The organism is Candidatus Poribacteria bacterium, assembly GCA_026706025.1.
Classification (GTDB): domain Bacteria; phylum Poribacteria; class WGA-4E; order WGA-4E; family WGA-3G; genus WGA-3G.
Genome location: JAPOZO010000009.1, coordinates 1 through 57,671, shown reverse-complemented (window position 1 = coordinate 57,671; position 57,671 = coordinate 1). Strand labels below are relative to the sequence as shown.

Annotated in this window: 49 protein-coding genes (1 of these 49 running past the window's edge); 23 read left to right on the top strand and 26 right to left on the bottom strand. The window is 47.2% G+C overall.

Annotated elements, in window-relative coordinates:
• From OXH00_02115 to OXH00_02070, 10 genes are all read right to left on the bottom strand, one after another.
• Nucleotides 1-942 carry the 5' portion of a methionine synthase gene (locus tag OXH00_02115; protein ID MCY3739796.1) on the bottom strand. It extends 90 nt beyond the left edge of the window, so only the first 942 of its 1,032 coding nucleotides appear in the window; it begins with the start codon at nucleotides 940-942; the stop codon falls past the left edge of the window.
• A gap of 36 nt (nucleotides 943-978) precedes the next feature.
• Entirely contained in the window at nucleotides 979-1,200 is a 222-nt protein-coding gene (locus tag OXH00_02110) for a hypothetical protein (GenBank protein ID MCY3739795.1), read from the bottom strand.
• The gene (locus OXH00_02105; protein MCY3739794.1) at nucleotides 1,193-1,672 is read right to left on the bottom strand and encodes a type II toxin-antitoxin system VapC family toxin; all 480 of its coding nucleotides are present in this window, start codon (nucleotides 1,670-1,672) and stop codon (nucleotides 1,193-1,195) included. The genes OXH00_02110 and OXH00_02105 overlap by 8 nt, the downstream gene beginning before the upstream one ends.
• 16 nt (nucleotides 1,673-1,688) lie before the next feature.
• On the bottom strand, nucleotides 1,689-3,239 hold the full coding sequence (locus OXH00_02100) for a lactate racemase domain-containing protein (GenBank protein ID MCY3739793.1): 1,551 nt from the start codon (nucleotides 3,237-3,239) through the stop codon (nucleotides 1,689-1,691).
• 283 nt (nucleotides 3,240-3,522) lie between these two features.
• Entirely contained in the window at nucleotides 3,523-5,523 is a 2,001-nt protein-coding gene (locus OXH00_02095; protein MCY3739792.1) for a hypothetical protein, read from the bottom strand.
• Nucleotides 5,504-6,751 (bottom strand): alcohol dehydrogenase catalytic domain-containing protein, encoded by a 1,248-nt coding sequence (locus OXH00_02090; protein MCY3739791.1) that lies wholly within the window; start codon nucleotides 6,749-6,751, stop codon nucleotides 5,504-5,506. The genes OXH00_02095 and OXH00_02090 overlap by 20 nt, the downstream gene beginning before the upstream one ends.
• Before the next feature lie 179 nt (nucleotides 6,752-6,930).
• Complete coding sequence (gene sat / locus OXH00_02085) at nucleotides 6,931-8,127, bottom strand: sulfate adenylyltransferase (GenBank protein MCY3739790.1); 1,197 nt, start codon at nucleotides 8,125-8,127, stop codon at nucleotides 6,931-6,933.
• A gap of 58 nt (nucleotides 8,128-8,185) precedes the next feature.
• Nucleotides 8,186-10,303, bottom strand: coding sequence for a hypothetical protein (locus OXH00_02080; protein MCY3739789.1), 2,118 nt, complete (start codon nucleotides 10,301-10,303; stop codon nucleotides 8,186-8,188).
• 29 nt (nucleotides 10,304-10,332) lie between these two features.
• On the bottom strand, nucleotides 10,333-11,001 hold the full coding sequence (locus tag OXH00_02075; protein MCY3739788.1) for an endonuclease III: 669 nt from the start codon (nucleotides 10,999-11,001) through the stop codon (nucleotides 10,333-10,335).
• Nucleotides 11,002-11,211: 210 nt separating this feature from the next.
• The gene (locus OXH00_02070) at nucleotides 11,212-13,098 is read right to left on the bottom strand and encodes a hypothetical protein (GenBank protein ID MCY3739787.1); all 1,887 of its coding nucleotides are present in this window, start codon (nucleotides 13,096-13,098) and stop codon (nucleotides 11,212-11,214) included.
• 659 nt (nucleotides 13,099-13,757) lie between these two features.
• Here OXH00_02070 and OXH00_02065 point away from each other — a divergent pair.
• The 5 genes from OXH00_02065 to OXH00_02045 all read left to right on the top strand — a co-directional run bounded on the left by OXH00_02065 (nucleotide 13,758) and on the right by OXH00_02045 (nucleotide 18,992).
• Entirely contained in the window at nucleotides 13,758-15,422 is a 1,665-nt protein-coding gene (locus tag OXH00_02065; protein ID MCY3739786.1) for a hypothetical protein, read from the top strand.
• Between the two features lie 86 nt (nucleotides 15,423-15,508).
• Nucleotides 15,509-15,826 carry a hypothetical protein gene (locus OXH00_02060; GenBank protein MCY3739785.1) on the top strand — a complete coding sequence of 106 codons (318 nt, stop codon included), beginning with the start codon at nucleotides 15,509-15,511 and terminating at the stop codon, nucleotides 15,824-15,826.
• A 2-nt stretch (nucleotides 15,827-15,828) separates the two neighbouring features.
• Complete coding sequence (locus OXH00_02055; GenBank protein MCY3739784.1) at nucleotides 15,829-16,326, top strand: type II toxin-antitoxin system VapC family toxin; 498 nt, start codon at nucleotides 15,829-15,831, stop codon at nucleotides 16,324-16,326.
• A gap of 3 nt (nucleotides 16,327-16,329) precedes the next feature.
• Entirely contained in the window at nucleotides 16,330-17,382 is a 1,053-nt protein-coding gene (locus OXH00_02050) for a Gfo/Idh/MocA family oxidoreductase (protein ID MCY3739783.1), read from the top strand.
• Between the two features lie 695 nt (nucleotides 17,383-18,077).
• Entirely contained in the window at nucleotides 18,078-18,992 is a 915-nt protein-coding gene (locus tag OXH00_02045) for a hypothetical protein (protein ID MCY3739782.1), read from the top strand.
• 79 nt (nucleotides 18,993-19,071) lie between these two features.
• Here the strand turns inward: OXH00_02045 and OXH00_02040 are convergent, their stop codons facing one another.
• From OXH00_02040 to OXH00_02000, 9 genes are all read right to left on the bottom strand, one after another.
• Nucleotides 19,072-19,806, bottom strand: a complete 735-nt coding sequence (locus tag OXH00_02040) for an SDR family NAD(P)-dependent oxidoreductase (protein ID MCY3739781.1) — start codon at nucleotides 19,804-19,806, stop codon at nucleotides 19,072-19,074.
• A gap of 51 nt (nucleotides 19,807-19,857) precedes the next feature.
• On the bottom strand, nucleotides 19,858-20,673 hold the full coding sequence (locus OXH00_02035) for a hypothetical protein (protein MCY3739780.1): 816 nt from the start codon (nucleotides 20,671-20,673) through the stop codon (nucleotides 19,858-19,860).
• Between the two features lie 126 nt (nucleotides 20,674-20,799).
• On the bottom strand, nucleotides 20,800-21,039 hold the full coding sequence (gene infA / locus OXH00_02030; GenBank protein MCY3739779.1) for a translation initiation factor IF-1: 240 nt from the start codon (nucleotides 21,037-21,039) through the stop codon (nucleotides 20,800-20,802).
• Nucleotides 21,040-21,266: 227 nt separating this feature from the next.
• Nucleotides 21,267-22,058, bottom strand: a complete 792-nt coding sequence (locus OXH00_02025) for a competence/damage-inducible protein A (GenBank protein MCY3739778.1) — start codon at nucleotides 22,056-22,058, stop codon at nucleotides 21,267-21,269.
• Nucleotides 22,059-22,070: 12 nt separating this feature from the next.
• Entirely contained in the window at nucleotides 22,071-23,111 is a 1,041-nt protein-coding gene (locus OXH00_02020; GenBank protein MCY3739777.1) for an acetylxylan esterase, read from the bottom strand.
• 34 nt (nucleotides 23,112-23,145) lie between these two features.
• Nucleotides 23,146-24,396: a DUF1015 domain-containing protein gene (locus OXH00_02015; GenBank protein MCY3739776.1), complete on the bottom strand. Its 1,251-nt coding sequence runs from the start codon at nucleotides 24,394-24,396 to the stop codon at nucleotides 23,146-23,148.
• A gap of 13 nt (nucleotides 24,397-24,409) precedes the next feature.
• Nucleotides 24,410-25,339, bottom strand: coding sequence for a PLP-dependent cysteine synthase family protein (locus OXH00_02010; GenBank protein ID MCY3739775.1), 930 nt, complete (start codon nucleotides 25,337-25,339; stop codon nucleotides 24,410-24,412).
• Nucleotides 25,340-25,354: 15 nt separating this feature from the next.
• On the bottom strand, nucleotides 25,355-25,993 hold the full coding sequence (locus OXH00_02005) for a hypothetical protein (protein ID MCY3739774.1): 639 nt from the start codon (nucleotides 25,991-25,993) through the stop codon (nucleotides 25,355-25,357).
• A gap of 65 nt (nucleotides 25,994-26,058) precedes the next feature.
• Nucleotides 26,059-26,865 (bottom strand): sugar phosphate isomerase/epimerase, encoded by an 807-nt coding sequence (locus OXH00_02000; GenBank protein ID MCY3739773.1) that lies wholly within the window; start codon nucleotides 26,863-26,865, stop codon nucleotides 26,059-26,061.
• Nucleotides 26,866-27,079: 214 nt separating this feature from the next.
• Between OXH00_02000 and modA the strand changes: the two genes are divergently transcribed.
• The 4 genes from modA to modC are packed head-to-tail and all read left to right on the top strand — an operon-like array spanning nucleotide 27,080 to nucleotide 29,874.
• The gene (modA, locus tag OXH00_01995) at nucleotides 27,080-27,823 is read left to right on the top strand and encodes a molybdate ABC transporter substrate-binding protein (protein MCY3739772.1); all 744 of its coding nucleotides are present in this window, start codon (nucleotides 27,080-27,082) and stop codon (nucleotides 27,821-27,823) included.
• A complete protein-coding gene (gene modB, locus OXH00_01990) occupies nucleotides 27,820-28,485 on the top strand; it encodes a molybdate ABC transporter permease subunit (protein ID MCY3739771.1) in 666 nt (221 codons plus the stop codon). Before modA ends, modB begins: the two co-directional genes overlap by 4 nt.
• Before the next feature lie 46 nt (nucleotides 28,486-28,531).
• Nucleotides 28,532-28,789, top strand: a complete 258-nt coding sequence (locus OXH00_01985; protein ID MCY3739770.1) for a hypothetical protein — start codon at nucleotides 28,532-28,534, stop codon at nucleotides 28,787-28,789.
• Between the two features lie 11 nt (nucleotides 28,790-28,800).
• Nucleotides 28,801-29,874 carry a molybdenum ABC transporter ATP-binding protein gene (gene modC / locus OXH00_01980; GenBank protein MCY3739769.1) on the top strand — a complete coding sequence of 358 codons (1,074 nt, stop codon included), beginning with the start codon at nucleotides 28,801-28,803 and terminating at the stop codon, nucleotides 29,872-29,874.
• Nucleotides 29,875-29,951: 77 nt separating this feature from the next.
• On the opposite strand, the gene coaE is transcribed toward modC, so the two are convergent.
• Nucleotides 29,952-30,596, bottom strand: coding sequence for a dephospho-CoA kinase (coaE, locus tag OXH00_01975; protein ID MCY3739768.1), 645 nt, complete (start codon nucleotides 30,594-30,596; stop codon nucleotides 29,952-29,954).
• Nucleotides 30,597-31,055: 459 nt separating this feature from the next.
• Here coaE and OXH00_01970 point away from each other — a divergent pair, with 459 nt between their 5' ends.
• From OXH00_01970 to OXH00_01940, 7 genes are all read left to right on the top strand, one after another.
• Entirely contained in the window at nucleotides 31,056-31,886 is an 831-nt protein-coding gene (locus OXH00_01970; protein ID MCY3739767.1) for an SDR family NAD(P)-dependent oxidoreductase, read from the top strand.
• A gap of 144 nt (nucleotides 31,887-32,030) precedes the next feature.
• Nucleotides 32,031-34,268 (top strand): sigma-70 family RNA polymerase sigma factor, encoded by a 2,238-nt coding sequence (locus OXH00_01965; GenBank protein MCY3739766.1) that lies wholly within the window; start codon nucleotides 32,031-32,033, stop codon nucleotides 34,266-34,268.
• Between the two features lie 341 nt (nucleotides 34,269-34,609).
• Entirely contained in the window at nucleotides 34,610-37,516 is a 2,907-nt protein-coding gene (locus tag OXH00_01960; protein ID MCY3739765.1) for a hypothetical protein, read from the top strand.
• On the top strand, nucleotides 37,506-37,778 hold the full coding sequence (locus tag OXH00_01955; protein ID MCY3739764.1) for a hypothetical protein: 273 nt from the start codon (nucleotides 37,506-37,508) through the stop codon (nucleotides 37,776-37,778). The genes OXH00_01960 and OXH00_01955 overlap by 11 nt, the downstream gene beginning before the upstream one ends.
• Nucleotides 37,779-37,929: 151 nt before the next feature.
• Nucleotides 37,930-38,112, top strand: coding sequence for a hypothetical protein (locus tag OXH00_01950; protein MCY3739763.1), 183 nt, complete (start codon nucleotides 37,930-37,932; stop codon nucleotides 38,110-38,112).
• 555 nt (nucleotides 38,113-38,667) lie between these two features.
• The gene (locus OXH00_01945; GenBank protein ID MCY3739762.1) at nucleotides 38,668-39,705 is read left to right on the top strand and encodes a Gfo/Idh/MocA family oxidoreductase; all 1,038 of its coding nucleotides are present in this window, start codon (nucleotides 38,668-38,670) and stop codon (nucleotides 39,703-39,705) included.
• Between the two features lie 53 nt (nucleotides 39,706-39,758).
• Nucleotides 39,759-40,301, top strand: a complete 543-nt coding sequence (locus OXH00_01940) for a hypothetical protein (GenBank protein ID MCY3739761.1) — start codon at nucleotides 39,759-39,761, stop codon at nucleotides 40,299-40,301.
• Between the two features lie 41 nt (nucleotides 40,302-40,342).
• Here OXH00_01940 and OXH00_01935 read toward each other — a convergent pair whose 3' ends face one another.
• Nucleotides 40,343-41,290, bottom strand: a complete 948-nt coding sequence (locus tag OXH00_01935) for a cation diffusion facilitator family transporter (protein MCY3739760.1) — start codon at nucleotides 41,288-41,290, stop codon at nucleotides 40,343-40,345.
• Nucleotides 41,291-41,340: 50 nt separating this feature from the next.
• On the bottom strand, nucleotides 41,341-41,655 hold the full coding sequence (locus OXH00_01930; protein ID MCY3739759.1) for a zinc ribbon domain-containing protein: 315 nt from the start codon (nucleotides 41,653-41,655) through the stop codon (nucleotides 41,341-41,343).
• Between the two features lie 173 nt (nucleotides 41,656-41,828).
• On the opposite strand from OXH00_01930, the gene OXH00_01925 reads away from it, so the two are divergent.
• The 3 genes from OXH00_01925 to hisA all read left to right on the top strand — a co-directional run bounded on the left by OXH00_01925 (nucleotide 41,829) and on the right by hisA (nucleotide 44,945).
• Nucleotides 41,829-43,187, top strand: coding sequence for a sugar ABC transporter substrate-binding protein (locus OXH00_01925; protein MCY3739758.1), 1,359 nt, complete (start codon nucleotides 41,829-41,831; stop codon nucleotides 43,185-43,187).
• A gap of 107 nt (nucleotides 43,188-43,294) precedes the next feature.
• Nucleotides 43,295-44,194 carry a sugar ABC transporter permease gene (locus OXH00_01920; protein ID MCY3739757.1) on the top strand — a complete coding sequence of 300 codons (900 nt, stop codon included), beginning with the start codon at nucleotides 43,295-43,297 and terminating at the stop codon, nucleotides 44,192-44,194.
• A gap of 46 nt (nucleotides 44,195-44,240) precedes the next feature.
• Nucleotides 44,241-44,945: a 1-(5-phosphoribosyl)-5-[(5-phosphoribosylamino)methylideneamino]imidazole-4-carboxamide isomerase gene (gene hisA / locus OXH00_01915; protein ID MCY3739756.1), complete on the top strand. Its 705-nt coding sequence runs from the start codon at nucleotides 44,241-44,243 to the stop codon at nucleotides 44,943-44,945.
• A 350-nt stretch (nucleotides 44,946-45,295) separates the two neighbouring features.
• Here hisA and OXH00_01910 read toward each other — a convergent pair whose 3' ends face one another.
• Nucleotides 45,296-46,456 (bottom strand): GTP-binding protein, encoded by a 1,161-nt coding sequence (locus tag OXH00_01910; protein ID MCY3739755.1) that lies wholly within the window; start codon nucleotides 46,454-46,456, stop codon nucleotides 45,296-45,298.
• A 191-nt stretch (nucleotides 46,457-46,647) separates the two neighbouring features.
• Here OXH00_01910 and rfaE2 point away from each other — a divergent pair, with 191 nt between their 5' ends.
• The 4 genes from rfaE2 (at nucleotide 46,648) to OXH00_01890 (ending at nucleotide 50,671) form a co-directional block, all read left to right on the top strand.
• Complete coding sequence (gene rfaE2 / locus OXH00_01905; protein ID MCY3739754.1) at nucleotides 46,648-47,148, top strand: D-glycero-beta-D-manno-heptose 1-phosphate adenylyltransferase; 501 nt, start codon at nucleotides 46,648-46,650, stop codon at nucleotides 47,146-47,148.
• 127 nt (nucleotides 47,149-47,275) lie between these two features.
• Nucleotides 47,276-48,646, top strand: a complete 1,371-nt coding sequence (locus OXH00_01900; protein MCY3739753.1) for a glycosyl hydrolase — start codon at nucleotides 47,276-47,278, stop codon at nucleotides 48,644-48,646.
• A 65-nt stretch (nucleotides 48,647-48,711) separates the two neighbouring features.
• Entirely contained in the window at nucleotides 48,712-50,187 is a 1,476-nt protein-coding gene (locus OXH00_01895; protein ID MCY3739752.1) for an AAA family ATPase, read from the top strand.
• Nucleotides 50,180-50,671, top strand: a complete 492-nt coding sequence (locus tag OXH00_01890; GenBank protein ID MCY3739751.1) for a hypothetical protein — start codon at nucleotides 50,180-50,182, stop codon at nucleotides 50,669-50,671. The genes OXH00_01895 and OXH00_01890 overlap by 8 nt, the downstream gene beginning before the upstream one ends.
• 8 nt (nucleotides 50,672-50,679) lie before the next feature.
• On the opposite strand, the gene OXH00_01885 is transcribed toward OXH00_01890, so the two are convergent.
• The 3 genes from OXH00_01885 to OXH00_01875 all read right to left on the bottom strand — a co-directional run.
• Nucleotides 50,680-51,639, bottom strand: coding sequence for a Gfo/Idh/MocA family oxidoreductase (locus tag OXH00_01885; GenBank protein ID MCY3739750.1), 960 nt, complete (start codon nucleotides 51,637-51,639; stop codon nucleotides 50,680-50,682).
• Nucleotides 51,640-51,703: 64 nt separating this feature from the next.
• Complete coding sequence (locus OXH00_01880) at nucleotides 51,704-54,934, bottom strand: efflux RND transporter permease subunit (GenBank protein ID MCY3739749.1); 3,231 nt, start codon at nucleotides 54,932-54,934, stop codon at nucleotides 51,704-51,706.
• Between the two features lie 117 nt (nucleotides 54,935-55,051).
• A partial coding sequence (locus OXH00_01875) for an efflux RND transporter permease subunit (protein ID MCY3739748.1) occupies nucleotides 55,052-57,671 on the bottom strand: 2,620 nt, incomplete at its 5' end.

The window sequence follows — 57,671 nt, the reverse complement described above, 5'->3', positions numbered from 1 at the left end:
ACTGAAACCACAGTCTGGTGTGATCCCAAGTTTTTCAGGACAGACATGTTTGAGGGCTTCTCGGAGCAGTGCCGCGACATCTTCCGGTGTTTCTACGTAGTAGTTTTTGACATCAATGAGTCCTGCGGCAAGTTCTTTGTCGTTTGGGAACTCGCTCCACAATCCGATTTCTGCCATCTCTCGGTTTGCAAATTCCAGTGCGAGTTGGTCAAAGGCTGCCTCAAGGATATGTGGGAAAAGCGGACGGTAAGAACGTTTACCGACGGCTCTACCGCGGTAGTTACCGAAACAGATATGCAGTCCAATTTTTGCTGATACACCTTCAACGGTGTGGTTGAACAATTTCACGAATTCCTGCGGTCGGTCGGGATAGACAGCGTAAGAGGGTTCATCCAACTGAATAAATTCTGCACCTGCTTCAACAAGCTGTCGGAGTTCTGTGTTGATAATCTCTGCACACGCATAGGCGACTTCAAGCCGTTCTTTGTAGATGCCACCCGTCTGGATGCGTCCTGAGAGCGTGAACGGCCCCGGACATGTCACCTTGAGTGTTTTCGTTGTTTCGTTTTTCGCGAATTCAAATTCCGGGAGGATACCGAGTCCATCGGGTGCTGCAAGCGGAACGGAGGGCAGCCATTTGCCGCGCTGATCGTGTCCGTCGGGTCCTTGTGTCCTCGGCGCGGGGAGTTGTTCTAACCCAGTAAGCCGCTCATAGAAGCCGAGCACAAAATCTTGGCGACGCATCTCGCCTTCTGTTACAATGTCAACCCCGGCGCGCTCTTGGTCAGCGATAGCGGTTCGGACTGCGTCGTCAAATGTTTCGTTAATATCCGTTTCGCCGAGTTCACCGCGTCCGATTGCTTCCAGTGTCACGCACAGCCAACTCGGTGGTGCGTAACTTCCAATAGTACTCGTAGGTATCAAAATGTCCGTCTCTTTCATATACGCCTCTATTTTTTGGCTCGGAAGTTCGTGAATTCAATTAACTCTGATTTCCTTCTTATGTGGCTGCTCTTGATTTTCTACGTCAGCGACGCTATTTTCACTACTATTCGACCCTTGAACGGCTTTCTTCGCTTGACGTGAGGCTGCCTCACTTTGCAAGTAGGCAATATACCGATCGATATCATGATCGAATTTCTCAGAAATCATACGGCGAACACGCCGAGTATCTTCAACAATTGGGGAATCTTTAATCATTGGGATCTCCTATTAACTGATTTGGTGTCGTAATCACCGGAACATACAACCCTAATGCTGTATTCACAATCCTGATATGGTGGAATTTGTTTGGATTTGCTAAATGTCTACAATTCCAGGTCAATAAGTAATCGCATTTGTGGTATGAAGCAAGAGCCAAATGCAGGGCATCTCCCAAAATATCTTGTGGCATCAACTTTCGCGTAACGTAAATGTTAATAATGTCATAGACCTCATCAACAGGTTCAACGCGTTGTATATCTTCTACTAAGGCAACGGTATCTTGTGAGTAAGGGTAGTTCGGATTAGCTAATTCGTCAATAACTCCTTCACTAATTACCACATCATATTCACTTCTGATTTCATCCCACCAAAGACGGGACCAATGACGTTGTGAAGCCGAGACAACATCTGTTCTCTCCTCAAAGTATGCACCAATCACTGAGGTCTCAACGTAAACTTTTGGAGGCATACATACTTCCTTTGCCCTAACTCCCAACATTTGCGTAGAAAAACGGCGGCATTGTCAAAGCAACGACATCATCATCACCGGAGATTTCGCGTGCCATCGCGAGTGCATCATCTAAGTTCTTTGCCCAATCAACACCCAATCGCTGTGCGACTCTCGGTTCCTGCGGACCCACAAGGATGACCTTAGATAGGTATTTCAACGGATACGTTGCCCAATACCAAACCGTGAACGGATGGAAGCCGTGATGTGCGAATTTGTTCCGATAGCAGTCGATGAGGTATTCATCCTTCGCGTATTTCTCCTGAAACTTCTGCTGCATCTCAAAGGGTTCTGTGGTATCAGCAAGCACTTCATCGTAAAACATTTTATAGGCGACGTGATACTCTTCGTGAAAGATTTCATACGTCGGGTTCATGATGATTACAACGCCATCCTTTTTGATGATGGGTTTGTTGTAGAACCAGTTGAAGACATAGCCCAAAATGTCGCTCACTACCAAAACGGGGTTGATACGCGCATCCACGGCGTAGGGACTCATATCGGGGAGTCCGAACACCAGTGTGCTGAACTGACGCGGGATGTCTATTGCCAGCTGATCCTTCATTGATGCTAACGTTCTTGCATGAACAGCATCGATATCGCCTGCGTTGATCTGTATCGGTTCGTAGTCCGTGCGGACGCTCTTGAGAATTGCGTAACGGAGTGATTCGGGTAGAAGCGATAAGGTTGCCGGTGTGAAGGTTTTAATAACCTTCTCTGCGATGTTGCAGTCACGGTTCGGTTTCCCGACGTAGCGGAGATGAAACGGATAGATCGCACCGTTCATCGCTGCTTCAAGGACTAAAATGGGGGTCTCTTTCTGAATGAGACGACTCATCCGTTCAATACAGGCGTGCATGTGCGAGCCTTCGGGTTGCATCACGTGTGGACTCTCCGCTGTCATGTGCGGCGAATGGTGCGGTGCAATGGAGTTATACGTGCCGAGACCTACCGCTACGGACTTATGTCCACCGTTGAGCGGAATTTGTATCATATCGACATAAATGACCAGATCGGCTTCGAGTGCCGCTTTATCTGTCTCAACGATTTCGTCGTGTTCCGTGCGGCCTACCTCAACAATCTGGTCGGCATCTTCCGCATCAAAGTTTCGGAGTTGATGCGGATAGAACTCGTCCATGATGTCTTTGCCGAGCATATAAGCGAGTTCATGTGCTTTCATCTTACGGTGCAGCGCGACAGCACACATCAATTGGATATTCTTTTTCTCCACACCGTACCCGTAGAGCATCTTCAGGAGCGTCTCAATCATAATCTGCCGCATATCCGGTTTTTTGGTAGCCGGAAACGGTTGGCAGTTATCGTCGAACAGGATAAGCACTTTTGAGTTGCCGTTGACGAGTTCGCTAAGTGGTGGCATCTCAAGTGGGTTTTCAAAGGCACGCTGCGTGTGTTCACTAAGTGCTGCGCGCTTAATTCCGGGTAGCGGCGGCTTGGCGTAGTAGACCTCCGAATTATCCGGCAGTTTCGCGTTGATAAGATGGTTTCCGAAGTAAGTAAAGTATTTCATTTAAACAGGGTAACTCGCTTCATGAGACGGTTCAATCGTTTTGCAATCACCTATGTATTTTAGCATAATTTATGCGAATGTGCAAATTTATTTATCTTGTGAAGGTGTTCACAGAGCAGACAAATTATCCGTAAAGGTAGCAAGTTTCGTGCCAGTTTGCAGTGTGATACTACTGGCATTCTTGATGAAATTGCACCGAATAGTGCAAATCTCATAATAGATTGCCCAAAATGGTGCAGTTTTGAAACAGGGCAAAGATTTTCTTATAAAATTCGCTCTACAATCAACCGGGCAATAGACGATACCCAATACCCGTCATAAGTCCAACAATGATCCAGATGCCGCCGATGAAGCATTCACCTAATACAACGCCTAAAATGAGCGGACGGAGTTTACGATAGTAGGCAACACCACCGAACTTGAGCGTCGTATATTTGAGGAACCAACCGATGAAAAATGATCCCCAAAAGCAATAAGTTGCATAACTCGTCATCATGAGAGAACCGATCGGGTGCAGTTTCCACCAGAGATAGTGATGGCGCATCCAGAGCATGCCGAACATCGTGGCACCACCGAAGATAAACGAACCGAGGCGTTCCAATTCAATACCGATCGGGTTTTGGAGGATACTCGTGAGGCGGTTAAATGGGGAGGTTGTGGAGATCATGTAGGTCCAGTGTTGTAGGTTCACTGCACCGTGTGTATAAGCGAGGTCTAAGGAGGAATAGTAGGAGACACCCATCGCTAAGACAATGGCAATTCCCATCGCCAGCAGAAACGGACGTTGTTTCAGACGTAGCGGTTCCGCAAGTTTGAAATTGTTCATCACGCTCGGCATCAGGATCTCCCGCATATCAAACATTAGTACCCGCTCATAGGCGACCAAGGTCCAACTGGATGCGTTCACACGCGCACTGCCGAACAGCGTAATGAGATATTCACCCGGCAAAAAAGAGTAGAGGATAAACATCAAGCCACCGTTGGTAACCATCCATGTGCCGACTGTTGTTATTGCGAGGAAGATACCGAGTATAAAGAGAGCAACCCATACGCTCATCCCCGCGAAACTACATATTAGTGTAAGCAGTAAGATCCCGCCAATCAGCCCCCCTACTGCCCAAACATAAGGTAGTGGTTCGTTAGTGTCACTACTCGATTTTCGTCCGAGAATCGTAGCGAATGCCCGTCCGAAATGGCGTTTGCCGATAAACAGGATGAACCCAATAAAGACCAATAGCGCGCCCATCTGTTGATTTTGATGGAAGTTCCACTGATTCACTTTTGAACCTGTCGCATAGATAAGCACTGTCTCCATTTTTCCGAGTAGGAAAAAGAACCAGAAACTAAACGAAATCTCAAGGGTAAGCAGGTAGACAACAGCGACGACGGAAGGGAAGATAAACAGGTTCACAGAGGGCCACCAGTTCAAAGCGGATAACGGTTTTTCGGTGAAAAGCGCAGCGATCGGAAAGTAGACAGGCGGACTTGGAATCGCTGGGAAGTAGAGATGTAATCCTTTTAACCCGTGCAGTACGACGGGCATTGCGAAGCCACACCACATCAACGGCGATTTGAAGAACCTGTTCAGCAGCGCGCTGCCCGACGCGGGTTGGAACATTTCCATTGGCAATTGAACGAGCGGAAAGGTGAAACGTTCGTGCTCTACCCACTGCTTTCGGAGCAAGACCGTCCAGCAGATGGTGAGAAAATAGAAGATCAGGACAAATGCACTCCATCCGACAATCGGTTTTACCCATGCCAGCCACGGGATTGCATCTCCCTCTGGTAATTGTTCATAGAAATAGAAAACGGCTTTTGGGTCTTTCACGACCATCCAGTCTGGGAGATGCTGATGAAAGAGGGTGATCCACTCGTTTTCGGGGGTTGCGAAGTAGAACGGACTCACAGCGAGCGGGACGAGGTATCGCATCAGTCCTGAGGACGGGATACCGGATGCAACCAGCATCATCCCCCAGATAACGAGGAGTTCACTGCCTTGCAACTCGGTGCCGGGTTTCAGTCGCTTGAGAAGTGTATTGACACCGAGGATGAAAACCAGCATGACGAAGACGACTGCGATCGGCAGGTGGTTCCCTGCGAGGTAGGTGCCGCCGACGTGAAAATCGTTATATGGAGTGGCGAGGCATTGGCATATCACCGCCACCATGCCGATAAGCACGCTCCGCGCTGTGATACTGTTATAAGTGGCGTAAGGCGTTTGTGGAAGGTTCTGTGAGGTGGAAGGAGGTGTCATACGGGGTGAATTAGGTAATTGTGTAACCAACAGAATCGGTCCGTAAGTCAAATACGGTTTTCACTGTGGTGGTTTTCCCTGTATTCAAGGCGGTCTGTATGGCGCGTTTGTAGTCTCGCAGCGGAAAGCGTCTGACCACCAGTGGACGCAATTGTGCTCCCATTTTTTCGAGGAGCTGCATGCCGAGTGCGAAGGTATGAATCTGTTCCCCGTTGTGTGTTTCAATTCCATAAGTATAAGCACCTTCTACTTTCAACTGCTTATACCAAACCGACATCCAGTCGATATTTTTCGGGATTCCCGGCATACCCAGCAGGATGACTTCACCGTTTGCGTGTGTGAAACGGAGCGCATCGTCTATTGTGACACTTGAACCGATACAGTCCAAGGTGACATCTACACCCCCAATTAATACCTGTTGTCCCAACTCTGGTTGATACGATTCTGAACCTGTGAGTTCACAGAATGCTGTATACCGACCGCTATTCGGCGATATTACCTCATTTGCACCGAGGTCAAGTGCCAATTGCTGTTGGTGTGGATACTTGGCGAAGATAAGAATCCGGTTTTGATAGCCGAGCATCCGAAGTGCTGCGACAGTGAGCAGCCCGATCGTGCCACCACCTATGATACAGATGTTGGCTGCTGTAGCGTATTCTGACTTCAAAACGCCGTGTATCGCACAGGCAAAGGGTTCGAGTAGCACGGCAACTTCGTCTAAGACCTCATCCGGAACAAGATGGAGTTGTGCTTGATGTGCAAGCACATATCGACTCCAGCCACCACCTGTATCGCGACAATAACCCGTTTGAACGCCTTCGGAGATGTCTCCTTCTGTGATATTTTCGCAGTTAGTGAAGTGGAGGTTTTGGCATTGGTAGCACGGTGGCGAAATCCCTCTCACCTTACATGAGAGTGCCGGTTCAATCACCACCCGTGCCCCGATAGGGAAACCCTCCACTGCATCACCGATCTCCGCAATTTCCCCGACAATCTCATGTCCTAACACAAAAGGTGTTGATGTGAACGGCGAGAAATACGGACTTCCTTTTGAAGTGATCGTAGCCAAATCGGAGCCACAAATACCGCTGAGTCGGGTCTTGACTTTGACCCATTCAGGGGTTGGCAGTTCTGGCTCCGGGATGTCAACGAGATGTACACAGGAGAACGGCGACGTGTAGAGACCCCGCCACCGTTTCCCAAGGTAGCGCATCGCGAGATAACGAGGGATGCTTTTGTTATATTGAACGGCTTCCACTATAATAATTCTCGGTTGTCAGTTGTCAGTTGTCAGTTAAAGAAGGGGCTTGCTTAACCAATACTTCTTGTGCCTGATAGTTGACAACTGCAGACTATTCTTCAACTACCTCGCAGCTTTGGACAATTATGATTTCATCACGACTGCCCTTTAACGATCCCGCCTATGGATAGAATCAATTAAGCGTTTGCTTCGGACTGGTAGTACCCCATCAGAATTTCCGCGACTTCGGGGCGTGCGATTTCTGGTGGGGGTGGTTCGCCAGCGGCGAGCATCTCACGCAATTGTGTCCCAGAGATGCTGAAGTAGTCGCCTGCATCGTGCGGGTTGTCGCTCATCATGATGATTGCATTGCGCTTTTTGCTCCATACGGTGAAATTACCACGGAAGATACCGATTTCGAGTGCGTCTTCAGGAATTGTGTCGAAAATCTCCTGTGCATCGAATGCGCCGTAGTAGTCGCCTGCGCCTGCGTGGTCGCGTCCGACGATGAAGTGCGACGCACCGCAATTCTGACGGAAGACGGCATGGAGGAGTGCCTCTCTCGGTCCAGCATAGAGCATATCGAACCCGTAACCGGTGATAGAGACGGTATTTTCGGGGAAATAGTGTTCCACCATCGTACGGATGCAAGCATCACGAACAGCAGCGGGAATGTCCCCAGGCTTTAGCTTACCGAGGAGCATATGAATTAGAATACCGTCGGCATTGACTGCCTCTTGTGCGATTTTGCAGAGTCCCTCATGGGCACGGTGCATCGGATTCCGTGTCTGGAAAGCGACGACTGTATCCCACCCGCGCGCAGCGATATCCTCACGAATCTCGACGGCTGTGCGGAAGGTGTCCGGGAAATCTTCTCGGAAGTAAGAGTAGTTCAACACTTCGATTGGACCTGAAAGGACGTTATCTCCAACGTCGGCGAAAGCAGGGACACCCGGATGTTCGGGGTCGGTGGTTCCGAAGGTCTTTTCAATGAGAAGTTGTTTCTGTGCTGTTGAGAGCGTTTCAATCGCCGAAACCTTCATAATCGCGAGTGGCGGGTTGCCTTCAACGTTCGGATCGCGGAGCGCGATGCTGTCAGCGTTCTTTACTGCATCTGTGAGCTGTTCGGACGGAACAATGTTCATCACGGGGACAGGCCAGAAGAGGCCGTTCGGCAATTTCATATCCGCGGCGACACTTGTCGCTTCAGCGATGTTCATATAACCCGTGAGCGGTGTAAAGTAACCTGATGCGAGCATAACGGCTGAGGCAGCTGCACCAGAAGAGAGCAAGACAGACGGAAGTTGTTCCGCCGCTTTTATCAGTTCCGCACGCTGGGCATCATCCGAAACGTAGAGTGGGTTTAAGGTTTCGGCGCCATGTGGTTTAATCATTCAATCAATTCTCCTTTGAGATTTGTGATAATCTGCGATAGAATTTGTAAGTAGCAGGTTATTCTGTTTCGGTGGTTATCTGTTCAACTGTACAACCGTTCCATATCCAAAAATGGTTTTTGCTGTTTCTTTCACGTTCAATCTGTACCCGTTTTTGGGGTGTGAAGATGACTTGGGTAAGGTAACCGTCGGTGACTTCTACTGTATAGGAATGCTTATTCTCTTCATTGTCTGCCTTTACAATAAAATTTTTGAGGATTCGTGTATCGTTTGCTATTAGGTTGACTGTATGTGTAGCGTTTTTTGCACCAGAGAAGGTGTTGGTTACACGGTACGTGCCTTTGGGCAGATCGAGCTTGAAAGCAGCATCTTCTTTCCCCCAGATAGCATCCCTTGCTAACGGACCCGCACTCGCTGGTCCATTGTAGGCTTCACGCGGTGAGATTCTCTTGGCATCGATTCGCGAATCCCTATGATTCCACTCAGTGTCCCACCCGAATTTACCGGTCTCGTACATTGTCTTTGGTCCGATAGGGTGATGATTCGGTGCTGTTTGACCGTTAGTGGGTTGCATATCGAAACGGATGACAAGGTTTCGTGTTTCTGACTGACTCCAGAGGTCGTGTACAGGGCCTGGTGCAAGTTTCCTTTTGAAGAGTTTGAGATTTTTTGTCTCATGGATGATGTCGTAATTGCGCTTAACGTCTGCAAAATCCTCAGATTCTGGGTAGAACCAAGCGACGATGTAATCTTCGGTGATATAATTTAATTCGACGCTTTCTTGGTTGTTACGGTTTACTGGAAAATAGTCAAAGTGGGCTTCATAGTTAAGGAGATGCACTATATCATCAGCATATACACCATAAAATGCTGTGGAATGCACAAACGGTGTAACATATTTAACTTTCCCCATCGCATCCGATTTATGCCAATCTGGGCTGCGATGCCTAAATGTCGTATGCGGTTCTATCAGACGCGCTCCAGAGACAAGCTCGGCAATCTCTGGTGCAATGCGTCCATGGTCATAAGCCGTTCTTCCGAAATGGAGTAGACTGAAAACGATAAGACACGCTGCGATACCGTAGCGAGGGAGTTTATGCATGTCTGGAATTAACCACGCTGCCAACATCAGCAGAATATAGAGATGGATCCTATCATTGATCCAGCCGCCGGGACCGTAACTCCACGGTGCCCTGATGAACATATAGGTAAATACGATCGCAATGAGTAGAAAAGCATCGGTCTGTTTCACCCACTCTTTTCGGTGAATCCGATAGCCAATGGAAACAACAATTGCTATGCCTAATACAGTGAGAAGGAAATAGTTGACAGGAACGTGCCAATCGCTGAAATAGACGATTGATTTAACACCGAGAAAGTATTCCCAAATCCACTCCATACCGCGATGGTTACCCTGTGGATGCTTTTTCAGGCTCTCAAGATAGTATTCTATCAGGACGAAGTATACCGGCACCATGTAGAGAGCGAAGTGGAAAAGCGGTTTGAGACGTATAATGAATTCTCGAAACCATTCGGCATGCCGTTCGCGCCACGCCGCTGCTAATGCGCTACCACCCCATATACAGCCGCCTGCTATAGAAATCCCTAAAACAATAAGCCCGTAAGAGGCGATATGTGACAGATAGGTCAGCAGTAGTAACACATAAAGCCATGCCAGTTGTTTTACCTGCATGGCCTCTTTATATTTCCACCAAAAGCCGAAACTGAAAAAGAAAAACGAAATACTGAGTGTGAAGTTGTAAAATCCCATGTAGAGCAGATAGTTATAGGCAAAAGGGAAACCGAGCCAAGCGTACACAAACTTTCCTGCTCGATCTTTGTGGACGGCGTTGAGGAAATAGAAGAAAGCGATCGGTATCATGCCAATCGCGATTGAGAGAAAAACCTTTTCTGTAATGACAGGCGGAAATATGTGGAGAAGTGCTGCCAGCATAATATGGGACAACCAATTCGGGAAGATCGTGATATTCAGCTGCCATGCATCCCGCATCTTATAGTTTTCGTGTTGGGCATACTCGTTGAGTACTTTGGCATTATAGACGTGGCTGACACCGTCTTGGGAGGGGAAATAGGCGAAAATCCATAATGGAAGGAGGTGTAATACCAACAGCACTACAAATAGGTGTTTCCATGACAAGTTTTTCCAGTCGAACATGTTTTCTCTCCGATCTATCTATGCACTACCTAAGCCTGAAAGTTCTCTCTGAAGTAGAGACAGTGTTCTGTCAGTGGGCAGCGTTCACACAAAGGTTTTCGAGCATCGCAAATGCGTCTGCCGAAATAGATTAAATTCATGTGGAACGGATACGCTTTCCCTGCTGGTATGATTGGTGGTAACACCTGATGCGCTTTCTCTGCACTACAATTTGACGGAATCAATCCGAGACGTTTGGAAATCCGTAGTATATGTGTATCGACCGGAAATACCTCCCGACCACAAGCGAAAGAGAGTGTAACAGAAGCGGTTTTGATCCCGATGCCTTTGTGCTGACACAAAAGTGCCAATGCCGCCTCCGTTTCCATGTCGTGGATGAATTCTAAAGAGAGTTGTCCGTGTTCGGTTTTTAACCATGTGAGAAAGTTTTTTATGGTATAACTTTTCTGGTTTCCCAATCCGGCAATTTTTATTTCCGCCTCTATCGCCTTGACATCGGCGTGCAAGACATCTTTCCATGTCGGAAAGCGTTCTTTGAGCTTCGCGTACCCCTTATCGCGGCTCACATCTGTCGTGTTTTGCGATAAGATCGTTAAAATAAGACATTCCAGCACATCTCCTGCGCCGTCGCGGGTTGGCACGCCGAGTAAATCTTCCAATGTTTCTGATATGAGTTCGGCTTTCTGTTTAAGGTCCAATTGTCTTCTTCCGATTATTGTATTTTAAAATATTATACCACAAAAAGAAAAAATAGCAACGCCTTTTACACATTCACCCAGACTCATTTAGTTTTTTATGTTTTCGTTTGTTTTTCAACTGCCTCTTCTGCGGGAGCGAGTTGTACTCGCGATCTTCGGATCAAACTGGCTAAAAACGCCGACTGCTGGCTGCTGACCGCCACAAGCCGATTAAAAGAGAAACCGATACATCGGTTGGTCAAGGGCAATGGATAAAAGACTCCAAAACGCTCCTATCACGAACTCGCCGAGCACAATGCCGAGGAAAAATGGGACGGCTTTCCGATGCAATCGGATACCGCCATATTTCAGGACGAGCCACTTGAGTAGCCACCCCACAAAGATTGAACCTATCATCGGATTGATCGCCCAACTCCCAGAGATAGCGTAGCCGACAGGGTGTAAATTCCACCAGAGGAAGCGCATCCGCATTGCGGCGAGGAGTAGCGTCAATCCGAATCCGAATGTTGCGAAACTGATTGCTGGTACGTCTGGCGGTGCGGTGTAAGTTAACCATGTCTCTAATCGGTTGAAAGATTCGCGTCCGAATCCTGCGAAACCGCCTTCCGAATAATACATGGACAGGTATGCCCAGAACGAACCGAGCGCGCCTAATGCGGAAGCCAACATCATGATGAACGCAAACCGCCGGATCGGTATATTCGCACCTTCAGCCAATTTGAAGCCTTCGAGTTGGTGTGGCATGGCGTGTGAGCGGTGTGCGCGATTCAGACAGTAGAGGTAGGCGAACCCTGTTAAGTTCGTCGCGCCTAATCGGCGGATACCTAATAGCCGCGGTAACATTTCATCGGGGCCGATAAAATGTAGGTCGTGTACTGGCGAGCCGAGTTCTGCACGCAAGCGCGTAATCGCGATTGCAATCGCATACCAGATCGCGAAATAGACGATGATGACCCAAAAGTTCATACCCATCTTGAGACAGAATCCGACGATGAATGCTGCGCCACCGAGCAGTCCGATAACAATGAGTCGATATGAAACGGGTTCGTCTGCCTTCGGAGATATGAGTTGGCGTGCCACTCCTTTCAGGTAGCGTCTGCTCATCCAGATGGCGACGACGCAAAGCCCCAAGTATGCCCCGTGCGACTGTTCTGCTTCATAAGGGAAGCGCGGCAGCCCACGCCACCCGGCAATGACACCTAACAGCCGTTCCGCCCGCCATATCAACCAGAACGCCCAACAAGAGAAGGAGAGGTCCAACGGTATGAAGAACGAAAGCCCGATACCGAAAGGGAAGACACCGATCGGACTCCAGCCAATCCCGCTCCACGGACGTTCTGTAAAAATTTGCCGCAGATCATATAACTTTCCGCCGAGACTTGGAACGGCAGGGAACAGAAAATTTAACCCGTTAATGATGTCAATGGTGACCCCGATTGAGAGTCCGAGCCACATCCACGGTGATCGGAAAAATCGCCGACTCCGAGTTGTCATCTCAAACGGCAACTGGATGATCGGATAACTCAGCCGCTCCGATTCAACCCACTGCCGCCGGAAGAGTAGACTCAGGCAGAGCATCACGAGGTGGATAGCCAGAATAAAGAGCGTCCACCAGACGATTGCTGGCAGCCAAGCGGTTAAGTAGCGCGGTTCATAGATGCTTGCGAACCCGTTATAATATCCATCGAGAACACGCTTATCACTAACAGCCAACCACTGCGGAATATGGAGATGAAACAGGTTCGCCCAATCGTTTTCGGGTGTCGCAAACCAGTGTGCGTGCCCGATAAGTGGCATGAGCACGAGGAATCTATCAACACCGGCGAGTCCCGCGCCGACTGAGATGCAAGTGTAGATAACCAGCAACTCTGCCCGGTTGAGTATCAGCGCGCGATGCAACCGACGTAAGAGCATCCCGATGCCTAATAAAATTAGAATCGTGATAACGGCATTGTAGAAGAGCGAAACCTGCGTTGGACTTCCGCCACCACGCATAATTGAGACGGATACCCACCAACAGTTGGCAGGTACTAACACGCAAACAAGGAGTATCGTGAATGGTCGAATTTTGAGATCTTGGGTTGGAACGTTGTTCACCTTCTTTCGAGAAATAACGGTAATATTCTACATCATTTTTCGCTTTTAGACAAATAATTTTCGTGGTTGCCAGCGGAACAGCGATCAGTAGCAGTGCCTTTCAATTGTCCAATAGTTTCAATCTTTCGCGTAAACGCTTCCATGTAGAAGCACTCTCCGAATCGCGACTGCTTCGACAAAAACGACGGAAAACCGAAAACTGAATGGCTCTGGGGCAGTAGCAGTAGCATTCAATTTTAAGAAATTATTGGATTGGATGTCTTTTTTTTCAGGATCCGGTGCGAAACGCTGCGACAGGCTGCGAAAATTTCAGCGGTTTTTTAAAAAACATAACATATATAAAGTATTAACGCCTGCGAAAATACACCAAAAACCTACAATTGAATGACCTTGGGGGCAGTGGCAGGGTGATTTAGTTTTAAGGATTTATTGTGTTTCAGGTCTTTTTTAAAGATCCGGTGCGGTTAGGAAACCGCACCTACCGGGCTTGGGGTCCGAAAATTTGATAAGAAAATGGAAAACTAAATAACCCTGGGGGCAGTGGTCAATTGAATTGCTTGTTGAGAGATAATATGATATAATCAAGTAAGCACGGAAGATACAGGGACACCAAAAATATCTAACGAAGATTTTCGTGTGCTGACGAAAGTCTCTCGCTTATGACAAATATCACAAAGGCTTGGAAACCGATGCAGCTGAGCAAACGTAAAAGAATTGTTATTATGAGTCTAATCGGACTTACTGGGGTTATTATTTTGCTATCCGTTATTTATCGCCAGACGGCGTTGTGGGAGCCGGAGCAACACCTGATTACACTGCTTCCGAAATCTCCGGTCTGCTATCTGACACTCAAGGAGTTGAAAGGGTTGGTTGAGACTTTCAACCGTAGTGAATTCGGAAAACAGACAGCGGAAATGCCACTCCTCGCTGAAATTCGGGAACAACGTTGGTGGAAAGAACTTGTGTATCAAAAACTGTTATGGGAATATGAGATGGGGGGCAGACTCGACCTTAAGATGGTCACCGGCTATTTTGGTGAAGAGACGATTCTCGCTGTTTACCAACGCGAAGGCGAATTCACGTTTCTTCTCATCGCTGCAGTGGGTGGCGCGGAAAAACTCAGTATTGAGGCGATGACTGCAACGGATGCGATCAATCCGGGGTATAAACGCATACAAAACCGATATGGCGAATTCACGATCAATACCATTACAGGGTATCCACGCGATTTTAGTTATACCTTCATCGGGAGAATTGGGATATTAAGCCTCGACCCTACGCTGTTGATAGAGACGCTTGACATCTATAATACGAGGCTTCCTGAAACGAAAAAGGAAAAAAATAGACAAGACTTCCTCGCGGAGCACCCGATGAGGACAGAGATTCAGGAAAACTATCGCCAAGACAAAAGCACCGGATATGCAGATATAAAACAGATCGCCCCTATCCTGAATACTGTTCAGTCTAACGCTCTTATTAAACAGATTTATGGAATGTTTGAAGGGACAGACTTCTGGACGTTTAGCAATCGGTATGAGGATGGCGTAATTATTTCACAGCATCATCTCCGCAAGCGCATAGATACTAACCAGAGTAAGCTGCCTGCTGCAGATGACGCAAAACCGTTCCGCGCTTTTCCTGAACAGACTGCTTTTGTCACTACGTTTTCAGTTCCGAATCAGCAGATGCAGGAACTCTTCGGCAATATTGATCTTTCCCAAGTTTTGGGGACAGACTTGACTGTGATGTTAACTGCTCCTGAACCTGGTGAGGTAACGGTAGTACCTTCACTGGTTCTGATTACGCATGCTAAGGCTCCTGAGGCATTGAAGGGCGTATTAGATATTGTGAGACAGGGAAAAATTTCTGTCGCCGGTCAGCAGCTTAAATTCCTTGAGCCGCAAGATTACAACGGTGTCCCCGTTCAACCCGTGCAACTCCGTCTCAATTTTCTGTTGGCAGTTGCAGGCGGATATGCGATCGTTGATGACTATTTTGTCTTAGGCACAACAACTGCCGGATTAAAGGCTGTGATTGATACGGTAATGGGTAAAACGTCTGCCTTGAGTGATGTAATGTTTCCCACAGATATGGACGGTGTTCAGGTATTCATTCAGCCCGAACTGCTTGTACCGGAGTTGAGACGTTTCCTGCCATTGGTTACTGTGCTTGCTTCTCTTACGGGACAGGAATTGGATGCGTCCTTGACACGGCGTATCACTGAGAATCTGTTTCCCTTAGAGTTCCTCGGTCCGATTTCTGCTTCGGTGAATTTTGGGGAACAGAATGTGGATGCTGAGGTACGGATTGTTTTGGAGAAGTAATCCTCTTGCTTTAGGGATTGATATGACATCTGGTAGTTTTTGTGGTATTCTTAATTATACACAGAATGAAGATAAGGGGGTTTACAATGGAAAAAGAAATGCTTGAAGCTATTACCCAACGGTTAGACCGATTGGAAAAGATCGTTGCGGAGATGGATCAGAAACTCTCTTCGGTTGTTGAGGAAGCGGGACCAAATCCGCCAAAGGATTTTGAAATGCAAAACGACAACCAAGATGATAATATCGGTACGAAAGTGATTGCAGAAGTATTCAAAAAAATGGGAATCTCAGAAGATTTTGAACTTAGACCGATTGAGGAACTTCATGAGAGTATGAAACAACATGGGATTCATGCTGAGGACAACGAGTTTAGTCGTGCGATTATCGAAGAACGGGAGAAATAACATTGTACCACTTCTATTTCGATGCAAGCGCGCTCGTTAAACGGTATACTCGTGAATCTGGCAGTGAGAAAATGCTCTTTCTTTTTCGCAATGTGCCTTTAGGACGTTTGTTGTGTTTAACAATTGGTGCAATAGAGGTCTTTTGGATCTGTATTCGTAAAAAGAATGACGGCCGCATCACGATTGGTGAATTTACTCAAGCTATCGGACATTTAGAGCATGAAGTCATCAATAATCAATCAAACTTTAGGAAAATCTCGGTTCCCGATTCGCTTGTTTGGAACTCAATAGATTTGATTGAAACCTATTCTCTCAACAGTGTTGACGCATTGGTTTTACGTTCCGCTTTAGACACTGCAACAGAACTTCGCAGTACAGGCGATAGGCTGGTGCTCGTTGCCTCGGATCAACGCCTTCTCCGAGCGGCGCGTGCGGAAGGCTTGCAAATTTTCAACCCCGAACTGGACCCACAACAGACACTCACAGATTGGATAACGTAATATATGAAAGCAAAGATCGGTATCGGTATCATAAGTTTCGCGCATGGACACGCTAACGCCTATTGTAACCAAATGAAGGCGTTTGACGATGTCCAACTTGTCGCATGCTGGGACGACAGTGTTGAACGCGGCGAAGCTGCAGCAACGCAATACGGCATGAATTATTCACCGCATCTTGAGGATGTTATCAACCACCCCGAAATTCACGCTGTTATTGTAACCTGCGAAACAAATCGGCACGCGGAGATGGTGGAAACAGCGGCATCAGAAGGAAAGCACATTCTCTGCCAAAAACCGATGGCACTCACTTTGGAGGATTGTGATCGAATTGCAGCGGTCGTAGAGAAGACCGGGGTCAAGTTTATGATGGGTTACCAGATGCGGCGCGACCCAGCGAACATAGCAATGAAAGAATTGATTGACAGCGGCGTGTTGGGGAAAATCGGTGTGTTGCGCCGCCGACACTGTATCAACGCGTTGTTTAGCGAGGCTTTTGTGACGGGACCCAGTCGCTGGCATATTGATCCGGAGAAGAACATGGGGATGTTCATGGACGATGCCTCGCATGCGACCGATTTTATCTATTGGATGCTCGGTAAACCGACGAGTGTTATTGCTGAAATTGATAACATTTTGACGGATGTCGCACCTGATGACACGGGGTTGGCTGTCTATCGATTCGCCGGTGGAGAGATGGCGATTTTACTGAATACGTCTGTGACGCTCGCCGGTGAAAATACGACTGAGATTTATGGTGATCAAGGTGTGGTCATACAGAACTATGGGGACGCTCCTTCGTGTAATATCCCGCGCTCGGCAGATGCCGTTGCGCTTAGGTTGTATACACGCGATGAACCGACATGGAAGGACCTCGGTATTCCTATTCCGGATGGGCACGGTGAACGGATTGCCGGTGTGCCGCGTCCGTTTATTGACTGTCTGAAGAACGACACAGAACCCGATGTCACAGTAGAGGATGGACGGGTTACGGTGGAAATGATTTTGGGCGCGTATCGCTCTGCGCAAGAGGGACGGCGCGTTACATTTCCACTCTAAAGATGGAACTCTTATAGTAAAATCTAAAATATTAGACATTTTCAGGGAGAGCAGGCCGCTCTCCCTTCTTTATTGGCAAAGTTTGATGAAGATTAAGGCTTTGTAGTTGATTGGACGATTGACCATACACCGTCGATCGGAGAGTTTTGTAAGCACGCCTACCGATAGATCTCTCTATTTTCTTTTCCAGGAAAATAATAAAATCCCTAAAGTACCCATACCAAGTCGTGCAACGCGGTGATCTAATCACTGCATTTTTTTCACATACTTTCCATTTTTTCACGCTAATTCTGCATTTTTTGCGTATCTGCGGTAGAAAAGAGGTTGCAAGCAGGTTATTTTTTATTTTTTTATGATGAAAGCAAAAGTCATTGCCTACTTGGATAAGCTTAGTGTGTCCCTATATTTTACACGAATAAGAGTAGGAACCCTTTGGAATTTTGGCGTAGATATTGCCCTTTAATTAAAGGCATTGGCACAAAACTTGCTTACTAAAACAACAGTGTTGATGATTTCAACACAAATATTGTGTTTCAGGCAGAGCATCAACACAGAATTGTATCTATAAATGGCAGCGAGATTGAGTATTAGGTGTTTCAATAGCTTGATCTTGTGCATTAAATGCTGGAGTCAACTCACGGTTATTAATCGGTCGAGTTGTCCCCTAAATGATTAGAGGAGAAATTATCAAGCGTATGAGATTTTTCATTTTACTAACGGTCCTACTTGCTCTGGTCAGTTGTAATAGTCAACAAAAACCTATAACAGATATGGTTATGGGCGCGATGATGGACGAACCTTCGACAGAAACTGTTCCAATAGGGGAACCTGACGGATTTCCAGAGATAACAATCCGCCCAGTCCATCAAGCTTTACAACCTGGCACGTATCGCATAACTCTTAACGGTTTCGTGCAGAGCCACTCCCGCCTTGCGTCAGTTTACATCAGTAGTGACAGTGGTGATGTGTTAGATGTTCTGAGTATCAAATTCGACCCTCAACCTTGGATATTTACCGAGAATAATGAGCTGGTTGTTCGTATTGGAGAAGAAGTCGTTGTTGGGGTTAGTAGTGGTCCCAAAACATTTACCGAGGAGCTCGGTGCGGAAACACGCAACGTTATTGAATATGAGGGGATTGCTATTGCGAATCTGACACGCTCTCATATTGTTTTTAAACCATCACCACCCATAGAGCCAATACCTGAATCCAAACCTGAACCTGAGCCCGAACCCGAACCCGAACCCGAGCCTGAACCCGAGCCTGAACCTGAGTCTGAACCCGAGCCTGAACCTGAGTCTGAACCTGAGTCTGAACCTGAACTCGGATCATTCGGCAAGAACGATGGGGTAATTGTCAAGAACACGCTAAATATTGGACTTCGAATTCGGAATGCTCCAGGTGGCACTCAGATTGGCGGCATGTTTAACGGTGAAACAGGCACGATCATTTCCGGTCCCGAAATGGCTGATGGGTTGATCTGGTTTGAGATTGAATGGGATCGACCTGTTAAAGACCGCAGAAGTGGGTGCGGAGATAGAGATATTTGTGTTGGGTGGAGCGTTGCGGTTCTCGGAGATGGGACTGAAGTACTGGCTCCGCTGAGATAACAGTATAAACAGACGCTACTTCGGTGTTAACTTAGACGAATCGTATTTATGAGGTAAACTCTCAGAAGTTCTTGTGCTATCACGGGCTATTTCGGCGCATGATGCTGAGAATTTGACCTGTCATGCCGGTAGCAGGGGATTGCGTCGCGAGGAAAAGTGCCGATGCAACAACCTGCTCCGGTTCCTTCCACGGATCGCTTTGTGCTCTGAAAGTTCCTGAATTTTCCCAAGCGGGTTTTGAAAGTTCTGTTTTCACGGGACCCGGGATAAGGACGTTCGCGATGATGCCATCTTCCCAGACTTCTTCAGCAATTGATTGTGTCAATCCGTGCAGTGCCGCTTTAGAAGCACAGTAGACGCTTAGATTTGAACGTCCGACCTGTCCCATTCCAGAGCCAACATTGATGATATTCCCGCTGCCTTGCTGCTGCATGATTGGTAACGCGGCGCGGCAACAATGCACAACGCCCATCACATTAATCTGCCATCCCTGTTCCCACTCTTCATCGGTAGAATCTAAAAATAAGCCTCTCGGATTGATACCGGCGTTGTTGACGAGAATGTCTATCCGTCCGAAATGCGCTACGGTCTTCTGGACGAGGTGTTCCACTTCTTCGCGGATTCGTAAGTCGGTTGGCAGGGCGAGGACTTTGCCACCTTGTGCTGCTATCTCTGTAGCGACTTTATCGAGTTGGGCACTGCTCCGCGCAGCGATGACGACGCTCGCACCTTCGGCTGCATAGGCGATGGCGACAGCTCTACCGATGCCGCGACCGCCACCCGTGATAATAGCGACTTTGTCTGTGAGTTGCATGATGGATTCCTTCTAAAAGTACATTTATAAATTACTTTTGGCGTTCCGCTGTCATTGTGTACGATGCCACATATTAATCAAGCGCGTCAAGTGTGAGCGGCCGGCTTTAACTTTCCGTTCTAAATCTTTCGCGAGTCCAGAGAGTAAGTCTGTCCCAGCTTTCTTGGCGTTTTCTACTTGTTGTTTGAGTTGATAGGTGCGTCCCATCTTGAGTCGGTTTATCTCTAAACGCAATTCGCTCGCTGCACGATTCAGGCTTCGGAGTTCCGCTTGTAATGCTGCCCGTTTTTCGGCATCTGTTTTTTCAGAGATGTCTGATTCCGTTTCACCAAGACTTAACCGTTCAAGAGTTTGAATGTCGTGTTCCTGATATGCTCGGTTAACAAGTGGCATCAACTGTTCTCGTCTGTGCTGTTCTTTGGTATCTATGGCTTTGTCGGGGTGGTACCGTTTGGCGAGTTTACGGTAGAGGTTTTGCAGGTGTTTTGCCTTAGGTGCAGGGACCTCGTTTTCTTCAGGGATAGGTTGTGAATCGTCTGCTTCCTCGTATGCGTCAACCCGTGCGCGGCTTGTTCTAAAACAAGATTCTACACGCGCCTCTATCTCCGCCTCGCTCACATTTTCTCGTCGCAGTTGTAGCCGAAGGGTATATTCCTTCGTTTCAAGTTCAACTTTGTCAAGTTCGAGGTAGTGGTGGCTGATATGGGCATTGTATCGGCGCTGAAATACGTCAACTTCTGACTTGAGTGTTTCGATCGTTACGGTGAGTTCTTCTACCTGCTCCCGTTTTGCTTCAATAGCATTGAGTAGCCGAGCCGTCTCCTTGTCGTGGATAGTATTGATGTGAACTAAGGCGGTAGGTTTCATAGGAATTTCCCGTCGCGTAGCGAAAGCGGATTGCTTTGTAAACGGGTGCGCGCTGGAAAGCGCGCCTACGGTTACCTTGACGAGTGCGCGGTCGAAAACCGCGCCAACAAGTCTCTATTTAGAAAACTACTTTTTCCGATAGGTGATACGTCCTCGCGTAAGGTCATAAGGGGATAATTCTACGGTCACCTTGTCGCCGGGCAAAATTTTGATAAAAAACTTCCGCATCCTGCCGGAGATATGGGCAAGGATCTGATGTTTATTATCCAACTCGACGCGAAACATCGCATTGGGTAAAGGTTCCACGACGGTGCCTTCAACCTCTATTTTGTCCTTTTTAGAAGGTTTTTGTTCCTCTTCTTCCACTTGGACTTCAGTATCGAGACTCGCATCGGTGTCCTTTTGCTTTTTCGGTTGTGACTTCCGCTTCCTGCGCGGTGGATTCGCGTACCGCGTCTGCGGCTTTCGTTTGTTTCCTGAAGGTCTGCGATTCACAGTATAAATCTCCTTTTGTGTAGGTGCAGTACAGATCGTCCTCACTCCGAGGAACACGGTAATCACCTACGGGTTGGTGTACTTACAAAGCACACCTATTATTCGTCTTCAAGGCTAAAATGTTTTCCTGCTTCAACAACAAGTTCTTGGAAGTAATCGGTAGCGAGTTGCAATTGCGTCTCGGCATCCGCTTTGTCTGTACTTGTTGAGACTAAGTCGACGGGCATAGTGCTTCCGTCCGCTTTGCGGAGCGAGACATACGCCTTTAGGTAGACATCTGGGTGGCGTTCCATCACTTTTTGCATCAGTGGTGAAACTTCGGCTTCAAACATGCTAACATAAACCCGCGCTGTGGTGATTTCTGCGCGGTAGCGTTCAGCGATCAACGGTTGAATATGGGTTTCAAAGATAGCTTTCATCTCACGAGGTGGGCCGGGCATCATCATGATTGTTGATTCTTTGTGTTCGACACTGATGCAGGGTGCCCAACCTGCTGGATTCTGAAAGACAATAGCGGTTTCTGGTATTGTTGCCATTTTTGTGAGTGCTTCACTGATGACATCATCTGTTGACATCTCGCGGCGTTTCCGAAATTCGGCGATGGTCTCTTCGCTCACGACAGGTTTCGTACCGGTGAGAGATGCTACAACCTCGACAGTCATATCATCGGGTGTGGGTCCGAGACCTCCTGTTGTGAGGATAAGAGACGTTTCCCGTTTAATCGCGGAATCCAATGCTTCAGACATCTCCTCGGCGTTATCGCGTAGCATCGTAACCCTGCGTAATTCCCCACCGATCTGAAGAATCTGCTGCGCAATCCAGTGAGCATTGGTATCCTGAATCTGTCCGAGTACTAACTCTGTGCCGATCGAAAATAGTTCAATTGCCACACGCTCCTCCTTTTACAGTGCCTGTTTGAGAAACTCAAATGCCCCGATACCGTAGAAACTATGCCCCGCCTCAAACACCTCGAATCCGAGTTTGTCGTCGGCACTGAAGCAGTTGAAAATTGCTTTTGCTTTGTTGACCGCAAATCGGGTAGCTTCAATCGGGAAAATTGTATCTTCGGTGCCGGATTCAATAAATAATGCGCGTGGGGCAATCAACCCGGCGATATCGTACATCTCTGCATATTGTAACACATTCGGTATGTAGTTGTCTATGCAATGGCTTAGACTCAGGATACTGTCCCGAAAGGTATTGAAATAACCGCTCACGACAGCAGCCTTAATACGTGTATCAATTGCTGCGGTGAAGAAGGTAGTCGTCCCACCGCCAGAGATCCCCATGATACCGAGACGCTTCATATCGACTTCAGGACGGGTTCCTAAATAGTCAAACGCTCGCATAGCATCATAGACCCGCCAGCCTACCATCGTATGTCCTAACAGCAGTGCGGCACCCGCACTCGGTTGGCACGAGGAACTTCCGCCACCTTTTTGATGGGCGACGGCATCGCGACGGTGCCCAAACCCGAATTGTTCGATAGCAAGCACACTGTAACCCTGCGCTAAACATTGGAGCGCGAAATCGTTCTGATAACCGCCCCATTCCGCACGCATGCTACCGTCTTCCTCAATCCCAACGATGTCATCTACACCGCGCCCGTGCCCTGCTAAACAGAGAATCGTCGGGTTTGGCGTTGAACTGTTAAAATGCTTCGGAGAGAGGAAGTAACCGAAAATAACTGAATGCGAACGACTCTTGAATTGCACCGTTTCACGGATATAGTTGGAGAATTCACGGGTCTCCAAGACTTCTGGTTGTAAATCGCATTTGTCTTCTGGAAAGCCGCCGACCAATTCCCTAAGTTTTGCCCGCAGCTCAACCTGCCATACTTCTGCTTCAGCGATAGTTGTCGCCTGAAATGCCAGTTGACGAGGTGTCTCAGCGTATAACTGGTGCGTAAATGCTAAAGTGTCTCTTTCCTGTTCGTGATGCATCGGTTTACCTTCCAAAGTTAGGCTATTTACGGCATTATCGGTTCAGCAGATTCAAAACGAAACCGGTCGCCATCTTCGGATAGAAATAGGTAGATTTCTGTGGCATTATTGAACCTGCCATAGCCACTTCTAAGACCTGTTCTACTGGAGTCGGATTCATGAGGAGCGCGACGCGATCCGCCGTGCATTTCACGTGTGCTACGGCATCATCGGCGTAAGCGGTGTAGCTAATATGATCGGCTAACGTTTCAACTTGGAACATCTCTTTGATAAGGGTTTCTTGAACGAGTGTTACGTCCAATTGGTCGGGTATTGTTGAGTGCGGGATTAGTAAGCGATAGTTATTGTCTGCTGTATACATGCCGACCGCAGCCGATTTCCCCTTCAGTGTATCCAATTTTGCCATAAGGTTTGCTTGTGTGTCAATGTCATGTACTTCAAACACTTCAGGCAGTTTGGTAATAGCATGGGCAATCTGATTAGAACTGAGGTTATCCAGTAGCCGGTGAATGGCTAAAACAGCCAAGCCCGGTGATTCCATCCTGACAAGGTTCACCATCATATACCCGTAGCCGGATAATCCGGTCTGCGCCATTTCATCTTGGAAAGCGAGAGCCGTTTCATAACGGTGATGTCCATCGGCGATGAGGAGTGGTTTTGATGAAAAAAGGTTTTGGATTTCATTGTTGCGTTCTATATCGTCTAAACACCACAATTGGTGTGTGCTTCTAAAGGTCTCAGCACAGTCAATTTCGGGTGGGTTTATATCGGTAAAACTTTCCATTATCTGTTCAATATCACCGGTAGGATCGGCATAAAGGAGGAAAATAGGGCTGAGGTTCGCGTGGCATTCACGCATGAGATTGAGTCGGTCGATCTTCGGTCCGGCGTGCGTCTTTTCGTGTGGTAAGACGACCCGATTTTCAAAGGGTTGCAATTTCACAAGACCGATCAAGGCGCGACGTGTATAATTTTTTCCGTCTGGTGCGCTAAACGACTGGTCATAGATATAATAGCGCGGTGTCGCATCCTGTACGAGGGTCCCATCCGCTATCCACTGGTTCATCAGTGTCGCAGCGCGTGTGTACTGGTTTGCGTCGTCGGTGTCATCATTGTGCGGTTGGCTTAGAATTAAGCGGATAATGTTGGCAGGGTGACGTGCCTCTAAAACGACCCGTTCTTCGGGTTTGATGACATCATACGGCGGTGCTATGACGTTCGCGAGCCCTTCTACCTTGGTCGCTTCGTAGCGTAGCCCGCGAAACGGAATAACTGTTGTTTCCATAAAACTCCTTGGATTAATCCCACAGCCTTGTGCTAAAGTAACGTTCACCGAGGTCATTAAAGACAGTGACGATAACGCCTGCCTGAATTTGTTGGGCGACTTTGTAGGCACCGTACAAGTAGCCGCCGGAAGATTGTCCGACAAACCATCCGCGTCGTGCGAGACGACTGCACATTTCGTAAGCGTTTTCAATCGTCGTGGGGATGCGGCAATCAATCACCGATTCATCCAGAATTGCTGGCACAATATTCTCTGGATCCCCGAGCGGTTTGAGTCCCTCAATACCGGGGAACACCTCTGGTGAAATAGAACAGACTTGGATGTCTGGGTTGTAGCTTTTGAGTCGTCTGCCGACACCGGTGATGGTGCCGCCAGTCCCGACGCCAGCAACGAAGTGTGTGACTTTTCCGTCTGTTTGGTTCCAGATTTCGACACCGGTGGTTTCATAGTGTGCCAGCCAATTGTTTTCATTATCGTATTGCGAATTAAAAAAATACCGTTCAGGTTGCGCTTCATAGCGTCGATCAACTTCCCGTAGTGCCTCATCGTAACCAAGGAGAGCATCGGTATGAATGATATCCGCGCCGTGTGATTGGATGCGTTTTATCCGTTCTTCGCTGGCGTTGTCTGGAATGACAAGTTCGACTTTGTAGCCAAGGGCTGCGCCTATCATAGCATAGGCGATCGCCGCGTTGCCAGAACTGGAGTCGAGAATAACCTTTTCGTGTGTGAGCTCTCCCGATGCAATCGCCTCAGTAAGCATTCTTAAGACCGGTCGGTCTTTGATCGAACCTCCGGGGTTATAGGTTTCTATCTTCGCGTAGATGTCAACATTCGGCAACTCCTCAGCGAAGAGGTCTATCTTCGTGAGTGGTGTCTGTCCTATTATTTGGAGCAGTGGATGTTCTGAAATATTCACCTTTTTAGGCTTTCGCATGCTCATTTAGCGTTATCTATCCTACCTTTTATATTTTTTCAAAGCGATTGAAGATCTTTTAAGCCGCTTGTGAATTAAGTTTTCCATGTAAGTTTTTGCGGTATCGCCACTTAATTGTTTTTTCAAGATAGGCACGACTTCAAATTCGGCTAACCTAAGCGTTGGGTTGAGCCCGTGCAGGGGCGGCAGCCAATCCCGAAACGTGTCGAAAAAAGCACGTTGTGCGGCACGACCATTTGTGTACGGGAAATCCGCAGTGTGTCGCCGGAAGCGTTCTGGTCCTTTTGCGAGGGCTGCAACATGATGTTGTTGACAAAACTGTTTGTATTTTACCGGCACATAACCGAGCGGGATATTTGCAGGATAAAACTGAAACGTCCGCTCCCGAAATTGTGTAAAATGTTGCAGTTCATCAAACTCAAAAATAAAATGATAAGGCTCAGGAAAATAGGCATCCGGAATCAGGTACCCATCGGCTTTTGCCGTTGTGCCTTCCCAGTCGCCTTGTAGTTCAGTGTAGAGCGACATTACCGCATCGTAATGCGCTCCGAAATGTTCACGACTCGGTTTGTTACGGAGCCAGTCAAACTGCGCGCGGCGTTCCGCTGTTGTTCCAAAGACCTCTTCTACCAATGCAATGATACCCACCTCTAACCGCATGAGATACCCGGATGCTTTTTATCTGTGGACGAATGGAGCATTCTTCAAAAGAGTTTGTGTCGATTTTATACGGGGTCAATATCCAGATCTTTTAGTGTATCCCCATTTGTTGTATTAATTAGGCTTGCGAGGTAATCTCGGTCGCGTTGGAGTGCCTCTAATTTGTTATCGCCGTGGACAAACTCGACTTCGAGGTAACCGTCATAATTAGCATTCTTGAGGATTTCAACGATTCGGGTGTAATTCACGACCCCATCGGCGATTGGACACGCTTTGCCGGTTTCGTCAAAATTTTGTGCATGGACGTTTGCGATGTGTGGCGCGAGTTTTTCAGCAGCGGCGTGTGGTTCGTCGGCGTCTGACCGTGTGAGGGGTTGATAGTAGGTTTTCAGCGCAGGCAGGTTAACCGCTTCAATTGTCTCTAAGATGGTTGCGGCGCTATCGGTGAGATGGTTGTTGTGCATTTCCAATCCGAGTTGGATATTGCGGAAATTTGCCCACTGTGTAATACTCACCAATCGAAAGAGGATCAGACGTTTATCGGCAGCGGGGATTGACCTTGAGGCACCACCACCCGACCATATTCGGACAAGGTCGGTGCCTAAGTCGTGCGCTATTTTAAAGGCTGCTTCAAAATGTTGTTGGTGGAGGTGCATTAAAGGATCAACATACGACCCGAACGCCGAGATAGTTAATCCTTTCCGTTGCGCCATTTCCCTGACGTTTTTGGCGTAGTTTTCGTCGTAGTCCTCGGGTAAATGCGGTGGTTTCCCCCAAAGTTCTATGCCATCAAAACCGTAATCCGCTGCAATGTCTATAACCTCTTCCAACGGTTTTTCCTGAAAAGCGATGGTGCATAAACCTAATTTCATAGTTTTCACCTATTATCTTTTATTATGTATAAATAGGATACCACAGGTTTGAACGGATTGCAAGAAAAGTTGCTTAACGAAGGCGAAGATGTAAAACCTTTGACACAATTTAACAGATATGCTATACTTGTCAAGATTTTTTATGTATACTGATGGATGTGTTGAGAGCGAAATAGTGTCCCAAATTTTAAAATCTCTTACAGTACATTGTTTATTGTTTTTTCTGATATTGATTTCGGGGTGTCCAGAGAGACAACAGCAGAACGAATTAAGCGTCTTCGCTGCAATCAGTTTGAAGGATGCACTCGCTGAGATCGGGGAAGCGTTTGCAGCTGAGCATCAGGTTAAAGTTTATTATAACTTCGCTGCCTCTACGACGTTACAACGCCAACTCGAAAAGGGAGCGTCAGGCGATGTCTTTATCTCCGCAAGTCCACGCCAGGTCGTTGCTCTGGAAACGAATGGGCTGCTTGAAGCCGCAAGTCGCCAAAATTTGTTAACAAACCGTTTAGTGCTTGTCTCTGATGAAGCAGTGGAAATCTCTGTGGAAACGCCGACTAATCTTGTTGTGCCTGAGATTTCGAGAATTGCGATCGGGCACCCAGATATAGTGCCGGCAGGGGCTTACGCGAAAGAAGCCTTGACTCACTTTGGATTATGGGAGGTGCTACACCCAAAGTTGATTTTCGGCACAGATGTACGGGCAACGCTCGCTTATGTCACCGCTGGAAATGTGGATATTGCTATTGTCTATAAAACCGATACAACCCTGACCGAGAATATAAACGTGCTTTATCAGGTACCACCTGAAGCATATACACCGATTATCTACCCGGCTGTTGTTATGAAGAGTAGCTTACGAAAACAATTCGCGCGTAGATTCATTACCTACCTACAGTCTATGGAGAGCGGTGAAATTTTTGAAAAACACGGATTTACCCTTTTGACATCAAAATGAGGATAACCGCTGCCGAAGTTGCTGCCCTCTCATTATCTATAAAAGTTGCGTTGATTAGCCTAATTGTGACGTTCCCGCTTGGATTACTGGTGGGTTGGCTACTCGCAAAACGTACATTTCCGGGAAAAGCTTTTCTGAATACACTCGTCATGTGTCCGTTGGTGTTACCGCCTATCGTAAGTGGGTATTTACTCCTTATTCTACTCGGGAAGAACGGACTCATCGGTGGATTTATCTATCAAGTTTTCGGTATAGAGATCGTTTTTTCCGAATTGGCTGTTGTTATTGCAGTCTCCATTATCTCATTTCCATTGTTAGTACGTGGTATCGTGACAGGGATGGAATCTGTGCCACTGGAGCTTGAAAGTGCGGCGCGGACGCTCGGTGCTTCACCCGTGAAAGTGTTTTGGACAATAACGTTCCCGATGGCGTATCGCGGTATTATCGGTGGAGCGATCCTCGGTTTTTCCAAAAGTCTTGGTGAGTTTGGGGCTACAATCATGGTGGCAGGCAACATTCCCGGCAAAACCCAAACGATGGCGTTGGCGATTTTCAGTGCTGTTCATCTCGGAGAAGATGTCGCTGTCTACCGACTGGTGTTCATTTCGACCGTTGTTGCCTTTGTTGCGCTCTGGTTAACGGAACGTTTCACCCTCCGTTAGGGATAAATAACGTTTTATTGACCTCAGTCCAGCAAGGAGAAAATATATGAATTTTGGAATATTTTTAGGAGTTATGGCGTGTGTACTACTCGTCTGGTATCTATATCGACGTTCCAAGAACGGGACACCTGAGGACACCGAGCATCAATCTGATGATACGGATGCGTATGAGGATATACTTTTGACCGGCGTAATGCTTAGTGACGTGTACGCCGATGACGACACCGCGTCTGACGACGTGGATTCTGATGGATATGATAGTATGGATGACAGCGGTGGATTTGATGACCGTGGGTTTGCGTAAAAGGATTCACTATGACAGATAGTACCAAAATCAGGCTCGATTTTCGCAAACGTCTCGGTGGTTTCACCTTGGAAGTCAATTGCACGCTGGAAGCGAAGGTTTCAGCATTTTTAGGACCGTCTGGGAGTGGTAAAAGCACGCTTCTCAACTGTATCAGCGGCACGCTGGCTCCTGATGAAGGTGAGATCGCTTTTGGAGACGAGATACTTTACGCGTCTGCTTCTGGAATTAATCTACCGCCTGAAAAACGACGCTTCGGATATGTCTTTCAAGAAGGGCACCTATTTCCGCATCTCACTGTTGCGCAGAATATCCGATATGGGCAACCTAAGCCACGAAAATCTTCAGCTGCGATAGATGTTCTGGAAATTGCCGAGTTTCTTCAGCGGTATCCAAGAGAACTCTCTGGGGGTCAACGTCAGCGGGTTGCAATCGCTCGCGCACTCGCTATGGAACCGCGGATGCTTCTGATGGATGAACCGCTTGCTTCCCTTGATAGTGCGCTCAAAGAGCGGATTATACCCTATCTGCACCACGTTAAAGATACTTTTGACATACCGATCCTTTATATCACTCACGCCTTTTCCGAGGCGATGGCATTGGCTGACGAAGCCTTCCTAATCGCTAATGGCGTAATTATGGCCAACGGTGAGCCGCACCGGTTGTTAACTGCCCCTACAGCGATGCCTATTGCACAATTGACGGGTGTTGAAAACACGCTATTCCTCTCTGTGACGGCTTCAGACAAGGCACGCGGTTTGACTTTGTTGGAAATCGGGGACCAATCTCTTGTGATTCCGTATACGGATGTTGGAATCGGTGAAATAGTCCCAGTCGCCGTTCGTGCTGAGGATATTATCATCTCGCTTGAACCGGATCTCTTGATTAGTGCCCGCAACATATTAAAAGGAACAATTCAGTATCTGGATGTCAAGAGCGAATACACATGGTTATCTATTCTTGTTGAATGGCATCACCTTGCCGTGAAAGTTACACACGCAGCGCGTAGGCAGCTGCAGCTGCGGGAGGGATCAGAAGTTTACTGTGTTATGAAGGCAAGTGCCATCAACCTCCTCTGGGATTAGCTCTCTTACGAGTGAAAAAACGGTAGGTGCTGTTTCCTAACAGAACCGGGTTTCTCAATTTTGCGTAAATCTTATTCTTAAAGCGACTGAAGCCGTTCCCAAAGTTCATCCACCTGCCTATGAAGTTCCTCAACCATCCCGTCATTTTCTATCACAACATCCGCATACTTAACTTTCTCCGTGACCGGCATTTGCGCATCAATCCGTGCTTGGACCTCAGTTTCGGTGAGCGGTCTCCCTTGCGCGATGCTGCGTTCTAACGTACGTCGCAGCTGCATCTCCGGTGATGCCGTCACAACGACAATGAGATCGACCGTATCATAAGCACCGGCTTCAATGAGGAGCGGCGCGTCCAATAACACGACGCACGTCGGATCGTCCGTGACAAGTTGACGTGCCTGTGCGCGTGAACGTTGGATAATCAGTGGATGTAGGATGCTGTTCAATCGTTCGCGTGCGGTTTTATCCTTAAAAACGATTGCCCCCAGTTTCTTCCGACTCACATCCCCAGATGCATCAAGGATATTCTGTCCAAATGCATCGGTCAGTTCGTCAATAACCGGACTGTCTGCCTTGAGGAGTTGGTGTCCGATTTCATCGGCATTAATCGGAATCGCCCCTTTTTCTGCAAGCAGCACTGAAACAGTCGTCTTTCCACATGCAATCCCGCCTGTAATTCCGACGATGGTGCCGCGTGCGCGGTCTGTTGTTGCTGTTTCCATATTATGGAGTGTATAGCATACATCGAAATTTGTCAAGGATAGCAGTCAGCAATTCAGGGCCATTCAATTTTAAGAAATTATTGGATTGGACATCCTTTTTCCAGAATCCGGTGCGAAATCTAGCGAAATCCAGCGAAAATTTCTGCGATTTTTTAAAAAACATAACATATATTAAGTATTATTACCTACGAGGAATACAATTGAATGACCCTGTCGGCAGTCAGTTATCGGTTATCAGAGGGAATAGTTATCAGTTATCAATATTAGAAGGTGTGCTAAAATTGCGAGGTTGATAACTTTATTAGAAGAAACACTCAAGCAAAAACACTTTACTGACTTTACGAACTTCTTTAACTGACTACTGACGACCCTTCCTTACTTTTGATTGACAGTGATGACTGCTCCTGCTATGATGTTAACCCACTACGTCTATTTTTATTTAGGAGCGCAAAATTTCTTATGGGAAGGTTAGAAGGCAAAGTCGCAATCGTAACAGGTGCTGGTAGAGGGCATGCCGAAGCCGTCGCCAGACGCTTTGCAAAAGAAGGCGCAGCGGTTTCTATCTGTGATGTTATCCCAGTGCAGGAGTTAGAGGCAAAGGTGGGTTCAGAGATTAGAGCCGACGGTGGAGACGTACTCTGTTCTGAAACTGACGTTTCACGAGAAGCACCCGTCAATGAGATGCTCGCTGCCACCATCGAAAAATTCGGCACCGTCAATATACTCGCCAACGTCGTCGGTATCGCTGGACCGACGAAAGATGTCTGGGATATGAGTTTGGAAGAATGGCGGCGCACACTTGAAGTCAATCTCGATTCGCTTTTCATCTGTTCTAAAGCCGTCCTGCCAGAGATGATCCGTAAGCAATATGGGAAAATCATCAACTTCAGTTCTGGGACAGGGAAACAGCCGCTTTCGCACAGAGCACCTTACGCAACTTCAAAGATGGGGGTTATCGGTTTCACACGTACACTCGCCGCCGATGTTGGGCGTTACAATATCAACGTCAACGCCATCTGTCCCGGTTGGCATACGGAGAGAAGTCTTGAACTCGCAAGGGGCAGAGCCGAATACATGAACAAACCCTTTGATGAAGACGCATTGCGCGAGCGGTACGGACAAACAAACCCCAAGAGCGTTATTGCCGGTAGATGGTGTGCCGATGAAGGCTATAGCGATAAGGGATCGGGGTCTGAAGATGCCGCAGCGTTAGCAGTCTTCCTCGCCTCAGATGATTCCGCCAACATGACAGGGCAGGACATCAACACCGGTGGCACGGTGATGTGGTAGTGAAAGTTTGGTGTTTATTACCTGAATATGAATTGATGGGGTAAACAAGATAAGGCGTGTTTTCTTAGTTAATTTTTCTTGAAATGAATTACTTCATTGATTTCTTATCATTTTCAATTTTACTGAAGGAGATGGAGAATAATTATGGAACAAAATCCGGAGACAGGAGGATTGGACGATTCCACCGACCTTGACGTTAAACTAACTGAAGTCCATTACAACCGTGCTTTTGGTTATCTAAAATTAGGTGAACTTGAATTGGCTACCGAAGCTGCTCAGGCTGCCTTAGAGATTAATCAAGATTATTCTCCTGCCTTATCCCTTTTGGACTTGATAACACAAGAATATTTTGTCATCGGACTTACCTCTATTAAGGAAAACAAGGTTAACGAAGCGATTCGTGCTTTCCAATTTGCTGTCACTATAGATCCATCTTTTGTAGACGCATACTATGAAATCGGGCGTGCTTACCTTTGGCAGGATGATTTAGATGAAGCTGAAAAGACTGCTATGATAGTTTTGGAACGTGGTTCTGAGTCAGCATACGATCTTTTGAATAGGATAAAGCAGGCATACTATGCTCGTGGACGTGAGTGTCTTGAGTGGAATGAATTAGTGAGTGCGAAGGTAGCAGTTGATGAAGCCTTAAGGCTCGATTCTGATTATAAGCCAGCGCACCATCTTTTGGAAAAGATAAAGTATGCCTATTATAATCGAGGTCTCAATTTTCTAGACCAAAATGAATATGATGCAGCAATTTCCGCTTTTGAAGGTCTTCTCGCAATAGATGCGGACTTTACGGAGGCATATTGTTGGATAGCCCGTGCGCACTTTATGCAGGACAAACTTGAGGCTGCTGGAAAAGCAGTTAGTGAAGCCTTACGTCTTAATTCCGATTATGAACCTGCCCGTGAACTTTTGAAAGATGTTAAGTATGCCTACTGTGACAGTGTGATCAATTTTCTAGAAAAAAATCAATATAGCACAGCAGCCATTTCTTTTGAAGACAGTTTGGCAGTGGATACAGATTATGTGGAAGCAAAATGGAAGAGTGCCCTTGCTTACCTTGAGCAGGCCGAATTAGAAGAGACAGAAAAAGTTATTAACGAAGTTTTAGGGTTTAGCTCAAACTATAGATTCAATTTAGATTATTGGTTTAGTTCAGATTGCGAGTTTGATTCAGACTATGGATTTGCCTGTGCACTTTTGGAGAAGATAAAGCACGTTTACTATGATCGAGGTATTACCGCCTTGAAGCGGAATCAATATGACGAAGCAATTATCAATCTTGAAAATGCTATTGCTATTGATGCAAGTTTTGCGGAAGCATACATCGAACTTCAGGTTGCGTATCTGGCGTTTGAGAATTGTTATCTTAAACAGTTAGAGATAGAAGAAGATATGGAAAAAAATAATATAATGAAGCGAACTTCAGAACACATTGAACTTCTGGCTCTATCAACTAAGTCAGCGGAAGAAGCAGTTTATTTAGGCGGTGAAACGGAGTTCTCGGGAAATTATAAAAAGAATTATGATGAATTAAGAAATTGGTTTCGTACCGTAGGTCGCTTCAAATTGTTAGACCGAGACGAAGAAGTTGAGTTGGCAAAACGAATTGAAGCAGGTAAAACAGAGTACGGTCATACAGGAGACGCGGAACTAGCAAGAGATCAGCTTGTACAAGCGAACTTACGACTCGTTATTTCTATCGCCCGTAAGTACTCTGGTATCAATTTCCCACTTGAAGACTTGGTTCAAGAAGGAAACATCGGGTTGATTAAGGCAGCAAGCAAGTTTGATTATCGGTGGGGACATAGATTCAGTTCTTATGCAAGTTGGTGGATTAAAAGTGCTATTATGCGTACGCTTAACAATTCCTCTCGTTCAATTCGACTTCCCACTTATTTTGGCGCAAGAATAGAGAAATTTGATGCTGTCTACGCAACATTGCGCCAAAAACTGCAGCGTGAACCCTATTGGGAGGAAATAGCAGAGGCTTTAGATCTGACGGTAAGACAAGTTGAAAAGATTTTAATGTCTAAAGTTGATGCAATTTCAATGGATGTACCGCTTAGTGATGGATGTTTCGGTGAGACATTAGGTGATTTGATAGGTGATTTAATCGAAGGTTCTACAATTAGTGAACAAGAGGGACCTATCGTAGATATGATTAACGAAGATTTAGTTGCTCATTTACTTAAAGAATTGCCAGAGCGCGAACAGAACGTACTAAAGATGCGTTTTGGACTCGAAGATGGAGAACGCAAGACCCTTCGCGAAATTAGCCCTGCCTTGGGGGTCACCCGGGAGCGGGTTCGACAACTCGAGATTGAGGCGATTAAACGATTACGCTTGTTGTATGACGAAATGGGAGAATTCTAATCAAATTATCGTTGGGCAGAGAAAACTGCTGGGTAGATGTCGCTCATGATAGACAACTATGAAGGATCTTTTGAAGGAAGAAAGTACTCGGAATCGAACCGTTTTGCTTACAGTATAGCAATGTTCCATTCTTTAGTCGTGTAGGGATGGCATGTGTAATAGCGGCCTGGTTTTCCATTCAGTTATCCTAATGCAGTGATATGTTCATGAATTCCGCTAATTCAGTTGACATTCCTTTGTTAAAATGCTATAATAATGTTAAGTAAAATTGATGCTATAATTAGAATTATCAGTCCGTGAAAGGGAACCTTCGTATCTCTGTCACTTGTATAAGGAAACACATGAACCAACAACCCACCAACAGCGAAGATACCATTACCACTCTATTCGTCGAAATCCTGATGCCAATGAGCGCGACATGGAATATCTACGAGCAAACCACGAGACCACTCGTTGAGAACCAGAGGAAACCAGATGTAATCATCCGTACAGTTGAACGATATCCAATAGCAGTCGAGGTGAAAATCGACAACAAACGCGGTCCCAATGAAACTGGTGAAAAGCAAGCACGCGAATATTACTTAGGCAAAACCCTCCGGACGACAGGTGAAACAATTGCCAGTGCAATAGCGATCCGCCTTTCATACAGATTTCGCAACATGCCACGCGACGAAATCCGCGAGAATTTAGAAGCGTCAAAAGATTTCGCGTATGCCCTCCTCAATGTTGAGGAACCACACAGATTTCCGAAAATAGGCTGGCTCTACGGCAGCATTGCCGACATCGCAACCGCTATCCGTATCGGTGCAACCCCTATCACCAAGATTGAGAGAGCTGCTGAAGTGCTGGAACAAGGTATCCATAATGCTGCTGTCATCGTCAATAGCGCAATTCAACACCGACCACATATCGGTAAGAGGATTGGGGAACTCCTTGTCCAAGAGCCTGGGGAACAGACAACGCAGATGGCAATGCTGATTATCAGCAACGCCTTGGTATTCCAAAGCTCCCTTGCGCGCAAGCCAGATTTGGAAACCGTCCCATCCCTCAGTGAACTCACTGCTGATTATGGGCAACTCAATTCAGACGAAGTCCTCCGCGCATGGCGGGAAATCCAAAAGGTTAACTACGCCCCGATTTTCAACGTCGCCTACAATCTCGTCGAAACACTCGCTGCCGATGATAGGTTGGTTGGCGAAGTGTTGAGTGTGCTACGCGATACCGCCCGCGAATTAGAGAGAATGGGACTCGCCCAAGAACACGAACTTGCTGGCATTGTATTCCAGAAACTCATTGACAATCGGAAAATTCTCAAGGCAAATTATACTCGTCCGGAATCCTCTGCACTCCTTTGTGCCCTTGCCTTACCGGAACTCAAAAGCGATCCGAAGAAACTGAAGATCGCGGATTTCGCCTGCGGTACCGGTTCACTCCTCAACGGTGTCTATCAACGCCTGCTGATGCTTTACGAGCAGGCGGGCGGTAAAGGCGAAGCCATCCATCAGGACATGATGGAGAATAATCTCGTCGGGTGTGACATCCTACCGAACGCAGCACATCTGACCGCTTCTATCATTGCCAGCACCTATCCGGATGTCCGTATCGGTGGCACGCGCATCCACACGATGCCTTACGGCACCCCGCGTGCAGATGGACTTTACGCTATCGGTGCCCTCAATCTGCTCAGTGACCCAGCGGGGACGCTCCCGTTGACCTTAGATACAACAGAAACCGCTACTGGACAAGGGACTGAAACGACTGACCTTAGGGATGCATTCAGACATGGCGAATTTGACATCGTTATCCAAAATCCACCGTATACCCGTAGTGGTGCTGATAGCAACTCAAATCTACCTAAGAGTATTTTCGCCGACAAAAAGGAAGCATCGGCAATGCAAGCATCACGAAGGGCACAGGGACGGCGGCTCGGAGGCAACAATCCTGGAGCGGGTCCCGATTTTGTCGATTTGGCAGACAGAATGCTAAAGCGAAACGGTAGAATGGCATTTGTGCTACCTGTCACAGCGATTATGGGAAGTAGTTGGCAAAACGTCCGAAAATTGTGGGCGGAGGAGTATCACGATGTTCTTGTCATCACGATTGCTGATGCTCTCACTCAGAATTGTGCATTCTCAGCGGATACCAATATGGCAGAGTGTCTCGTTATCGCAACGAAGAGAAAATCAAAGAACACTGGGCGTGCGACTTTTGTATGCCTTGAACGTTGTCCTGATGGTGAACTGGAAGCTCAAGAAATCGCAAAGGTTATTTATGGAATCAACTGTGTTCACCAACTTGAGGATGGTATTAATAGAGGCAACCCTATTCACATTGGTGATGATGTTATCGGGTTCGTCATTTCTGCCCCCTTGACTTCTGGTGCAGTAGGATGGCCTATATCCCGCGTTAGAGACATAACGACGATTCAATCGGCATATCAACTCACGAATGGACGGTTGCAACTGCCTCGACAGAAAGCCGTTATCGACTTACCGATCTGTCTTCTCTCAGATGTTGCTCAATTTGGGGCAGACCATCGGGATATCCATGATCCGGGAAAGCGTGGCGCGTTTGATATTGAAGACGGATGTCCTGATACTGCTGAATATCCGTGCTTGTGGCATCTCAATAGCAAGGCGCAGCGGTCAATGGTTGTATTACCCGATGCCCACGCGTTCATTCGTTCGCATGCAGAAACAAAGGCACGGGAGATACTCGAACGTAATAGTAGAGTCCATTTCAACATAGACTTACGATTCAATTCACACTCTTTGTTAGTGGCTTTTACAGAACAAAAGGCTATTGGTGTTGATTCAATGCCAAACATTGTTTTTAAAGAGAAACGGATTTATGATTACGTTGGGGCCTTATGGGGCAATTCTACATTAGGTCTATTATGCTATTGGTTAATTTGTGGGAAGCAACAAGCAGGTCGAGGTAGAAGTTCAAAAGCGGCCTTGGAATCAATGTCCACGCTGGATGTCCGTCAACTCTCTGATGAAGCACTCACCACTGCCGAGTGTGTTTTCAATGAACTGAAGGATCAAAAGATGTTGCCGTTCAACCAGATGGACGAGGATCCAGTGCGTCATGAATTAGATCGGTTGTTGTTATCAGAAATGCTTGGTATTACGGAGGTGGAGCGTCCTGATGTGCATGAAGGACTTGCGCTGCTTCGCAAAATGCTATGTCAAGAACCGAGTATTCACGGTGGGAAGAAGTCGAAGGTTAAGCTGGATGCCGGTTAGCCTTATTTCAGATATTGCCGGTCAGGATATTCAGGCACATAACAACAGTTCCAGAGCAGTTATAACACGCGTCCGAAATTGGCTCCGCGCTGCCTCAAGACGTGAAGCAATTCCAAGTGGAGGCATTGTTTGGGAACGTTACCAAAAATTTAAGGAAAAATTGCCTCAAATGGCAAAAGAGGGGCAGCTAATAGTTGAAGAGTTGATATTTAATGATTATACTTTGTTGGTAGCACAATGGTTGGAAAATGAGGGGAATTAGCATAGTAAAACAGTTCAAGGGGGTGGTTAAAGTGGCAAGAGGGCGCACCATCAAATATTCTCTTGTTGGCGAAAGCTGATGAAGAGTTGAGATAGGAACCAACACGCCAAGCATCTCTACGAACAATCTATAAACATATGGAAGGACTCTAATGTGTAAGGATCCAGTGGAAGACATTCGACAAGCCAAAGCACGTCTCGTCTCTATCTTCGGGGACTTGGAAACCTATATGGAATTCATGATGCGGCGACAGAAAAAGCGAATGAAACAAGGCGTGAAATACGCCGATTTCTGCACATCTCGCAGCAAGGAACCCAAAATGCCTACCTCCTAAGCATTGCCAAGTCACTTTTCTTGTTCGATAAAAAAGCAGTAGGCATTTCCTTCTCTTTTTAATATACATAACACATAATAACTTTTTTTAGTTATGTAATAATAGTATAAACTCCGCCATCCAATGTGCAGCGGATCACATCCTAACAAGGTAACAACAGGCAGGAAAACAACAATCCGATAACCTTAGACGAATCAACAAAAAATTCACAGTAACTCGTTCTAAGTGCCAAAAATAGAAACACCCGTAAACACATACCACCACTAAGTTTGTAAGCAAAACTACCAGAACCCTAAAACCCTAATTTCACAGGTATGAAAAAAATAACAGGATTCACAATACCGTGAAAACTTATGCCCCACCTGACTCCGTGGCGGTCCTTATACAGATTTTTAAGATCCTTACTGTGAAATTTCATAACTTTCATAGAAACGCTGACAACAATTGACAAAATATTTACACACCCATGAAAGGAAAACTGAAAACTTCTTGACATTTCCCTGAACTTCTGCTAAGATAGATGACGCGAGACAAAAAATGGAAGGAGCAAATTCAGTGGCACAAGAAACAGTTAAAGTCGGTATCATCGGTGCGGGTGGGAATACGAGATCACGGCATATTCCGGGATTGCAAGCGATCGAAGGTGTTGAGATTATTGGGGTCTGCAATCGGAGTCAGGAATCTTCACAACGGGTGGCGGATGCGTTCGGTATTCCGAAAACCTACGGCAATTGGCAGGACGCTATCGCGGATCCAGATACGAATGCGATTGTCATCGGGACATGGCCCTATATGCACTGCCAGGCAACCGTAGGAGCACTTCGGGCAGATAAGCACGTGATGTGCGAAGCACGGATGGCAATGAACGCCAAAGAAGCACATATCATGCGCATAGCATCGTGTCAAAAAACACATCTCATCGCGCAGATTGTCCCTTCGCCAATGACGCTAAGGGTGGATAACACCATAAAACGACTCATCGCGGAAGGCTATATCGGGGATGTGCTCGCTATTGAAGCACGCGCAGGCGGAGCATTTCTGGACAGCGAATCACCGCTCCAGTGGCGGCAAGATTTTGATCTCAGTGGACTTAACATCATGAGCATGGGCATTTGGTATGAAGCGTTGATGCGTTGGGTCGGAGAAGCGACACAGATTATGGCGATGGGTAAGACGTTCGTCAAGATGCGTTCGGATGCTAATGGCGTGATGCGTGCCGTTCGGATTCCTGAACATATTGATGTTATTGGGGATCTCGCATGTGGTGCGCAGCTGCATATACAGGTCTCTACTGTGGCAGGGTTGGCAGGGGCACCGGAGGTTTATGTCTTTGGAAGCAACGGAACTTTACGCTTTTCAGGAAATAAACTCTACGGCGGTCAGAATGGCGATGCCGAACTGAGCGAAATTGATATACCGGATACAGAGGCTGGTGGATGGCGCGTGGAGGAAGAATTTGTGAACGCTATCCGTGGTAATGAGGTGATTACGCATACGGATTTTGACACGGGTGTGAAGTATATGGAGTTTACGGAGGCAGTCACGCGGAGTATGCAGTCCGGGACAGCGATTACTTTGCCGCTTCATGTTTAGCGTCGGTTACGGCGCAACGGCGTGTGCCTACTACTTTGGGAAGGGAGGAACACTTGACATTAGGAGAGCTTTTTAATCTTTGCCAAGATATTGAACTGCGACAAGCAAAACTTTATGCTGCGCTCTCATTACGTTTGGGAAGCGTTGACGAGCGGATCGCACGCTTTTGGGAGCAGATGAGCACCGAAGAGTGGCAGCACTATATCCTTGTGGATTTCGGACGTTCTTTATGCGTTGATGCCTTCGGAATTGATTCGCCCGTAACGGAGTTATCGGATGTCCCCGTTCAGCAAATTACCGACGCGTTGGATGTGCATGAGCGGAAGGTAGATAGCGGAGAGATTTCACTGGATGAAGCCTTTGCGATTGCGATTGCGATTGAGGGCAGTGAAGCCGATACGATCTATATGCACCTGCTCTCTATCATGCGAAAAGCGATTGAGCAGAGCGATCAACCTTATCTGATTGATCGTATAGTGCAAGTAGAGAAGGATATGGTTTCGCACGTAGATGGACTCGTTCAGGCGACGCAAAAGTTTGCGAAGGATGCTAACCTAATTCGGAAAGCGCATCGCTTAAAGGCAGCGCACGGTTGAACTGTCGGAGGGGTTTGTAACCTTGATGCTATAGATGGGCCCTACGAATGTTGCGCATTGCACAGGAGATTTCCGGCTTGTTCGCAGGCGACTTGTTCTAACTGCAGCGTGGTGTGGCTGATGCCGAAATGTGCTTGCAATTCACCGTTGATCTGTTCAAGAATGCGATCGGGTGCTAAGGTAGTGTTTTCGTCAACCACAACATGGGCACTCAGCGCACAATAGTTGGAGCATAGCGACCAGATGTGCAGGTCGTGGATATCTTTGACCGGTTCTAAACTACGGAGATGTGTGGCGACGGTGTCGGCGTCTGCATTTCGTGGTGAATTTTCGAGCAGAATATGCACCGCCTCTCTCGTCACATTTACAGCACCGAAGAGAATAATCCCACCGATAAGGAAACTCAAGATTGCATCAATCGGAGACCACCCTGTCCAAAAAATAATCGCGCCTCCGATGACGACAGCAACGGAGGAGAGTGTATCCCCGATTACATGGAGCATTGCGCTTCGGACGTTGAGGTTTCCGTGACTCTCACCGTGCAGCTTCCATAAGATGAGCAAATTTCCGACAAGGCCGAGACACGCCACAATAAACATTCCAGTCACTTTTATCTCTGTTGGTGACATGTATCTTTGATAGGCTTCATAGAAAATCCAACCGGAGATTGCTATGAGGGACACGCCGTTCACGAAAGCAGCGAAGACTTCGGCGCGATGATACCCATAGGTCCGGGAAGAGGTGGCAGGACGTGTGGAGAGATAGATCGCTAACCAGCTGATAAGAAGCGAAGCCACATCCGAAAACACATGTGCCGCATCACTGAGCAGCGCAAGGCTCCCCGACCAGATGCCGCCGATGAGTTCGCCAAGGAAGACGCAAAATGTGATAAGCACAGCAAACTTGAATTTCTTCTGTAGATGGGTCTGATGGCTATGCTCGTGCGCTTCGCCGTGATGGTGATGATGCTGGTGGTTGTGGTTATGCAAAGTGTCTCCCTATAAGCGGAACGGGACCAAGGTCCTATGACTGTTTTCGTTTAGTCGGAGTCGGTAGACTTTCGCTTTGATTCCTTACTTGTATCGGTTTTCTTTTCTTTTTTCTCGCTTTTGTCTGATGAACTTTTATCCGACGCCCCGTCTTTATCTTTCTTCGCTGATTCTTTGTAACCGTCACTTCGGTAATCGGTAGCATAAAATCCTGATCCTTTGAAAATCAGACCTGCCCCTGCCCCGATGAGCCGTTTCACTTTCCCGCCGCACTCAGGACATTCCTCAAGTGCGGGTGCCGTGATGCCTTGAAACTTCTCGAATCGGACATCACACGCGAGACACTTATAGTCGTATGTGGGCATGCTCAGTTTTCCTCCTTTTTTGTTTTCTTTTGATGTAGGAGCGAGTTGTGCTCGCGATTCCTTACGATTTCTACGTCGGACTAAAAAGTTGGTTGATAAAAAGCGTGTATTCTGATAAATTTTAATCGTTACAAGTGTAAAAGTCAAGTCAATTTTTGTAAACTGGAGTTTTTATGTTTCGTCTCCCGATTGATGCTGAAAGTTTCCCGCTCGGTAAGGGACCGATGGTAATGTTGGTGCTCTTTCTCATCTCCACGCTTTTCATCTTTGGACGTTCCGAGGAACAGGGTGAAGATCTGGAGTTTTGGATTTTTGCAAACACGCACTACGAAGAATACCAGCCACGCGTCCCGATTTTTGAGGCACAAAATCCGGGAGTCAACGTCCGGCTCATCAATTTCGGTGGCACGATGCACGATAAACTCCTCGCTGCCATGCTATCCAATTTTGGTGCCCCGGATCTCGTTGAGGTGGAAATTACATCCATCGGTCGGTTTCTCAAAGGGGCAATCGACGAGGTCGGATTTGTTGATCTGCGTCCGCGTTTAGAAAACGAGGGGTGGATGGACAAGTTGGTCGTCAGTCGGTTCACACCGTGGTCCTACCGAGGACGGATTTACGGCATCCCGCACGATCTGCACCCTGTGGTGCTTCTTTACCGGGACGACCTCTTTAAAGCGTCAGGTGTTGAGATGACGGCGGTTGAAACGTGGGATGACTTCATCGCTGCTGGGAAAAAAGCGACGCGCGATCTTGATGGCGATGGTGAGGTTGATCAGTACGCGATTGTGTTAGATCGGCGGACAGAAAGCGATTATTTTAGTTTGCTCCTCCAACAGGGGGGTGGTTTTTTTGACGAGGAAGGCAACGTTATTATTGACAGTGAACTCGCCATTGAGACCTTAGAATTTTTCACAGCACTCTTCAACGAACATAAAATCGCGACACCCGTATACGGGACATGGCACGGTGACCCGAGCAACTTCGCCGCGATGCAGGACGGTAAGATTCTCTCTATTCTCGCACCCGATTGGTACGTCGGTATCCTCAAAAGTCAGGTGCCGCAGATGTCTGGCAAGTGGAAGGCGATTGGTATGCCAGCGTGGCATCCCGGGGGCAGACGGACGACGACGCGCGGTGGCACGATGGTCGGGATTACGAAGCAGTCCAAAAACCCTGACCGCGCATGGGAACTGCTCAAGTTTACCTATTTTGATAGATCCGGTCTCGTCAATCGGTATGAGACGACACGGATTATCCCGCCTCTCAAGTCCGCATGGGATGCCCCTGTCTTCAAGGAACCTGATGTTTACTTGGGCGGGCAACCGCTTGGCGAGTTATTTATTCAACTCGCTCCGGATTTACCGCCACGCTATCAGAACCCTTACTGGTCAGAGGGAGCGGACCTGCTCAACGATGCGATCTTTGCTGCAGTAACAGAAAAACAGACACCGAGGGAGGCGTTAACAGACCTCGCCGAGAAGGTGCGCACCCTTATGGGAAAAGATAGAGGTAGATGGGGAGAGATGTAACGCTTTAGCGATGCCCGTTTTTCCAGACCCGTTAGGTGCGGTTTGTAACCGCATCGGATAGGTGAAATACCCGCTGCATGTAGGATTTTACGATAAAGAAAGTATTTATGCAAACGAAACGAACAAAGAACCTATTTTGGAATCAACAGCAGAAAATTGCGCCCTATCTCTTTATCGCGCCGTTTTACATATTATTTCTCGTCTTTATGGGGTATCCGCTTATTTCGTCCCTTGTGATGAGTCTCTATGAGATGCGTGGGTTCCAAAGCCGGATATTTGTCGGTTTCGGTAACTTCACAGACCTGTTCCGCGATCCTATCTTTTGGAAATCACTTCGGAATACCGCCTATTTTGCTGTAGGTACGCTCATACTCCAATTGCCGATTGCTTTATTGCTGGCGATTCTACTCAACTCCAAGTTCGTCAAGGGGAAAAATGTCCTGAGACTCGCCTTTTTTGCGCCGGTACTGGTTGCCGGTGTCTTCGTTGCGATTATCTTTAATCTTGTCTACGACCAGCGTGCAGGCTTGGTCAACCAAGAATTCGTCCTCTTTGGGAAGGAGATCGGTTGGCTAAACGAGGAGAATTACGTGATGCCTGCTGTTATCCTGACAGGCGTTTGGCAGTGGGCAGGGTTCAACATGATCTATTTCTTGGCGGGTCTACAAGGGATCCGACAGGAGTTATACGAAGCGGCAGCGGTTGACGGTGCGAACTGGTGGCAGGCGTTCGTCCATATCACGCTGCCTTCGCTACGACCTGTGATAGCCTTCGTTGTCGTCGTGTCTATGATTGGATCGCTTCAACTCTTTGATCTTCCATTCATTTTGACAAACGGGGGTGAACCTGCGGATGCGGGGTCAACGATCGTGATGTATCTCTATAAAAACGGTTTTCAGTTCATGCGTCTCGGCTATGCGGCGACAATCGGCTGGGTGCTCTTTTTCATTATTGCTGTTATCTCAATCGTACAATTGAAATTGCTCGGTATCTTCCGGGATGAATAGTAGTAGGCACACTCCGTTGTGCCGTCAACTGCGGAAAGGAAAGACTTTGCAAATATTACCTGCAATAGATCTTCGCGGTGGAAAATGTGTAAATTTGGTACAGGGTATCGCCTCACAGGAGACCGTCTTTTCGGACGCGCCTGTAGAGATGGCGCGACGCTGGCAAGCCGAGGGTGCGGAATACTTACACCTCGTGGATTTAGACGGTGCGTTTCAAGGTGAATCGGCGAACCTCCATATCGTCAGCGAGATTGTGGATGCACTTGATATACCCGTTCAACTTGGTGGCGGTATCCGTAGCATGGAACAGTTGGCAGCGGTTTTGGCGTTGGGCGTAGATCGTGCGATTTTAGGCACGGTTGCTCTCAAACAACCGGATTTAGTGAAGCAGGCGTGTGCCAAGTATGGCGAGTGCATCGCTGTCGGCATTGACGCGAAAGACGGTCTGGTTGCTACAGAAGGCTGGTTGGAAGTCTCTCAGAAACCTGCAGTTGAATTCGCACAAGAGATGACAGACGTGCAAACATTTATTTACACCGACATCAAAAGCGACGGTATGCTCAAGGGACCGAATGTTGACGCAACAGCGGATATTATTGATGCTGTCCCTGCGAATGTGATCGCTTCAGGCGGTGTCACGTCGCTCACTGACGTGACCGCTTTGAAACAGATCGGTGCCAGCGGTGCGATTATAGGACGGGCGCTATATACCGGTGATCTTGCACTACAAGACGCAATTGCCGCAGGTTAAATTGGTAATCTGGGAGGGTTTGTACGCCCGAATCTGTTCCACTTGTAGGAGGGGTTTGTAACCCCGAATTACCGAAATATTTATTTCAGTTTCATAAGCAAGTTTGAATATTAAATATGCCCATTTTACATCAATGACGGGCGGGGAAACCCCGCCCCTACGAGCTCGGCATTGGCACCTACCGAAAAAACTGAGAGATTATTATTTAATATTGCTTAAGCAAGTTTGAATATTAAATATGCCCATTTTACATCAATGACGGGCGGGGAAACCCCGCCCCTACGAGCTCGGCATCGGCACCTACCGAAAAAACTGAGAGATTACTATTTACTATTGCTTAAAACCGCGGATCACTCCACACCCGTCACAACACCGAGACCAATCCGCGAACCCATCTTTTTCACCTCAAATCGGGTGCCTACTTCCATTGCTAACGGTAAGTCGAGTGTGAGCGTGACGTGGGCATAATCCCCCGGCGTAATAAGGGAAAGTCCAGATGGGAGTTTTAGGTGCGCTGGCATATCAATGCCCCAGAGGTAGATGTCGGGTCTGTCGTTTTCGATGAGTGGGATATGTGTGCCGCTCTCTTCGTGTGTCAGCAGATAGATGAGTGCAATAAATTCGGAATGTGATTTGATTGTCTTTGGTGGACAAAGCACTTGCCCGACAGACAACCAATCCGGTTCCGATTCAACGGACACTTCATTCTCCTTTGTGCTGAGGACCCGCGTCTTAATCCTATCGCCTTTACCGACAATATCTACCGCTTGACCAACGGCGAGTTGCCCCTGTACAATCTCACCATGTACGGATACCTGATCCTTTGTTTCTTCGATGATTTCATGGATTGGCATGATAAGCGGCAAGTGCTTAGTATTTATAGGTGCTGGCATTGTGCGGTTCATCGCGAAGACCAGATCGACAATTGGCTGCCATTGCGCGGAGGTGATGCTATTGCCTTTGTAGTCTAATGCTTTAAGTGCGTCCCCAATAGTTATTGATGCACTCTCTTCTCCCCATCCACATTCGTTCAGTAGTTCATCCATCTCCTGTAGACAGATGTCCAAAAGTTCGTCATCTTTTGAAATACCACCTGTATTGAGAAAAGGAAGGACTCTCGGCATGTGCATCTGGTGTGCAAGGTAGAGTTGCGCTTGGGAATCAGGTGTGATCCCCTCAACTGCATTCACGACCCAGATCCCGCCCTGAATTGCCGGTGAGCCACTGATTAACATTTTGACAACATCAAGATGTGTTTCGCAGTCAATTTGTGTATAAAGTTTGCCGCTGGTTTCGTAGGCTATCCTGCGGTAGGTAATGCCGACCCCTTCTCGGATTGGGTGGTTAATAGGCGGTTGCGCTTCAAAATTGCTGTCACCATCGGTGTGAATCGCTCCGATTCTTGAGACGACTTTCGCTATCGCCGCTGTCAATGTTGTTTTACCGTGTCCATCCGCACCGAGGGTACAGATCGGCAGTCTACGATGCGTATTCTGTTTTTTCTCTGTCATTTCCTGTCTCCTAATGGTCCTAATTTTGTTACTGCAATTTCCATTTCATTATAGCATAGAGTCGAGAATTGAACAACAATGTGATTATGTGAGCGGAAAAACTTGTCAAACAGTCCAATGCGTGATAGACTATTAACGTTTTGAAATCTACAATTGACGAACACGAGACAACTTCTATCAGAAATAGAAAAATGTTAAGCCAAAAAATCTATCATCGTAGCGAACTCGCATCCTGTCTTCAACACCTGAAAACTGAAGGTAAGATCGTTGTCACGACCAACGGTTGTTTTGATGTTTTACATTTGGGACATCTCCGGTATCTTCAAGCGGCGCGCCAACTCGGAGACCTGCTCGTAGTAGCGGTCAATAGTGATCATTCGGTACGGCAGCTCAAGGGTGAAAATCGTCCACTTGTACCTGAAACGGAGCGCGCAGAGATGCTTGCAGGGCTGGAATGCGTTGATTACGTTGTCATCTTTCCAGAGTTGACACCGATTGGCCTGCTCTCCGAACTCAAACCGAGTATTCATGTTAAAGGTGGCGACTATAAACTGGAACAACTCGTTGAGAGAGAAGTTGTTGAGGCAAACGGCGGCAAAGTTGTCGTCGGTCTAAACGTCCCCGGTAAGTCCACAACCAATCTCATTGAAGTGATATGTGAACGATATAAAGACACACAGTCACCATCGTAGGTTGGGTAGAGCGGTGAATGACCAAGAAACCTCAAATCTATCAGGAAAATACCTTTTTCAATGATCTATTCATAGAAATAGACATAGCGAAACCCAACAATCTAACTGAGGAGGCAATCATAGTCCAATGCAGATAAACGATTCATTACAACCCATCGACCTGAAGCCTCAGCTTGAGCGACTTTTTGAATACTCAGGTCAAAAGATTTTAGCCGTTGAGGATACGTGGCCCCCTGAAAAAGGCACACCTGTCTTTACCGTCGCTGGCACCTACACGACACGCGGCTGGACCGAGTGGACACAAGGGTTCCAATTCGGCTCTGCCATCCTCCAGTTTGATGCCACGGGTGATGAACAGTTTCTTGAGATCGGCAGACGGAATACGATTGAGAAGATGGCACCACATGTCACACACATTGGTGTACATGATCACGGGTTTAACAACGTCTCAACTTATGGCAATCTCCGTCGCCTCATGCGAGAAGGCGTCATTCCGTCGGACGTTAACGAGATGCACTTCTATGAGCTCGCACTCAAAGCCTCCGCTGCCGTACAAGCGAGTCGGTGGACCCAAATTAAAGATGGGACAGGATATATCGCATCTTTCAACGGACCTCATTCGCTCTTTTCAGACACGATCCGTTCTCTGCGGGTTTTAGGACTCGGGCATACCCTCGGTGCTGTGCTGATGGATGAAGGTGATGTTGCTGTTAATCTATTGGAACGCCTGCTCCAGCATTCGCAGACGACAGCAGCTTATAACGTCTACTACGGCGAAGGACGCGACGCTTACGATCTACGTGGACGGGTGGTGCATGAATCGATCTTCAATACGAATGATGGGAACTACCGCTGCCCAAGCACGCAGCAGGGGTATTCGCCGTTTACGACGTGGACGCGTGGATTAGCATGGATTATTACTGGCTATGCAGAGCAGCTTGAGTTCTTTGATACGCTAACGGAAGATGATCTTGAACCTTTCGGTGGGTATGGTTTAGCAACAACACACATGCGCAAAGCAGCGGAAGCCACCGCCGATTTCTATATTGAGAACACAGCGCAAGATGGAATTCCGTATTGGGATACCGGTGCCCCCGGTTTAACGGAACTCGGTGATTATTTGGCAGTCCCTGCGGATCCGTATAACGATCTTGAACCGGTGGACAGTTCCGCCGCAGCGATTGCAGCGCAAGGATTGATTCGGCTCGGTAACTACCTCAAGAAGCACGGTGAAACAGAGGCAGGTGATTCCTATTATCAAGCAGGCTTAACCGTTGCCAAGACGCTTTTCGCCGAACCGTATTTGTCCGCGTCTGATTCACATCAAGGGTTGCTGTTGCACTCAGTGTATCACCGTCCAAATGGATGGGACCATGTACCAGAGGGTCGAAAGATTCCATGCGGAGAGGCATCCATGTGGGGAGATTATCACGCCCGCGAACTCGCAGTCCTATTATGGCGAGAAATAAATAATAAGCCATATCTGACGTTTTTCTAACGTGTATGTGGTAGGCGCGCATTGCAAGCACGCCTACAATGTAAACCGGATTAGGGGAGACAACGATGAGCGAAGTCAAAGATACACAGGGTCCAAAGGTTGAAATCGCTGTTGAGAATTTCGGTCCCATTGCTGAAGCGAATATTGATTTGCGTCCGCTGACGGTATTTGTTGGTCCCAGTAACACTGGGAAGACCTATTTTGCTACGTTGGTGTATGCTTTGCATGGGGCCTTTAGCGGTTTATTTCATTCAAATCTTTTTTCTCCTTTTCAGTATGGAGTTATGGAAATATTAAGTGTACTTTTAACCGGTCTCACTACGTCAAAGGGAGAAATTCAGGAGATACTTAACAAATTAAATGTGATAGATAGGTCTTTTAAATTGTCGGATTTTTCCGAGGAGATTCGCCAAAAATTAGGGATTAGTATCAAAGATACAGGTTTTTTTAGGCAAGAATTGCGGGATGAACTCAAAAATTGCTTTGATCTGAATGCTGTTTCAGAATTAATGCGGTTGACTGGAGAACAGCGTAATGAGATAAAGGTTTTGTTGAGAATCAGTGAAAGAGGTCAAGAATATTTGAACATCAAGATGAAGGCTTCTGAGTCAGAAGTTAGCCTGTATAATTCAATCTCTCTTGATAGCCCGGATTATGACGACACAGTTCTCCTTCCTAAAGAGTGGTCGGCTTACGGGAAATTAAGCGTTGATGATAATAGAGTTTACATAGTAGATTTTAGGCGTCCTCTGGTCCCCAATAGGTTTTACTTACCTGCCGCTCGTAGTGGTATTATGCAAAGCCATCGCATTATCGCAAGTTCACTTGTGAAGCGGACCACCCGCGTAGGCTTGGAACGTTTCCCCGAGGTTCCCACTATGTCAGGCGCGATAGCAGACTTTATGGAAAGGGTTATTCTTTATGAAGAGGGTAGCGTTTCCAATGACGAAATGAAGTGCCTTGCAGAAACACTAGAATCCGAAGTGCTTGCTGGACGAATACTCCTAAAACTCTCACCAAGTGGGTATCCAGGTTTCTACTACCGTCCACAAGGTATAGAAGAGGATATACGTTTAAGCGAAGCTTCGTCAATGGTATCTGAACTTGCTCCTCTGGTGTTATTTCTCCGAGGTCTCATTAACCCTGGTGATACACTTATTATCGAGGAACCGGAAGCACACCTACATCCCGGTGCTCAAGCGGATATGGCGGTCATTCTCGCTCGCTTAGTCCAGGCAGGGGTTAGGGTGATCATAACAACACACAGTGATTGGTTGCTTCAGGAAATTGGGAATCTGATGCGCGTAGGAGAGCTTGAGAACGCTGGAAAAAGGGTTAGCGAACTACCGACTTCTCTTCAGAAAGAACAGGTCGGCGTTTGGCATTTTCAAAAGAGTGGAAAGGTGGAGGAAATTCCGTATGACCGTATCAACGGAGTGGAACCTATGGAATATTTAGACGTGGCTGAAGATCTCTACAACCGTTCTGCACGTCTCCAAAATAGACTTGAAGAAACGAAAGGTGACAGCGAGCGTGCATGAGAGTAGGGTTCTTGGTGAATTCCGAGTGCTTTTCAATGAAAGTAGTCTGATCAATTCGTGTAGTGGAGAAGGATGCAACGTTGACATGGCTGAGGTGCCGTCTGAACGGGTAGTTGTAAATCTGGAGCATGAATTTGACATGCGAGGAAGGACAGAAAAACGGTGTGACCGACTTCTCTTCTTCATTCATCCTGTTGAAAGCAATCTCGTTGCAGCTGCGATCGAACTCAAGCGTGGGAGAGCCGTTGAATCAGACGTAATTGAAAAGACGGAAAACAGTCTGAAATTTATTGCGCAAATCGCGCCAGTTTCAATCCGTGCACAAATTATCTATACACCTGTTCTATTTGAAGGTCGAGGTGTTAAGTGGACGAATCCTAAAGGAGCAAGGCAACTGAAAGTATTCGTCCACGGCAAGTGGTTGCAAATTCTGACAGGTCGTTGTGGCAGACCGCGAAATTTGGCAGGCGTGCTGTTTGGATAAGATTAACTTTAAGCGATAACCTCCTCAACTTGTCCTGTCTCCAGTGAACGGTTCGCAGCGAGGGTGACAGCAAGGCTCTTCACAGCATCAGCATAGGAAGCAAGCACCAGTCCCTGATCGTTCGCATCAACAGCACTGATGAACTGTTCAACCTGCCGGAAATAACCCGCTTCCGTGCCAGTGTAGTCAACGCCTTCACCGCTAATTTGACCGCGCAATCCAGAATCGTGCGTGAGTTTGAGGTAGAGATCATCGCCTACGAGTTCAGTCGCGAAATTCTCGTGTGCGCGGGCAACACAGGTACTGGTAATGCTGCCTACAGCGCCACTCTCAAACTGCATGTTGCAAACAGTGCACTCCTCAAAATCGGCAATCCCGTCGGAAACATTTTTGATACCGTAAGCCTGAACACTGTCAACATCGCCGAGGAAGTAGCGGATGAGGTCAAAGACGTGGGTCGTCTGCTCTACCATCTGTCCGCGGGATACCTCATACTTCCCCCACCAAGGATGGTTCGCACCCATTCTTGTGAGAAACCGCCCAATCCCCATGGTAAGTTTCTGATCGCCGACTAATTCCTTCGCTTTCGCCGTAATATCGCTATACCGCGCCATATAACCGACTTGATTGATAACACCTGCGGAAGCAATTGCATCACTGGCATGTTGAGCAGTTTCCAAGTCTTGTGCAACGGGTTTGGCAACGAAAACTGCCGCCCCTGACGCTGCTGCATCGGCAACCTGTGTCGTGTGTGCACCGGGTGGGATACAGGTAAACACGACATCGGGTTTCTCCTTCTGTAGCATCTCAGTGTGGGCGGTGTATGCTGTTGCATCTTCGTCTTCAGCGATAGCCGCTGCACGTTCAGCATTTATATCACAGACCGCTGCAATCGGACGTTCAAGTTGATTAAGGCTTCGGCGGTAGCTTCCAGCAATACCACCAACGCCAATAAAGGTGATTTTCATATCAATTTCCTATTTTTTGTTAAAATACGGAAGTAAGGTAGAGTATCTGACCCTACGTCCTCGGTTAATCATCTGCTGGGACTGCGTTACCCAATAGTTCTTCATCTGAAACGGTTCGGAATCGTTCTTCTGGATCTCTCAAGAGAAGTCCGCGTAGGTCTGTCGTAATCGCGTAGAGTGCAGGCATCACAAACAGCGTCATTGTGGTTGCGAGCGCAAGCCCGAAGATGATTGTATACGCCATCGGCATCCAGATAGGCGACTTGCCACCTAACCCGATTGCCATCGGAATGAGTCCGAAAATCGTCGTCATCGTGGTGAGAACAATTGGACGCAATCGGAGACTACCGCCTTTCAGAATAGCGTACCACTTGTTATATCCCTTTTCTCGGTACTTGTTAATGAAGTCGATAAGCACAATTGAATCGTTCACCACAATCCCGGAAAGGGCAACGATACCAAACATAGCGACGACGCTAAGTGTCGCATGGGAAAGTAGGAGTCCGACCATCGCACCGATCATACCAAACGGAACAGCAAACATAATGATAATCGGTTGTATAAATGACCTGAATTGTGCACCCAATACCACATAGATTAGCAACAGCCCAACAATGAACAACTTCCACAACTCGGAAAAGGATTCTGTAATTTCATCAAAAACCCCTCGAAAATCGAGTTGGTATCCCGGATACAAAGATTCTATGCCAGCAAATGCACTGATGAGCGATTGATTCACTTTAAAGGCAGTCGTCTTTTCTTTATCTACGGATGCATAAACCGTGATTGCTCGCTCACCGTCAAACCGATGGATATCTGCGTACCCCTTTTCCATCACGATATTTGCAACATCCTTGAGTGGGACAATAGCACCAGTGGGTGTTGTAATCAAGAGATTATTAAGCTTCGCGAGATTTGTAAGGGCATCTTCCTCATATTTGACAATGACATCAATCGCTTCGTCTGCTTCACGATAAGTTGTGGCTTTAGCCCCCTCCAAAGCAGTACGAACGGTTTGGGCAACCTGAAACGTGGTTAATCCATATTGATATGCTTTCTCCTGATTCAAGTAGATGCGGAGTTCAGATTTTCCGATGCTGAAGTCATCTTGGATATCGTAAACGCCATCTATCTGAGATAGGGCTGTCTTAAGAACGCCAGCGAGTTCAGTCAGATTCTCAAATCTCGGTCCTTTTACTTTGACTCGCACATCTGCTACTTGTGGTGCCCCCCCGTCCTGTGTGGCGAAACTCAGTCGCTCAATTCCACTAATTGTAGCGGTTTTCGTCCGTAGTTCTGCGATGATCTCATCCACACCTCGGGTGCGCTCTTGCTTTGGTGTGAGTTCGACGATTACCTCTCCTAAATTTGAGCCGTAGGTAACACTTTTTCTTACCAAACCTGACATAAATGTGTGTAAACCGACATTGCTGACGACCGCATCAACTTCAGTCGATGGAAGTCTTTTAGCCATCTCTTCAATTTGGACAATTACTTCTGTTGTTTCCTGTATTCCGTAGGAAGGTGGCATCTCGGCTTTGACATAAAATTGTGGGAACTCTTCACCAGGGAAGAGTTCCCTGTCAAGCACAAAAAATGCCCCGATACATGCAACCAATCCGAAGAAGAGGATACCACCTACAAACGCATATCGGTGTCGAATGGTTATTTTCAGGATTCTAACATATCGGTTCCGAATTAATTCAAAAAACAAGGCAAACCATACGAAAAAGCCGACAATGCGGACACCGAGGGTGAAACCCCTCGGAGACTCGGTTCGGAGATTTTCAAGCCTACTGCGTCCTGTGCGAATTTTGGTTCTCCCCCATTCAGCGACGTGTGCTGGTAAAATTACAAAGACTTCAAAAAGAGAAGCTATCAACACCAGAATTGCCATAACCGGCACGATCCGCATAAACTGTCCAGTAACACCAGACATAAACATCAACGGTCCAAAAGCACAGATTGTCGTCAGGCTTGCCGCTACAACGGGCCAACCGACCTCTTCTGCACCGCGGATAGCGGCAACTTTTGGAGATACTCCAGACTCAATATGCCGATAGATGTTTTCCATGACAACAATAGCATCATCAACGACAATCCCTACGACTAAAATAAGCCCAAACAGGGAGACACCGCTGAGCGTATAACCAGCAATGGACATAAACCAAAATGTTGCCATGAAGGCGACCGGTATGCCGAGTGCCGCAAATAGGGCATTCCGCCATCCAATAAAGAGAAGGAGCATTAGTACAACAAGCACCAAACCGAAAAACGCATTTGTTTCAAGAATTCCTAATCGTTCTTTGAGAACAACGGAATAGTCATTAACAACCGTCAACTCAGCACCTTCAGGGAGGGACGTTCTCCGATTGTCGACTAATTCTCGAAGTTTAGCAACTAATGCAATTGTGTTTCCCTCAGTCTTCTTTTGCACACTCAGGCTAATCGAAGGTTGGCCATCAATTCGCGATAGCGTTCGCACCTCCTCGTAGGTGTCAGAGATTGTTGCCACATCTTTCAGGCGGAGAAGTGTCCCTGTCGGCTGAGCAGTGATGAGAGTTTCGCCAATAGTGTCCAAATCGGTGAATTCTCCCATCGTTCGGATCATGAATTCTGTCCCACCCAGTTCCATTGTGCCGGCGGGGAGATTCAAGTTGTTTGTTCCGAGCGCGGTAATAACCGCTGAAATTGGGAGTCGGTATGCCTTCAATCGATCAGGGTTCACCTCAATCCATATTTCCCTCTCACGGAGACCTGCCATTCCGACAGAGGCAATGTTTTTGAGGTCCGAGATTTCATCTTTGAGATTCTCAGCAATATTCCGCATCTGCGTTTCCGCAATATTTCCACCTACAACAATCGTCAAAATAGGAAAACCAAATGAGCTATCAAATTCTTCGACCCTCGGATCATCTAAGATCTCCTCTGGCAACTCATTTACCTGCTCAACAGCGGTGCGTATGTTTTCAAGTTCCTTGTCAAAATCCCGGTTGCTTATCTCCTCAAAATCGACAAAGATAACAGAACGTCCTTCTGAAGAGGTAGAAAACAATAGGTCAACTTTGTTGACGTTCTCCTCAATAGCATCTTCAATAGGAGCAGTGACAAGCATCTCGACTTCTTCTGGGGAGGCTCCTGGGTATAGCGTTGTCACAACTGCGCTCTGTACTGAGACTTCTGGAGTGAGTTCCCGCGGTAGATTCATCCATGCGTACAACCCAAAAACGATGATTATAATCATCAGGAGATTCGCTAAAACGGGGTTATTCACGGATATTTTGGGGATGGACATGGTGATCGAATTTTATTGTGTGGGATCTTGGGATTTAGGGTTTTACCTACAGACATTTCATCTCAAAAAGGCAAAAATTGTATAAGACGAGGTCCGAAAACCTCGCCTTATCATTTCTCAATCGTCAGCTGGTACCGCGGCACCCAACAGGTCTTCATCTGAAACGATTTGGAACCGTTCTTCTGGGTTTTTCAGGACGAGACCGCGTAGGTCTGTTGTGATTGCATAGAGCGCAGGCATAACAAACAGCGTCATCGTGGTTGCGAAGGAGAGTCCGAAGATGATGGTGTACGCCATCGGCATCCATATAGGCGATTTACCACCGAGACCAACTGCCATCGGAATGAGTCCGAAGATTGTTGTGAGTGATGTTAAGATAATCGGACGCAAGCGGATACTTCCACCTTTCAGGATGGCGTACCACTTATTGTAACCGCGTTCTCGGTATTTGTTGATGAAGTCGATGAGCACAATCGAATCGTTGACGACAATCCCAGAGAGTGCAACGATACCAAACATGGCGACCATACTAAGTGTGGCATTAGAAAGGAGTAGTCCAAACATCGCGCCTATCATACCGAACGGAACGGCAAACATAATAATAATCGGTTGGATAAACGACTTAAATTGTGCACCCAACACGACATAGATTAACAGCAGACCGACGATAAACAGTTTCCACAATTCCGCAAAAGAATCTCGAATCTCATCGAAAAGTCCTCGAAAATCGAGTTGGTATCCTGGGTACAAAGTTTCCACATTGGCGAATGTGCTGATTAACGCCTGATTCACTTTGAAAGGCGTTGTTTTCTGTCTATCTACGGATGCGGAAACCGTAATCGCCCGCTCCCCATCGAATCGACGGATATCAGAATACCCTTTCTCCTCTGTAATGTCGGCGACATCTTTGAGCGGGACAATAGCACCCGTAGGGGTTGCAATCAATAGATTGTTGAGTTCCGCGATGTTTTTTAGGCTATCTTCCTCGTATTTGACGACGACATCAATCGCTTCATCTGCTTCACGGTAGGTGGTGGCTTTGGCACCTTCAATAGCCGTGCGAACCGTTTGTGCAATTTGGAATGTTGTTAACCCGTATTGATAAGCTTTCTCAGGCTTCAGATAGATACGGAGTTCAGATTTGCCAGTGCGAAAATCATCTCGGATGTCGTAAACACCATCCATTTGAGTGAGAGTGGTTTTCAGGACTTCAGCGAGTGCTGTCAATTGCTCAAATCGGGGCCCCTTTACCTTGACTTCCACGTCTTGCCCTTGTGGAGGGCCACCTTCTTGCGTAATGTAATTCAGTTGTTCTATCCCGCTAACAGTTGCTGTTTCCTTTCGCATTGAGGCAATGATTTCATCTACGCCGCGGGTCCGTTGCCGTTTGGGGGTGAGTTCAATGATGACCTCACCAAAATTGGAGCCATAAGTAACACCTTCCAGCAGTCCTGAAGTCGGTGTATGTATACCGATATTACTGACAATCGCAGCGACTTCACTTGATGGAAGGGTCTTCGCAGCTGCTTCAATTTGTGCTATGACAGCGGTCGTCTCTTGCATGCCGTAGGAAGGCGGCATTTCGGCTTTGACGTAGAATTGCGGAAAATCTTCGCCCGGGAAAAGTTCTTTGTCGAGAACCAAAAATGCGCCAACGCACGCGATCAAACCGATGAGAAGGACACTTCCAACAAAAGCATACCGATATCGGATTGTTACTTTTAGGATCCTAACATATCGGTTCCGTATGAGGTCAAAAAAGGTGGCGAACCACACAAAGAAACCTGTAATTCGGGCACTTAGAGTGAAAGCACTCTGAGATCGGCGGCGGATGGGATCAAACCTACTACGTCCTTCCGGCAGTTTGGCTTTTCCCCATTCAGAGACGTGTGCAGGCAAAATTACGAAGACTTCAAAGAGGGATGCGATCAGGACGAGAATTGCCATGATCGGAACGATCCGCATAAACTGACCGGATACACCGGACATGAACATCAGGGGACCGAATGCGCAGATTGTCGTCAAACTTGCGGCGATAACCGGCCAACCCACTTCTTGCGCGCCGCGAATAGCGGCAACTTTTGGGGATTCCCCTGTCTCAAGGTGCCGATAGATATTTTCTATGACGACAATAGCGTCGTCAACGACAATCCCGACGACCAAGATGAGTCCAAACAGGGAGACGCCGCTGAGTGTATAACCCGCGACAGACATGAACCAGAAGGTCGCCATAAACGCAACCGGTATCCCGAGTGCAGCGAACACTGCATTTCGCCAACCAATAAAGAGAAGAAGCATCAGCACAACGAGAATCAAACCGAAAATAGCATTCGTCTCCAGAATGCCTAACCGTTCCTTTAGAATAACAGAGTAGTCGTTAACTGCTGTCAATTCGGCACCTTCGGGAAGGTCGATTTTCCGTTTTTCAACTAATTCGCGGAGCACGGCAACTAACGCGATCGTGTTACCCTCCGTCTTTTTTTGGACACTCAAACTGATAGAAGGTTTTCCACTGATTCGTGATAAGGTTCGCGCTTCTTCATAAGTGTCTAAGACAGTTGCGACATCGCTAAGGCGGAGTGGGGTGCCTGTGGGTTGAACGGCGATGATAGTTTCGCCTATGGTGTCTGGATTTGAAAATTCGCCCATCGTGCGGACCATGAACTCTGTATTTCCGAGTTCCATCGTGCCAGCAGGCAGATTCAAATTGCTTGCACGAAGTGCTGTGATAACTCCT

Bases quoted from the DNA above. Each gene is read 5' to 3' on its own strand.
- OXH00_01910 (MCY3739755.1), bottom strand. From the start codon at position 46,456: ATGACAGAGAAAAAACAGAATACGCATCGTAGACTGCCGATCTGTACC.
- coaE (MCY3739768.1), bottom strand. From the start codon at position 30,596: ATGGAAACAGCAACAACAGACCGCGCACGCGGCACCATCGTCGGAATT.
- OXH00_01970 (MCY3739767.1), top strand. From the start codon at position 31,056: ATGGGAAGGTTAGAAGGCAAAGTCGCAATCGTAACAGGTGCTGGTAGA.
- OXH00_02080 (MCY3739789.1), bottom strand. From the start codon at position 10,303: ATGTTCGACTGGAAAAACTTGTCATGGAAACACCTATTTGTAGTGCTG.
- OXH00_01880 (MCY3739749.1), bottom strand. From the start codon at position 54,934: ATGTCCATCCCCAAAATATCCGTGAATAACCCCGTTTTAGCGAATCTC.
- rfaE2 (MCY3739754.1), top strand. From the start codon at position 46,648: ATGTTAAGCCAAAAAATCTATCATCGTAGCGAACTCGCATCCTGTCTT.
- OXH00_01900 (MCY3739753.1), top strand. From the start codon at position 47,276: ATGCAGATAAACGATTCATTACAACCCATCGACCTGAAGCCTCAGCTT.
- OXH00_02045 (MCY3739782.1), top strand. From the start codon at position 18,078: ATGAGATTTTTCATTTTACTAACGGTCCTACTTGCTCTGGTCAGTTGT.
- OXH00_02035 (MCY3739780.1), bottom strand. From the start codon at position 20,673: ATGAAACCTACCGCCTTAGTTCACATCAATACTATCCACGACAAGGAG.
- OXH00_02005 (MCY3739774.1), bottom strand. From the start codon at position 25,993: ATGCGGTTAGAGGTGGGTATCATTGCATTGGTAGAAGAGGTCTTTGGA.
- sat (MCY3739790.1), bottom strand. From the start codon at position 8,127: ATGATTAAACCACATGGCGCCGAAACCTTAAACCCACTCTACGTTTCG.
- OXH00_01960 (MCY3739765.1), top strand. From the start codon at position 34,610: ATGAACCAACAACCCACCAACAGCGAAGATACCATTACCACTCTATTC.
- OXH00_01885 (MCY3739750.1), bottom strand. From the start codon at position 51,639: ATGAAAATCACCTTTATTGGCGTTGGTGGTATTGCTGGAAGCTACCGC.
- OXH00_02050 (MCY3739783.1), top strand. From the start codon at position 16,330: ATGAAAGCAAAGATCGGTATCGGTATCATAAGTTTCGCGCATGGACAC.
- OXH00_02010 (MCY3739775.1), bottom strand. From the start codon at position 25,339: ATGAGCATGCGAAAGCCTAAAAAGGTGAATATTTCAGAACATCCACTG.
- OXH00_02105 (MCY3739794.1), bottom strand. From the start codon at position 1,672: ATGCCTCCAAAAGTTTACGTTGAGACCTCAGTGATTGGTGCATACTTT.
- OXH00_01965 (MCY3739766.1), top strand. From the start codon at position 32,031: ATGGAACAAAATCCGGAGACAGGAGGATTGGACGATTCCACCGACCTT.
- OXH00_01895 (MCY3739752.1), top strand. From the start codon at position 48,712: ATGAGCGAAGTCAAAGATACACAGGGTCCAAAGGTTGAAATCGCTGTT.
- OXH00_02060 (MCY3739785.1), top strand. From the start codon at position 15,509: ATGGAAAAAGAAATGCTTGAAGCTATTACCCAACGGTTAGACCGATTG.
- OXH00_01930 (MCY3739759.1), bottom strand. From the start codon at position 41,655: ATGCCCACATACGACTATAAGTGTCTCGCGTGTGATGTCCGATTCGAG.
- OXH00_01950 (MCY3739763.1), top strand. From the start codon at position 37,930: ATGTGTAAGGATCCAGTGGAAGACATTCGACAAGCCAAAGCACGTCTC.
- OXH00_01955 (MCY3739764.1), top strand. From the start codon at position 37,506: ATGCCGGTTAGCCTTATTTCAGATATTGCCGGTCAGGATATTCAGGCA.
- modC (MCY3739769.1), top strand. From the start codon at position 28,801: ATGACAGATAGTACCAAAATCAGGCTCGATTTTCGCAAACGTCTCGGT.
- OXH00_01925 (MCY3739758.1), top strand. From the start codon at position 41,829: ATGTTTCGTCTCCCGATTGATGCTGAAAGTTTCCCGCTCGGTAAGGGA.
- OXH00_01920 (MCY3739757.1), top strand. From the start codon at position 43,295: ATGCAAACGAAACGAACAAAGAACCTATTTTGGAATCAACAGCAGAAA.
- OXH00_02000 (MCY3739773.1), bottom strand. From the start codon at position 26,865: ATGAAATTAGGTTTATGCACCATCGCTTTTCAGGAAAAACCGTTGGAA.
- OXH00_02110 (MCY3739795.1), bottom strand. From the start codon at position 1,200: ATGATTAAAGATTCCCCAATTGTTGAAGATACTCGGCGTGTTCGCCGT.
- OXH00_02040 (MCY3739781.1), bottom strand. From the start codon at position 19,806: ATGCAACTCACAGACAAAGTCGCTATTATCACGGGTGGCGGTCGCGGC.
- OXH00_02020 (MCY3739777.1), bottom strand. From the start codon at position 23,111: ATGCATCACGAACAGGAAAGAGACACTTTAGCATTTACGCACCAGTTA.
- OXH00_02015 (MCY3739776.1), bottom strand. From the start codon at position 24,396: ATGGAAACAACAGTTATTCCGTTTCGCGGGCTACGCTACGAAGCGACC.
- modB (MCY3739771.1), top strand. From the start codon at position 27,820: ATGAGGATAACCGCTGCCGAAGTTGCTGCCCTCTCATTATCTATAAAA.
- OXH00_01985 (MCY3739770.1), top strand. From the start codon at position 28,532: ATGAATTTTGGAATATTTTTAGGAGTTATGGCGTGTGTACTACTCGTC.
- OXH00_02100 (MCY3739793.1), bottom strand. From the start codon at position 3,239: ATGAAATACTTTACTTACTTCGGAAACCATCTTATCAACGCGAAACTG.
- OXH00_02065 (MCY3739786.1), top strand. From the start codon at position 13,758: ATGACAAATATCACAAAGGCTTGGAAACCGATGCAGCTGAGCAAACGT.